This window comes from Bacillus sp. FG16 (assembly GCF_057809515.1).
In genome coordinates, this window is record NZ_JBMDKC010000049.1 from 1 (window position 1) to 42404 (window position 42404).

General features: G+C 34.1%; 41 protein-coding genes and 3 other annotated features. Of the genes, 7 read left to right on the forward strand and 34 right to left on the reverse strand.

Features of this window, described 5'->3' with window-relative positions; genetic code table 11:
* The 9 genes from ACODS7_RS18065 to ACODS7_RS18105 form a co-directional block, all read right to left on the reverse strand.
* Positions 1-779: hypothetical protein (locus ACODS7_RS18065; RefSeq protein ID WP_488827242.1), on the reverse strand; the 779-nt coding region annotated here is incomplete at its 3' end.
* The gene (locus ACODS7_RS18070) at positions 776-1366 is read right to left on the reverse strand and encodes a TetR/AcrR family transcriptional regulator (protein ID WP_098138999.1); all 591 of its coding nucleotides are present in this window, start codon (positions 1364-1366) and stop codon (positions 776-778) included. The genes ACODS7_RS18070 and ACODS7_RS18065, both read right to left, overlap by 4 nt.
* A gap of 239 nt (positions 1367-1605) precedes the next feature.
* On the reverse strand, positions 1606-2115 hold the full coding sequence (locus tag ACODS7_RS18075; protein ID WP_029442609.1) for a ribonuclease FAU-1 family protein: 510 nt from the start codon (positions 2113-2115) through the stop codon (positions 1606-1608).
* A gap of 205 nt (positions 2116-2320) precedes the next feature.
* Positions 2321-3379: a hypothetical protein gene (locus ACODS7_RS18080; RefSeq protein WP_098139001.1), complete on the reverse strand. Its 1059-nt coding sequence runs from the start codon at positions 3377-3379 to the stop codon at positions 2321-2323.
* Between the two features lie 12 nt (positions 3380-3391).
* Positions 3392-3865: a tetratricopeptide repeat protein gene (locus ACODS7_RS18085; protein WP_142315947.1), complete on the reverse strand. Its 474-nt coding sequence runs from the start codon at positions 3863-3865 to the stop codon at positions 3392-3394.
* 141 nt (positions 3866-4006) lie between these two features.
* The gene (locus ACODS7_RS18090) at positions 4007-4696 is read right to left on the reverse strand and encodes a phosphopantothenoylcysteine decarboxylase domain-containing protein (RefSeq protein ID WP_016081196.1); all 690 of its coding nucleotides are present in this window, start codon (positions 4694-4696) and stop codon (positions 4007-4009) included.
* A 15-nt stretch (positions 4697-4711) separates the two neighbouring features.
* Positions 4712-5515: an AAC(3) family N-acetyltransferase gene (locus ACODS7_RS18095; protein WP_000783341.1), complete on the reverse strand. Its 804-nt coding sequence runs from the start codon at positions 5513-5515 to the stop codon at positions 4712-4714.
* A gap of 230 nt (positions 5516-5745) precedes the next feature.
* A complete protein-coding gene (locus ACODS7_RS18100; protein WP_016081195.1) occupies positions 5746-6147 on the reverse strand; it encodes a GNAT family N-acetyltransferase in 402 nt (133 codons plus the stop codon).
* Between the two features lie 56 nt (positions 6148-6203).
* Positions 6204-7142 carry a DMT family transporter gene (locus ACODS7_RS18105; protein ID WP_098629549.1) on the reverse strand — a complete coding sequence of 313 codons (939 nt, stop codon included), beginning with the start codon at positions 7140-7142 and terminating at the stop codon, positions 6204-6206.
* Positions 7143-7432: 290 nt separating this feature from the next.
* On the opposite strand from ACODS7_RS18105, the gene ACODS7_RS18110 reads away from it, so the two are divergent.
* Entirely contained in the window at positions 7433-7819 is a 387-nt protein-coding gene (locus ACODS7_RS18110; protein WP_224980238.1) for a hypothetical protein, read from the forward strand.
* 32 nt (positions 7820-7851) lie between these two features.
* Here ACODS7_RS18110 and ACODS7_RS18115 read toward each other — a convergent pair whose 3' ends face one another.
* The 8 genes from ACODS7_RS18115 to ACODS7_RS18150 all read right to left on the reverse strand — a co-directional run bounded on the left by ACODS7_RS18115 (position 7852) and on the right by ACODS7_RS18150 (position 13648).
* Positions 7852-8376 carry a DinB family protein gene (locus ACODS7_RS18115; RefSeq protein WP_000653846.1) on the reverse strand — a complete coding sequence of 175 codons (525 nt, stop codon included), beginning with the start codon at positions 8374-8376 and terminating at the stop codon, positions 7852-7854.
* A gap of 15 nt (positions 8377-8391) precedes the next feature.
* Complete coding sequence (locus ACODS7_RS18120) at positions 8392-8892, reverse strand: GNAT family N-acetyltransferase (protein ID WP_029442614.1); 501 nt, start codon at positions 8890-8892, stop codon at positions 8392-8394.
* 33 nt (positions 8893-8925) lie between these two features.
* Complete coding sequence (locus ACODS7_RS18125) at positions 8926-9471, reverse strand: GNAT family N-acetyltransferase (RefSeq protein WP_088115433.1); 546 nt, start codon at positions 9469-9471, stop codon at positions 8926-8928.
* A 15-nt stretch (positions 9472-9486) separates the two neighbouring features.
* Entirely contained in the window at positions 9487-10188 is a 702-nt protein-coding gene (locus ACODS7_RS18130; RefSeq protein WP_029442616.1) for a nucleotidyltransferase domain-containing protein, read from the reverse strand.
* A gap of 16 nt (positions 10189-10204) precedes the next feature.
* Positions 10205-10888, reverse strand: coding sequence for a DNA alkylation repair protein (locus ACODS7_RS18135; protein WP_043938056.1), 684 nt, complete (start codon positions 10886-10888; stop codon positions 10205-10207).
* Positions 10889-11116: 228 nt separating this feature from the next.
* On the reverse strand, positions 11117-12073 hold the full coding sequence (locus ACODS7_RS18140; protein WP_088115434.1) for a PLP-dependent cysteine synthase family protein: 957 nt from the start codon (positions 12071-12073) through the stop codon (positions 11117-11119).
* Between the two features lie 175 nt (positions 12074-12248).
* A complete protein-coding gene (locus tag ACODS7_RS18145; RefSeq protein ID WP_000800667.1) occupies positions 12249-12638 on the reverse strand; it encodes a VOC family protein in 390 nt (129 codons plus the stop codon).
* 188 nt (positions 12639-12826) lie between these two features.
* A complete protein-coding gene (locus ACODS7_RS18150; protein WP_029442619.1) occupies positions 12827-13648 on the reverse strand; it encodes an MBL fold metallo-hydrolase in 822 nt (273 codons plus the stop codon).
* A 418-nt stretch (positions 13649-14066) separates the two neighbouring features.
* Here ACODS7_RS18150 and ACODS7_RS18155 point away from each other — a divergent pair, with 418 nt between their 5' ends.
* From ACODS7_RS18155 to ACODS7_RS18170, 4 genes are all read left to right on the forward strand, one after another.
* Positions 14067-14714: a DJ-1/PfpI family protein gene (locus tag ACODS7_RS18155; protein WP_016081186.1), complete on the forward strand. Its 648-nt coding sequence runs from the start codon at positions 14067-14069 to the stop codon at positions 14712-14714.
* A 150-nt stretch (positions 14715-14864) separates the two neighbouring features.
* A complete protein-coding gene (locus ACODS7_RS18160) occupies positions 14865-15692 on the forward strand; it encodes a peptidoglycan-N-acetylglucosamine deacetylase (protein WP_029442620.1) in 828 nt (275 codons plus the stop codon).
* Between the two features lie 157 nt (positions 15693-15849).
* On the forward strand, positions 15850-16512 hold the full coding sequence (locus ACODS7_RS18165; RefSeq protein ID WP_029442621.1) for a DUF3841 domain-containing protein: 663 nt from the start codon (positions 15850-15852) through the stop codon (positions 16510-16512).
* A gap of 109 nt (positions 16513-16621) precedes the next feature.
* Entirely contained in the window at positions 16622-17293 is a 672-nt protein-coding gene (locus tag ACODS7_RS18170; protein ID WP_098139009.1) for a TerC family protein, read from the forward strand.
* A 59-nt stretch (positions 17294-17352) separates the two neighbouring features.
* Here the strand turns inward: ACODS7_RS18170 and ltaS are convergent, their stop codons facing one another.
* The 11 genes from ltaS to ACODS7_RS18225 all read right to left on the reverse strand — a co-directional run bounded on the left by ltaS (position 17353) and on the right by ACODS7_RS18225 (position 37557).
* Positions 17353-19326 (reverse strand): lipoteichoic acid synthase, encoded by a 1974-nt coding sequence (gene ltaS, locus ACODS7_RS18175; RefSeq protein WP_029442622.1) that lies wholly within the window; start codon positions 19324-19326, stop codon positions 17353-17355.
* Positions 19327-19844: 518 nt separating this feature from the next.
* A complete protein-coding gene (locus tag ACODS7_RS18180) occupies positions 19845-21470 on the reverse strand; it encodes an ABC-F family ATP-binding cassette domain-containing protein (RefSeq protein WP_000633860.1) in 1626 nt (541 codons plus the stop codon).
* A gap of 312 nt (positions 21471-21782) precedes the next feature.
* Positions 21783-24899, reverse strand: coding sequence for an MMPL family transporter (locus tag ACODS7_RS18185; RefSeq protein WP_043938063.1), 3117 nt, complete (start codon positions 24897-24899; stop codon positions 21783-21785).
* Positions 24900-25074: 175 nt separating this feature from the next.
* Positions 25075-25641 carry a TetR/AcrR family transcriptional regulator gene (locus ACODS7_RS18190; protein ID WP_001107291.1) on the reverse strand — a complete coding sequence of 189 codons (567 nt, stop codon included), beginning with the start codon at positions 25639-25641 and terminating at the stop codon, positions 25075-25077.
* Between the two features lie 272 nt (positions 25642-25913).
* On the reverse strand, positions 25914-27071 hold the full coding sequence (locus ACODS7_RS18195) for a GNAT family N-acetyltransferase (RefSeq protein ID WP_243168737.1): 1158 nt from the start codon (positions 27069-27071) through the stop codon (positions 25914-25916).
* 125 nt (positions 27072-27196) lie between these two features.
* Positions 27197-28486 carry a 3-phosphoshikimate 1-carboxyvinyltransferase gene (gene aroA / locus ACODS7_RS18200; RefSeq protein WP_088115438.1) on the reverse strand — a complete coding sequence of 430 codons (1290 nt, stop codon included), beginning with the start codon at positions 28484-28486 and terminating at the stop codon, positions 27197-27199.
* Between the two features lie 17 nt (positions 28487-28503).
* A complete protein-coding gene (tyrA, locus tag ACODS7_RS18205; protein WP_224980234.1) occupies positions 28504-29604 on the reverse strand; it encodes a prephenate dehydrogenase in 1101 nt (366 codons plus the stop codon).
* Positions 29597-30697, reverse strand: coding sequence for a histidinol-phosphate transaminase (gene hisC, locus ACODS7_RS18210; RefSeq protein WP_224980232.1), 1101 nt, complete (start codon positions 30695-30697; stop codon positions 29597-29599). The genes tyrA and hisC overlap by 8 nt, the downstream gene beginning before the upstream one ends.
* Positions 30698-30715: 18 nt before the next feature.
* A complete protein-coding gene (gene aroC, locus ACODS7_RS18215; protein ID WP_048563749.1) occupies positions 30716-31888 on the reverse strand; it encodes a chorismate synthase in 1173 nt (390 codons plus the stop codon).
* 53 nt (positions 31889-31941) lie between these two features.
* Positions 31942-32161, reverse strand: a binding site (T-box leader).
* A gap of 9 nt (positions 32162-32170) precedes the next feature.
* Positions 32171-33247, reverse strand: a complete 1077-nt coding sequence (locus tag ACODS7_RS18220; protein WP_001273575.1) for a bifunctional 3-deoxy-7-phosphoheptulonate synthase/chorismate mutase — start codon at positions 33245-33247, stop codon at positions 32171-32173.
* Positions 33248-33441: 194 nt separating this feature from the next.
* Positions 33442-33677 (reverse strand) — a binding site (T-box leader).
* A 54-nt stretch (positions 33678-33731) separates the two neighbouring features.
* Positions 33732-33967: a binding site (T-box leader), on the reverse strand.
* Between the two features lie 107 nt (positions 33968-34074).
* A complete protein-coding gene (locus tag ACODS7_RS18225; RefSeq protein WP_224980230.1) occupies positions 34075-37557 on the reverse strand; it encodes a DUF4020 domain-containing protein in 3483 nt (1160 codons plus the stop codon).
* 181 nt (positions 37558-37738) lie between these two features.
* Here ACODS7_RS18225 and ACODS7_RS18230 point away from each other — a divergent pair, with 181 nt between their 5' ends.
* The gene (locus ACODS7_RS18230) at positions 37739-38176 is read left to right on the forward strand and encodes a YndM family protein (RefSeq protein ID WP_000997702.1); all 438 of its coding nucleotides are present in this window, start codon (positions 37739-37741) and stop codon (positions 38174-38176) included.
* A gap of 149 nt (positions 38177-38325) precedes the next feature.
* On the opposite strand, the gene ACODS7_RS18235 is transcribed toward ACODS7_RS18230, so the two are convergent.
* The 3 genes from ACODS7_RS18235 to ACODS7_RS18245 are packed head-to-tail and all read right to left on the reverse strand — an operon-like array spanning position 38326 to position 39756.
* Positions 38326-38856 (reverse strand): cysteine hydrolase family protein, encoded by a 531-nt coding sequence (locus tag ACODS7_RS18235; protein ID WP_053564161.1) that lies wholly within the window; start codon positions 38854-38856, stop codon positions 38326-38328.
* Positions 38857-38898: 42 nt separating this feature from the next.
* Positions 38899-39438, reverse strand: a complete 540-nt coding sequence (locus ACODS7_RS18240; protein ID WP_224980229.1) for a GNAT family N-acetyltransferase — start codon at positions 39436-39438, stop codon at positions 38899-38901.
* A gap of 12 nt (positions 39439-39450) precedes the next feature.
* Entirely contained in the window at positions 39451-39756 is a 306-nt protein-coding gene (locus ACODS7_RS18245; protein ID WP_224980227.1) for a YfzA family protein, read from the reverse strand.
* Positions 39757-39855: 99 nt separating this feature from the next.
* On the opposite strand from ACODS7_RS18245, the gene ACODS7_RS18250 reads away from it, so the two are divergent.
* The gene (locus tag ACODS7_RS18250) at positions 39856-40380 is read left to right on the forward strand and encodes a kinase (protein ID WP_224980225.1); all 525 of its coding nucleotides are present in this window, start codon (positions 39856-39858) and stop codon (positions 40378-40380) included.
* 18 nt (positions 40381-40398) lie between these two features.
* Here the strand turns inward: ACODS7_RS18250 and ACODS7_RS18255 are convergent, their stop codons facing one another.
* The 3 genes from ACODS7_RS18255 to ACODS7_RS18265 all read right to left on the reverse strand — a co-directional run.
* Positions 40399-41073 (reverse strand): hypothetical protein, encoded by a 675-nt coding sequence (locus ACODS7_RS18255; protein ID WP_000151353.1) that lies wholly within the window; start codon positions 41071-41073, stop codon positions 40399-40401.
* A gap of 52 nt (positions 41074-41125) precedes the next feature.
* Entirely contained in the window at positions 41126-41548 is a 423-nt protein-coding gene (locus tag ACODS7_RS18260) for an SMI1/KNR4 family protein (protein WP_224980217.1), read from the reverse strand.
* A 313-nt stretch (positions 41549-41861) separates the two neighbouring features.
* Positions 41862-42404: 3D domain-containing protein (locus ACODS7_RS18265; RefSeq protein WP_488827240.1), on the reverse strand; the 543-nt coding region annotated here is incomplete at its 5' end.

Here is a 42404-nt window from a genome sequence, read left to right on the forward strand (position 1 = left end):
TATCCATATCGTAATTTATGCCGAAGACAAACATCCTTTATTTTCTCTTCTATCTTTTTCTGATCTTTAATCCACTGTAACCAATAAGAAAACTCACATGCTAAATGCATTTGATGGGATTTAATTAGGATATTCGGACAAAGGGCTGGGAACTCAACAACTAGACTTACTTCTATCCCTGTATCAGTATCTTTAAATTGATGTCGAACTCCACCAATAGTAGTACCATCTTTCATACGTGCAACACCTGTTGATTGGTATTGATAAGATTTATCTCTCGGTGTTTTCAATCCGGTTTCGTCACCAAAAACAATGAAAAATTGAACTGGAAACGGAGAATTACCAGTAGTTTCGATAACCTCTAATTCATTTTCCCCAAAGGGTCTTAGTACATAGTGATCAGGACAAGCAGATAAATTCACTTTGTTGTTTTCACGTGATTGTTCAAGCATCAAACTATCAATTCCATGTATAGCTACTTCTGCTGTAATCCCGTCTAAATAAATACTAGTTTTCGAAATTTTTCGTCTATCACCAGATAAAAGAGTACAGATACGCATACCTATTGCACTTAATCTAAGTTTTGATTTCAACTTTTCGTACATTTCATTGTATGTATATCGCAACTTTATTTCCGTTAGCTGTTTTATCATGACGTCTGTATCATTTATTTCAAGCTCTTTATGTCCTAATGTATATAATACTTTTTTTATCCGTTCTCTTTTCCATTTTATAAGTTGTTCTTGTGAGATATTATTTCCATCGATAATAATTTTCATAAACTTTCTCCTTCCTTTTGATTGTATCGTAGTGTAGTTAATACTAAATTAACCATTTCATGTTTTGTATCTAGATTCAACTTTACTTCTGAATGAGCAATACTGCTAAGACCGTATAGAATAAACCCAGAAGCTAATAATGAGTTATCAGTATAAAAAACCCCTACGTTTACTCCCTCTTCAATTACTTGTCTAATTAACGGTTGCATACGTGCGAATAATTTCTGTTCCAGTTGAAAATGTTGTTCCGTCTGAAACGAACTCACATTTTTATAGGGTGCTAACTTTTCAATAAATGTCCAAAATATATCTAGTGAATCTTTCATCTTTTGTATGACAGACCGTTCATTTGAAATAAGTATTTCTTCAATTAACTCCATATTTTTCACAATAAAGTCATTTAAAACTTCATCAACAAAATTCTCTTTAGACTTGAAGTAATAATAAAATAAACCCGTTGCTACACCTGCATGATTCACAACATCTTTTATGCCAAATCCTTTCATGCCATTTTTCATATATAGTTCAAAACCAATATCCATTAACTCTTGGCGTCTTACATCTGGTTCTTTTGATATTCTTTTCATACGTCATCTCCTACAATGTTTTCACCACGACTGAATCTGATTCAATCATAAACGACTGAACTTGATTCAGTCAATATTATTTCATAAATTTTAAATCCATTTAATAACTAAGCAACAAAATTTCTACCAAAAAAAAGTAATCTCAAGAAATATGCTACTAACCTTAGATTTATCAAAAAAGTTAGACCATATAACTTGAGACTACTCATTTCCATTCAAAATATTTATGTAATTAAATTTTAGTTCTTCTGCACCCTGGCTGTCTCCAAAACTATTTGTGGAAGCTCTTTTTGAATGATTTCTTTCAGTCCATAAAGAGCTTTCTTCACATAACCACCTTCGAAATTTCCTAATGGTTCTGGTAATTCATCCTCATCTAATATGAAGTATTCTCCATTTGGAAGTACCATAATATCGATGATTAAATCTTCGAAGGAAACCACTTCGCCTTTTATTTGTGTATTTTTTACGATATTAAAATAGGAACCTAAATACTTCCCTTTTATATCTCTCCATACGTATAAATTGTACGGACGATCTTTCCAATAATATGCGATTGTATAACTCCCTTTTGGGATTGTTAACTTAGTATCATTTGCAGTCATTGTAAATGAATACTGCACCTCGTGAAATAAAACGATACTTTGTGATTGCTTTTCAAGTAATAAACAATTGTGATCTACTATTGTTGAGTTATACCGGATTTTTCTTTCTATAATTTCACTTTTCGATGTAAGTAACTTATTCATTATTTTATTTCCCCTTGCACTAGTTCTATCCTCAATTATATCCATTTATCTAACGATAAAGAAGTATATAGTTTTTTATATAATGATTTATACAAGTACACAAGAAAAACTCCTTCTTATTTAGAAAGAGTTTTTCACTATCCATGTTTCATATTTTTTCACTTCTAACGGAAGCTCATTTGTTTTTATGTAACTAACAGCACTATTACTCATGTGTTAACTTTTCCTTAACCGCATCATAAAATTTTCGTTCTTCATCAACATTTAAGTGCACACGACTTACTGTTTTAGAAAATCCATATAACAACTGTGCTTTCACTGGCTCTTTTAATGTTATTTCAAAAGTAGCAGGTTCTTTTATGAACTCCATAACAGTTGCATCCAATACCTGTTTCCCTTCTTTTGCCGTTAGCAATTCATCACCCTTGTAGAACGCAATATTATCAATTTGTGTAAATGGTATAACAATTTTCTTTCCTAATCCAATTTGAATGATTACTTGTTCTTCTGTTACGATAAGTGGATTTTTACGCATCGCTTGTATTTCAGCTATAAAATAAATCATCGCGTATACATTTAAAATAAGTAAAATCCATGCAATTACTGGATTCCACTGGTGTAGCAAATAATGAAAACCAATACTTTCTATTAAGGTCGCATGGATGATCATGATATATACACCTATTGCACCAGTCTTTTTGTGATATGAGTATACGGATTCACCTTCTGGTACTTTTTCACGCCACGATAAAAATGCATAATAGATTAACTTACACTCCGTTACAATGATATCTATTAATTTATTTCTTTTCATAGTAGCGTCAAACGCAGCATCAATTGCATAAGAAAATGAAGAGTACTCACTTTTATATTCTTTATATTTTTTTATTATGGTAGGAAGCTTTCTAACAATTTTATATAGAAGGAATAACTCTAAACATACAAAAGCAATTTCTCCTGCAACTATAATATAAGAAACGTATGAAAAATCTTGTAAATAGTCACTTGGAATAATAAATCTTGCAAAAATATAACCAGCTATTACAACAGGAACTATATACGTTAACGAGTATCTTTTTCGAATAATGAAGAAATACGTGATGATTGGAATGACAAACATGCAATCTAATAATGACCCAAGCACAACTTCTTTCGGCGCAGCTGGTACAATTGGAAGAGCATACAATAAATAGTTTGATAGCATAATTAAAGAGACGAGTCCAATCCAAATACCTTTTCGCCTTCGCGATAGTGTAACATTCATACGTTCACTCCTTTATTTAAAAACCTCATTTAAGTGGTCTTTATAAAATGAAATGGCACGTTCAAATCCTTTTACTTCCTCTACTTTCACGACAGTTTCAAGTAATAATTTCATCGCTGACTCGTGATCGTTTACGTTATATTTTGCTAATGATAAAAACACTTTCATTGGATCGTTCTCTGGGAATTTTTTCACCCCAGCTTCTAATACTGTAATTGCCTTTTCATATTCCCCTATACAACGATATGTACTTCCTAGACCAATATAAGCACCGCAAAGGGATTCGCCATCAAGTCCATTTGCGATTGCCTGCTCATAATACGGAACTGCTTCTGTTTCTAGCCCCATTACATCATGTATCCACGCACACTGATACAGTACTTCTGCATCCTTTGTAAAGTTTGTTAATCCTATAAGCATCTCTTTAGACTGCGCATATTTCTTTTCGTTTCTAAGTTTAATAGCTTGCTTTAATAAATGTTCCATAGAATCCACTCCTCACCAATTATTCTGTGTATAGCTCTTGATTGATATACGCTTCACATTCGTGTAAAAGTAAAATTCCCACCAATTAAAGTTTCGCTTACTTATTACTATGCGGATTCATTCTTATCTAAAAACTTAATTTTAAAAAGCAGTGACACGATTACATAATACCTCTAAGCTTTTGACAATTTCTTTCGCCGTTTCATCTTTTCCATTACACAACTTCCCTTTACCATCCTGTCCAATTACATAATGTACAGCTCCACGCGAATATAAAGAATGTGGTGAATTTGCAATCATTACATTCGCCCTTGCTTCTTTCATTCTATTTTTCGCTCTTTCAAACAGTTCTTCTTCATTTAAATCACTTTCAAGTTTAAAACCAACAAGTACTGTTTCTGGGTCCCATTCTTTTATTTGTTTTAATACTTTTGGAGCCTTTTGAAAGTGAATAATCGGTGCTATATCACTTGAAATTTTTCCGTCCATATTAAGAACATTACCATCTTGATCACAAATTTTCTCCACAATCCAATCTGATCCAGCCGCTGCCATAATGACTGCATCAACCTTTTCATGTGTGATGATACTTTTCATTTTATCTTGTAAATCAACAATTCCTTCAAATGGATGTAATTCTAACCCTCTATGTACATCGCTCGGTTTCTCCGCAAAATAACCGTGCAAATATATAACATGTGCCCCTTTAGCTATAAGTTCTTCTGCGATTATCCTTCCGATTGTACCTTTAGCCATATTCGTATGCCCGCGTACTTGATCCCATTTTTCTAGACAACCACCGCTCGTAATTAATACCTTTTTCCCCTTCATTGTAACCATCCCTTACTAATTTTTCTTACGAAACCATTCTGTTCCAAAGTCAACTATATCACGCTGTTTCATTAGACGACACGTTGCATTCCCTATCTTCCCGTTTTTTACAGTTCCTTTTCGCTCAAACTCCACACCAATTTCTACAAACTTCTCAGATTCGTAATCCATTTCAACAAACTCTTTCCACACTCTTTCACCGTTTTCTATAATAGGTGCTCCTACTTGTATTAACTCACATGCACCAGTACGCACCTCGGATAAATGAACAGACGTATTTGAATCATATCCAACACCAATTAATAATACGTACCCGTCTAAATCGTATATTTTTCTTAATGGAGATTCTTCTCCAAAGCTCATTGATAATGAATGGTTCATTGTTATTTCTACTGCATGTTTTCCCCATGCAGCAAAACTTCCTAACGGATGATTACTACGTACTACATTCGGATATGTACGAAAACATTCAACTATTTCACCCATTCCCCTTGTTGGGGTTATACGTGAATCAAATGCAGGGACGTTATCTCGGATAATTTGCCACCAGTCTTCCGGTACAGGTGGTCTTGACCAATGTTTCGGATCGGACAAATCCGAAGATTGCGTTGGCATTATTATCGTTCCTTCTTCCGTAACAACTTTCATTAATGCTTCTACTACGGCAACCGCACCACCAGATATCCATCCGATAGAACTTAGTGATGAATGAACGATAATTGTCATTCCTTTTTCGATTCCTAATGCTTTTAAATCTTTTGTTATTGTTTCAATTGTATTTGGAAATTGTGTGCTTGCTACTATTTCATTCATTTTCATATTGGTTCCCTCACTAGCCACGTAAATTTAAACTTTTATATAAATATATTATCATATTTTTCTTAATTTTTAACTTAATCATATTCATTACTACAAAAATATGTATATTGGTGTACTGAAGCCTCAAAACTCTATTAAAATCGTAGATATTGATGAGCGAGAGTTTTTTGAAATGAAGAAAAATGTAAATCTTATTTTTTTAAGCTATACTCCATATGCATATTTTTATACTATTTTTCCAAATAACAATGAAATCTTTCGATTCCCGTATATTTTTCTCCTAAACTTTTAACTTGAAAACCCATTCTTTTATAAAATTCTACCGCCCCATCGTCTGTCTCTGCTTCTATATAAGTCAATTGATATATTCTTACAATCTCTTTAATCATTTGCAGTGCAATTCCTTTTTGACGATAATCTGAAGCCACTGCTATATGACATACTCGTGCTTTAGTTGCTCCGATTACTTCAATACCTATACAAGCTTTTTCTTCATATTTGTACAAAGTCCCTTTATTACTTTGGTAAAATAATACTGCCTTCTTTAAGCTTATTTCATTTGGACCGACGGCATATTGTAGCACATTTAATATTGAATCTTTTTCAATTTGTTCAACACGCTGTAAATTCATATTTTCATCCCTTTCTATGAAAAAAGACTAACTCTTAATAAAAAGAGCTAATCTCATTACGCCGTTATTTTTTCTTCTTTTTTTACAACGACAGCCACATAACTATGAAGTATCATTCCAATAATAACGAGACTCATACCAACCCAAGATAAAGATGACGGAATTGGTGCAGATAACCAGATCAGCTCTCCTACTAGCGCAAATAAAACTTCACCTGACTGCGTCGCTTCCACTGTTGCTAGTTTTTGTGGATCATCTTTCACAAGATCTGTTGCAAAGAAAAATAATATTGTCGCGATTAACCCAGAACTAACTGCTACAATAAAACATTGAAAAACTTGGCTACTTGACGGTAATCCGCCAGTTGATACTTCGTAACCAGATAATAAAAACCAAAATGGTAAACTTGCTAATGTCATACCGAGTACTCGCTGAAATACATCTAATTCCCCTTTACAAACTTGCATCATTTTTCGATTTCCAAGAGGATACGCAAATGCTGCAATAAGTACAGGAACTACACATAAAACGGTTTCACGAATACCTAATGAAGAAGCATGTTCTACTTGCATGAGAACAACACCGAATAAAATAATGCCCGACATAACTAATTCCTTCATCGGAAGTTTTTTATGTAGTGGATCCACCACAAAAAATGGTGTTAACAAAATCCCTGCAACGATTGTAATTTGCCATGTTGATGCAACGAGCCAACCTGGTCCGAACGCTCCAGCAAAACTAAGCGGTGCATAAAAGAGACCAAATCCAACGATACTCCATACTAACCATTCTTTCGGATTGTTTTTCATATATTGAAAGAGTTGCTTTAAGTTCCCTCTATACATAACAATAAGTAATAGCATTGGAACCATAAAATAATACCGTAATGATGCACTCCAAATCCAGCTTCCACCTTCTAAGTCCATTGCCCGGTTTAAAACAAAGGTAAAGGCAAAGAAAAATGATGCCAGTATCCCTATAACAATTGCTTTCATTGTAAAACCCCTTGTATTTAATTTTTAATCTCTACAACATATATTTTAGTATACGCGATGAAAAATCTACATACAAACTTACATTTCACTTTCCATTCACTTGCAATGAAAAAGATAATAATACATTCATTTATTATACTTAATATAAAAACATTAAACAGAAATAATTTTAAAAATAAGTTACTTCTATGGATGTGATAACACTGAAAATATACAGAGCCTCTATACAATCTATTTTATTTGTACTTTCTTTCGGAGTTGTTTTCCTTCTAATAAGTGTTTTATCTTTAATGGAAGAATTTGATTTACTAGGAATTATTTCAATATTTTTCTCCTTATGGCTACTAAAGTATGCCCTAACCTTATGGAAAACACGTGCAAGCGATATAGGTTCCTATTGGGATGATGAAGGAATTGTAGTAGATTTTCATGGGAATAAAGTGTATTGGTATGAAATCAAGGATATTACATACCAAAATTTTCAAGGATCAAAATCTACCTTAATCTCGACCCATTATACTCACCATGAAAATATACGAATCCGCCATAAAAGATGGCTACCAACTATTGCACATTCAATTTACTGGTTTTCTATTGAAAAACCAAAAGATTATCATAAAAATTTAATGATAGCTTGGGAAGAAAAGCACACAAATAAAAATAAACGCCTCCTTTAATTATTATTTAGGGGCGTTTGTTCATTCAAAAATTAAAGAATATGTAGTTTATATTCTCTATATAATTTCCTCAATCGACTTATATGTGCTTGATGATACCGATTATGATCTGCTATATGCCAAATTCCCCATCTTATAGTCGCATTTTCCCCTTTTTCATACAAAACTTCCCGCGTTAAATCAGTTTCTGTTAGTTTCATACATTCTTCATAAAACAATTTTTGCACTGCTTCATAATCTTGCATTAACTCTTGCAACGTGTATTTTCTTAAACTCGGTATTTCTCCTACTTCATTCAACATAGGACCATATTTATTTTCAAATGCTGTTGGAACATCTTCTCCCTTGAAACGATACACCCAATGTAAATCGACAACTGCTAAATGCTGAAGTAACTGCCCAATACTATTTTCATTATTTTCAGACCCTTTATAGGATAGTTCGTTCTCTTCAGTACCTTCTACTAACCTTTGCAATCTATTAAACGTATCAGCAACCGTCGCATACAAAATCGCTACTTGAGGGTCCAGATTTCTTTCTAAATGGAGATCTTTCATACAAAACTTCCTCTCTTAAAAGAACAACACCATATGTTCATCATCACTATACACACCATTCATTTTTATAGCCCTTTTTTCAATTCCGTACGTTTTAAATCCCATTGATTCATATAATCGTTTGGCTGGTTCGTTCGTTGACACAACCCCTAAATTCAATTGCTCTAGCTTCATCTCTTTTGCCCTTTCAATTGCTTTACGTATTAAATCACGTGCAAGACCACTTCTTCGATTTTCAGTATCTATATACATTGCAACGATATGTCCTTTATGCTTATATGCGTCCTTTTCTTCTGTTAATAAAGTAACAACCCCAACTAAACGATTTTCATTATTAAAAGCACCAAATGTAAAACTACTGTTGGATGAAAGATTACTAGCAACTCGTTCAAGAGGGTTTTCTTGACGTACTGCTTCTTCATAAGTCGTTACAAATGCTTCTGGATTTACTTGTAGTGCTTGTAAACGTAACTCCCAATATTGTTTTGCATCCACTTTTGTAAGTAATCGAATCATTTTATCTTCCCCTTTTTAATTGACATAATATTTTTATAGGTTATTATTTTTTGATTCATACTCTTCTTTTAATATACTGTAACGATAGCGATGAATGAACTTTCCCTGTCTTAATCGATCATTTCTCATTAACCCTTCGCATACAAATCCGGCATTTTCATAACTCTGTTTAGCTTGTGTATTATCTTCATCTACACGTAACCAAATTTTCTCCAATTCAAACTGGGAAAAACCTATTTGTAACATGCTGTTTAGAGCTGCCATTCCAAATCCTTTACCCCAATAGTCTTTATTTCCAATCGCAATTCCTAGTTCTGCATTTTTATTTGTTTTATCAAAATTTTTAAGGTCTACCCATCCAATATGTATACCTTTCTCAGTAACGATCGCCCTTTGTTCATAACCATTTTTTCGGCTTATACAAGCTTCAATCCAGATTCTCGTATCTCCACGAGTGAACGGAGGATATTGGTTTGGTACGACTAAATGCTTTGTTACATCTCTATCTAACGACCATTGATAGCGATCTTCTACATCATCTAATGTCAATTCTCTTAATTGAACATATGGTACATTCATTTTTCTCTCCCCTTTTTATTTACCAATAGAAAATCCTTCGAACACTCTTCCACCATACTGTTCTAACGTCATTTCTATAAAATGAATTAATTCATTTTTCTCTCCCATTTTATAAAAATGATCAAAAGCCGCTACAAATTTGTTTGCATATTGCTCATCATATCTTCTTAGCACTCTAATAAACCATTTTGAACTCCCAAGCCACCTACCATTTACTCTTAATACATATTCATGTACTAAATCCGCTAATAAATTAGCGATAAACAATTCTTCTTCTCTTTTTGTTGCACCAATAAAGTCATCTAAAGTATCCGTAATAAAATATCGCTTCTGCTTAATCGTTTCTTCGGTCCATTTAGCTGGTCCTTTATGTAGTAAATCATTCGCTTCTTTTTTTAATTTCTCAACAATTTCCTTTTCCCCTTTTAATGCAACCCCTTCTGAAACTAATTGTGGTAACGACGGTCTCCCTCGATCACAATCCATTTTGAAAAAGGTTTTATATGTTGTAAAATTATGAACAAACACCTCAACAGGCCATCCATTACTATAGAAAGATTCTCTATAACAAGAAGTTAAACTTTGGTCAACTATTACAATATCAAGGTCAGATGTTTTCGTCGCTTCTCCTCGTGCAACGCTTCCACCGAGTAAAGCTACATCACAATTCGGAAATTGTGATGTAATTATGCTTTGTGCTGCTTCAATTGGTTTCATAGCCGTTCCTCTTTTCTTATTTCACTTTCTTTTTTTCAGCTCTTTCTCTCGCTTTTTTTATATAGCTTTCTGCATCTGGTGTTTTACATGATGTTGCACCGTGATTAACCTCTACTTTTCCAATTTCACGTGCAATTTCAATTGCTTGTCGCTCTAAGTCTTCATTACGAATTCCTATTGCGATTAAAGCACTATTCATCGCTTCTTTTTTTCTATTTTTTTCATTATGTATATTTTCTTTAATCTCTTCTAAGTATGGAGAGAAGAAACCATCATGTAACTCTTTATTTTTAATCGATATATTTGCTAACAAAGACCAGCCAGCTCTTCCAATCCATTCATCATTAGACTTTGTCCACTCTTCCATTCTTTCTATTGCAATTGGCGAAGTACATATAGATGTCATAAAAACATCCATTAAACAGTAATAATCAACATCCTGAACCCAACTATTAAGCTGTTCTGTTGTTAAATTCTTCGGGTCTAAAATATAAGTTGCTAATGTCATTGCGTCCATATTTTTCGTTTCCCACAATTCAACTGCTAAATCGTGATCTTTTTTTATTTTCTTTTTTAACAATTTTAAATTTGCAAAACTAACTCCGAATAGTGGCTCTTTCGCTCCGTGGTTTTTATACGTTTTACGATTTTGTTCTGTTCCATATTCCTCTAGTTGCTGCATTACTTCCTCAAGTAACATATACCCACCTCTTTATCTTTTCTGTTGACTGTATATATGTATGTACGATATATTCTACATTACTTTTCGGTTTTCCTATATTTATTTTTAAAATACGGTATGTGAAATTTCTAAAGATTGCACAGCTACACCATCAAAAAACTGTACATGTTAAACATACAGTTTTTTGATGGTATCAATTTTGCGTAGAATAAGATATAAACTACGAAAGAACTTTTAATGGTCCTCTCAATCACCTATTTTTTCAACTAAATTTTTTACATCTGACCACTCTTCTATTGATCCTGCGTCCGGAAAAACTGTAACTACATTAAAATTCGCACCTTTTTCTTTCCCAATTTGTTTAGCTGCTAATAAATTCGCTGCCGCAGAAGTTCCTATTTTTATACCAGTATCTTTGTAAAAACGTTCCATTTCATACAGGGTATCTTCATATGAATAAGTCCATTGTTTTTCTATCAAATTTTCTTCCTGTTCTATGAAATGTTGTTTCCTTCCTAAGCCGAACCCACCTGATCCAGCATATTTCTTTAAATCATTTGGTGGTTGTTCCGAACCATAAGGCAATTCAGCAGGCATTACTAAATGTAGTTCAACATTTTTTGTATAATTCTTTATTGCTGTATAGACTCCCATTAGAGTTCCACCAGTACCAGCAGATGCTACCCATGCATGTATTGGTTTTCCAATCATTTGTGCAATAATTTCTCGCCCTGTACCTTCTATATGACTTACTAGATTTGCATTATTATAATGTTGGAATAAAAAGTATAATTCTGGCTTTTGTTTGCTAATCTCTATTGTTTTCTCAATTACTGCGTAGAACCCTTTACATTTATCAACTAAGATTACGTTAGCACCATAACGATCAAGTTCATTTAATAGAGATTTACCGGTTCCAGAACTTAAAACTAACGTGCATTGAATCCCTAAATAATTACAAATACACCCAATTGACCTCGCTAAGCTTCCACCACTATACTCTAAAATATTTTGTTTTTTGTCCGCTTCTTGTAAATATTTATTAATCATTCCAAGTGCCGCCCTATCCTTAATTGACCCTGTAGGGTTATGCCATTCACATTTAGCATAGATAGAAAGGTCCTTCGTTTCTTCGCATTTTAATTTCATGAGAGGTGTATTTCCAACATGTTTAGAAAACTCTTCAAAATGGTTTACTATCATACTTTTATACCTCCTTCATAAATTATGTTTATTACATTTGTTCTCAGCCAAAATACTTTCTACATTTTAATAACTCTCTCAATAAGATCTTCTTATATAAAAATCCCTACAAACACTGTAGGGATTTATGTCTAAATCATTTTGTTACACTCTATTTCATATGAAAATAGTTTCTTTATTCAGATGCATTCATAAGCACAATTCTCCAACCATCTGGATCCTCTATTGTGGTTCCTTTCTCTATCCAATACGGGTTTTCTGGTTCCACCTCATGATAGCCCATATTACTTAATCGATTCACTATCTTTTCAATTTCATCTTTAATAGGCATATAAAAAACTAGTAAATTATCTTTTGTCGGTGCCGGACATGGACTTCCATTAACATGTGTAGTAAACTCCAAATGATACTCTTCATCTGGTAAACCAAACATCACCCCGTCATATCCTTCATGATTGTGAAATTCCCCTATACGTTTTAATCCTAATCCTGTTTCATAAAAACTTATCACTTCTTCAAATTTATCTGTTGGTCTTGCAATTCTAAATTGAACCCAATTCTTCATGCAAATCTCCTCCTTTTCATTTTCCAAAGCTTTATAGTAATTAGTATAGGTTACATATATTCCCTTTAACATCCCTCATTAGTGTGAACTTCCTAAGTTGAAAGACCTATTAGTTAATAAACAATAGGACTTTAGTATAAAATTCATATAAAATTAGTTATATAAATGTAGAGATGAATTACAAGCTATTACGTATGAAATAGTTCTCCTTGCAGGGCCTTTATATACCGATCAGCAGATCTTTGTACAGCTTTATTCGCATCTTCCACCACACCATGAAATGCATTATATAGTCGACTAAATTGGATATCTTTTACCTTCTCTGCCATATCTCTAACTTTATTCGCTGGTAATGGAATGAGATTGGGATAACTATACATAAAACTTACCCATTTTCGATCCGAAACTACTTGTATAATATCACCTGATAACAAAATACCTTTCCCTTCATTACCGTCTATCCAATGTATAACAGTTCCACCCTTAAAATGGCCTCCTAAGCGATGCAATGTAAGTTCTTCCGATAATATCAGATGCTCCCCAGACCAAAATTTAATTTGCTTACTCGGACGAACCACCCACTCTTTATCATCTTCATGAATATAAATAGGTACATTGAATGTTTCCGCCCATTTAACTTGTGTAGAGTAATAATGTGGATGAGAAAGTGCTATTGCTTGAATACCACCTAAATCATATATACGTTTTACCGTTTTATCATCTAAATAACTAATGCAATCCCACATAACATTTAGAGTTTTACTTTGTATTAAAAATGCTGTTTGTCCAATCGCAAATTTAGGTTTAGTAGTAATGCTATACAAACCGCTTTCTTCTTTTATTATTTCGTTTTTGTATAAATTGCTATTTTGCATCGTTTCTAATGTTGTCCATGACTGCCCAATTGGATTAACATATTGTCTTTCCTCATTACAAATTTTACAGCGAGAAGGTGGTTCTTCATTTTCGGGATACTGTACTCCACATGTAGTGCAAATATAATTATCCATATTCCCACTCCTTTTTTCATATAATTGTTTCTTTACCAATATTTTAATAAAAAACAAAAATATTCGAATCAATAATTGGAACGAAAATGAAATGATACGAAAGTATGATTAGTCTCCTTTCGTTTTAAGACTTTAGCCTAAGTACTATATTTTTCATTTCTTCTTTCTGTGAAAGTTGCATATCGTTTTTAATAGAAATTCCAAGTAAATTTAACTTTTTACCCATTAAATAAGTGAATACATCTTTTCAAAATAAATGAACCTATTCATAGATTTCGTCACACCTTTGACACAGTTGCACTAAGCGATACACATTAGGGGTATAGTATATTTAAAGTAACGATAAAAGAATATTCAATAATTTTATCTTCCTTATCGTTACTAGATTCAATTCGTAACAAATAAAGGAGAGGTTTTAATGGAAATCGTTATTATGCTCTATGATGGAATTACTGCATTAGATGCTATTGGTCCATACGAAGTATTTGCTGCAGAAAGCAATAACAACATAAAATTTGTTGCTAAAACGAAGGGATTAATAAAATTAGATTCGAAAATGGGCTATTTACATGCTGATTACAATTTTAATGAAATTACTTCAGCAGATATTCTTGTTATTCCTGGATGTCGTCCGCCTAACTTTACACAACTTATGAAGGATGAAGAAACTCTTAATTGGATTCTCCAAATACATAAAACGACAAAGTGGACTACAACTGTATGTACAGGCTCCTTAATCTTAGGTGCTACTGGTCTACTAAATGGTGTTAAAGCTACTAGTCATTGGAGCTGTTTTAACTTACTTCGTTCTCTCGGAGCTATTCCAACTGAAGAGAGATTCGTGCGCCATGAAAAAATTATAACAGCTGCTGGTGTATCTGCAGGTATTGATATGGCCCTTCAGTTAATAGCTTGGGAATTTGGAGATGAAAAAAGCAAAGCAGTTCAACTCATGTTAGAATACGACCCTAAGCCTCCCTTTGATACAGGTTCTCCTAAAAAAGCACATGCATCCTTATTAGAAGATTTAAATTTGATGATTGAAAGTTTAAATAATAAAGTTTAAATTCATCCTATTTTTCAAAACTGCAATTGATATAAAATCTTGCATACTTTTGAGTAAACTTTTTTACACTTGTAAAAAAGTTTTTTTGCATTTCCCTACCTATAATTGCTAATATAGTAGAGTAGAACTTTTATAGAGAGAAGGAAAATTATGCACAATGGAATTCGAATGACAACTTTAGTAAAAAGGGCTATGTTAGTTTGTGCGGGGGTATTATTCACATACGAAGCGGCTTTTGGATCAGTACATACTGCTCTAGCTAGTACAGAGGATGAAGCAAAATCTGTTCAACTTGTAAGTGAGATTCAAACATCTCTTGCTCCGAAAGAAGCTCCTAAACATTATAACGGGCAAGTTAGAAAAGTCGCTTATTTAACATTTGATGACGGTCCTGGAAAATACACAGCTGAGCTTTTAGATATGTTAAAGAAAGAAAATGCAAAAGCAACATTCTTCCTAATTGGTTCAAACGTAAAAGCTTTCCCTGATCTTGTAAAACGCGAAGATGCTGAAGGCCACTACGTTGGGATGCACAGTATGACTCATAACTACAAGAAACTTTACACAGAAGGTCATTACGTAGATGAAATGAAGGAAGACCAAGGCTTAATCGCTGGTGTTTTAGGTAAATCACCAGTATTAACTCGTCCATCTTACGGCTCTATGCCAGGATTAAACGAAGCTCTTCGCAACAAAGTTGTAGAAAATGGCTTAAAAGTTTGGGATTGGACAATTGATTCTTTAGACTGGAAATACAACAAAATGCAAGTTGATGCTGCATCTACTAAAATTGTAGAGAACGTGTTACATGGTGCTACAAATCCAACAGAAGTTATCCTTATGCATGATATTCATCCACAATCAGTAAAAGCAGTACCTGGAATTATTAAAGGACTGAAAGAAAAAGGATATGAATTAGAAGCATATAATGAGAACGAACATTTCCCATTAAACTTCTGGCATGATAATCGTATGTAATGAAAAGACTTGATTCCCTTTAGCTGGGAATCAAGTCTTTTTGTCGTTTTGGGAATTACTCCTCGTATATTCGACTCAAATTCCCCCTTCTCTAATATCAATAAAAATTCAAAATCACATGTTATACTAAAATTTAGTTTAAATAAGTAGGTGCCATATGATCGTATATACAGTACAAACTGAAGAAGCTTGGAAACAATTTAAGAAACTTGGTTATTTAGAAGGTAATAAAGAATTCATCGATCCAGACGATTTCTATTCATATGACTGGATGGTGCGCGTTGCTAAAACAAGATTGCCTCATTACGAAGGTAACTATCCTATTTGGGTCTGGGAAGCAAATAATTACCCAAATCGAAATCATAAAGCTTGGGGTAGAACAAATTCAAAAATGGTAATTTTAACACTAGATGTACCGAAAGAATGGGTACTATGGAGCTATTTTGACTATTGGTGCTGCGCTATGACTGATGGATCAATATATTTACATACAAAAAATAAGTGTACTTTAGATGAATGGTATACATATATGGATAAAAAATACGAGATAATATTTGATTTCGATTATTTATTATCTCATCCTGATTGGTGTCTAGGTAAAGAGGATTCGTTAGAAAAACAAGGTGTTATCGGCAACATCCCCCTTTCCTTCGTAAAAAAAGTAAGGCGTTTTCGCGCTAAGGAAGATACATCTATTAATGAAATCAGAAGTGATAACTGGGATAGTAGAAAAGAAAACCGTATTAAAAAGATGAATCGAAAATTAAGAAAAAGAATCGAAAAACAAAAAAGATTGCAAAAGCGACTTATACGAAATTAAAACAGATTTATCAAAATATAGTAAGAAATTATGGATTGAATATAAAATTTCAACCCTTTTTATATTATCAACACTTTAGCACATATTAACCATAAGGAGTGATATGTATATGGAGTTTCTCTCATCTGAATATTTGTCTGCCTTGCTTGCCATCATTGTAATCGATTTAGTGTTAGCCGGAGATAATGCCATCGTAATTGGATTAGCAGCAAGAAGATTACCGAAAGACCAACAAAAAAAAGTTATTATATGGGGTACTGTCGGGGCAATCGCTATTAGAGCCCTCGCTACCTTAGTTGTCGTTTGGTTATTAAAAATACCTGGTTTACTCCTAATTGGCGGTATACTTCTTATATGGATCGCTTACAAGTTGATTGCTGAGGGCAAAAATCATGATATTAAAGCCGAAGAAGGATTTTGGTCTGCTATTAAAACCATTATTATCGCTGATGCGTTAATGGGCATTGATAATGTACTCGCTGTTGCAGGAGCTGCCCATGGTAACTTTTCTTTAGTAATCATTGGTCTATTAGTTTCTATTCCTGTAGTCGTATGGGGCAGTACATTGATTTTAAAATGGGTGGATCGTTTTCCTGTCATCATTACGATTGGAGCAGCGGTTTTAGCTTATACTGCTGCAAAAATGATTGTAGATGAGAAATGGTTTGCTGGATTTTTCGAAAGTAACCCTTTCATTAAATGGGCATTTATTATTATTATCATCGTCGGTGTAGTTTTCTTTGGAAAGGCAAAACAAAAAGCAGCAGCTAGTTCTGTCTAATAATGATGGTATATTTACAAATAAAAAGCGCTATTCATATGAATAGCGCTTTTTATTATTTATTTAGCTTCCCCTTCCGGAGTCGTTTTTACCTTCGTTTTGTTTTTATCACGATTGTTATAGTTATACTTCGAACGATCTACTGGAGTGAATCCTTCCGGTGTGTAGAATCGTAATAAGTCACCATTTACGACTTGGTCAGAGTATTTTAGTGAGTTTTGAACCATTTGTTCATTTTTCTTTATTTCATCTGTAAATTCTACAGGTTTTCCAGTTGTTGTATCATAGTATTTGCCGTTCAGTGCAGTAACAGTTGGGCTTACGTAGTTACCGTTACGGAACGCAACGACTTGTTTATGCTCTGGTGATAATAAATCTGAACCGAATTGAACATAGTTTTTCGTATCTGTACCTAGTAAGTGTAATAACGTAGGAAGAACGTCAATTTCACCGCCATATTGATGTTGTACGCCACCTTTCACTCCTGGTACACGAACGATTAAAGGTACACGTTGTAACTGTGCATTTTCAAATGAGTTCATTTCTTTACCCATTACTTTTGACATTGCTGCGTTATGATTATCTGAAATACCGTAATGGTCTCCGTACATAACGATAATTGAGTTATCATATAAACCAGATTGTTTCAAGTAATCGATGAAACCTTTTACAGATTCATCTAAATAGCGTGCTGTTTGGAAGTACGTATCTACTGATGAATCGCCTGTTGTCGCTGGTTCAATTGTTGCTTCTGCCTTATCGATTGGATAAGGGAAATGGTTCGATAACGTAATAAACTTCGTATAGAACGGTTGTTTCAACGTTTGTAATAACGGAATAGATTCATTAAAGAACGGTTTATCTTTTAATCCGTAGTTTACTACATCTTTTTCATTCATATCATAGTATGACGCATCAAAGAATTTATTAAAACCAAATGATTTATAAATATCGTCACGGTTCCAGAATGTTTTGTAGTTACCGTGGAATACTGCTGATGTGTATCCTTGTTGTCCTAAAATAGCTGGTGCTGATTGATACGTATTATGAGATTTCGTTGTAAAGACAGAACCTTGCGGTAAACCAAACATTGAATTCTCTAACATAAACTCCGCATCAGATGTTTTCCCTTGTCCTGTTTGATGGAAGAAGTTATCAAAGTATAGTGTATTCGCATCTTTTGTAAATGAGTTTAAGAACGGTGTAACTTCTTGACCATTTAATTTGTAATCAATTAAGAAGTTTTGGAATGACTCTAAATGAATATAAATTACGTTCATTCCCTTTCCTTTACCAAAATACTCAGGATTTGGACTTGCATAAGTTGATGTTAAATAATTTCTTACTTCTGTCATATTATCCCCATCAGCTAATGCTCGTTCTGTTGATGCTTTCGCACTTTGAATACCATCGTAAATTGTGTAGTTGTATGCCCCTAAATATTTCACAATATAATTTCTATCGAATGTTCTTGTTAATAATTCAGGACGGTCGGATTCTGCAAGACCTAAGTTAACACTGAATAATAAAATACCTGCTACAAATACTAGAGATAATTTATGCTTCGCAACACGAATTGGTTTTGGATTTGCGAATTTTGTTGCGACTAACACAATTAATATAATCGTGTCTAAGAAGTATAGTGGATCATAAAGATGTAGCAACGCAAGAATACTACCACCTAAATCTCCAAAGTTATTCGTTTGTGTTAATGTCGGGAACGTAATAAAGTCACTGAAAAAGCGATAGTATACTACGTTTGCGTATAAAAGAATCGACAATAACAAGTTGATAACGATTAACCAAATATAAGATCGTTTCCCTTTTGCAAATAATGCAAGTCCTAAAAATAGAACTGCTGAACTAAGCGGGTTGAAAAACAGCAAGAATTTTTGGATTGTGTTTGAAATTCCTAAATTAAATTCCGTTACATAGGCTGCATACGTTTTGAGCCACAATAAAATAACGGCAAACAGAAAGAATCCAAAATGATTGCTTAACACACTTTTGCTCTTTAATAAGAACTGTTTCATTTCTCCACCTCTTTTAATCATCCAAGGCTTATTTTTTATAAGTCTGTCTCTCTATTCAAATTTTCTTCTTCAAATAGATTATCTTTATTTAACTATATGAAGAATATTAGTAATTATAATTTGAAGCTAGTATTTATTCAACTATTTCTTTTTAAACATTTTGACCTTGGTTTCTATTTAACAAAATAAATTTGTAACATTTCCTGTTTTCTCCCAAGATTCATCCACTAATTATGACATCCCATACTATATACCTTTATAAACTCATTCGCAAACTATTCTATCTCCAATTTTGGTACATATTTCACATGACAAAATAATGTTATTTAATTATATTGCTCACCTTACATTCCCCTGCTTCAACTAAATCTTAAAGTCATTACATCTCTTCCATACATGAAAAATCCTCATGTTCACTAATATTATATTTGAATAATTATTCATTTACCCCACCAGTGGTGTTATGTTTTCTCGACAAAAAAACTCGCTCTAAAAAGAGCGAGTTTTTTCATGATATATTATTGACCTTTGTACATTGCATCTACTTGTTTTTGAAGTTCTTCATTTTCTAAGTACTCATCGTAAGTTGCCTCTTTATCGATTACACCGTTTGGTGTTACTTCGATAATGCGGTTTGCAATTGTTTGTACGAACTGATGGTCATGAGATGTGAATAACATTGTACCTTTGAAAGCAATTAAACCGTTGTTTAATGCAGTGATAGACTCAAGGTCTAAGTGGTTCGTTGGATCGTCAAGTGTGATTACGTTCGCACCACTTAACATCATTTTAGATAACATACAACGAACTTTTTCGCCTCCAGATAATACAGAAACGTTCTTCTTAACTTCTTCACCTGAGAATAACATACGGCCTAAGAAACCACGTAAGAAGCTTTCTGACTCATCTTGTGGAGAGAATTGGCGTAACCAATCAACTAAGTTATAGTCACTGTTCTCAAAGTATTTAGAGTTATCTCTTGGGAAGTAAGATTGAGATGTTGTAACACCCCATTTGAATGAACCGCTATCTGGCTCCATTTCACCCATAAGGATTTTAAATAATGTTGTCATCGCGATATCGTTACGACCGATAAATGCAACTTTATCACCTTTATTTAAAGTGAAGTACACATTATCTAACACTTTTTCGCCATCAATTGTTTTAGAAAGGCCTTCAACAGTTAATAAGTCATTTCCTATTTCACGCTCAGGTGTGAAGCCAACGAATGGGTAACGACGTGATGATGGTCTAATATCATCTAATGTAATTTTATCTAATAATTTTTTACGAGAAGTTGCTTGTTTCGCTTTAGATGCGTTTGAGCTAAAGCGTGCAATGAAGTTTTGTAACTCTTTTACTTTCTCTTCTTTTTTCTTATTAGCATCTTGTGTTAATTTTAAAGCTAATTGGCTTGACTCATACCAGAAGTCATAGTTACCAACATAAAGTTGAATTTTACCGAAATCAAGATCAGCCATGTGCGTACATACTTTATTTAAGAAGTGACGGTCATGGGATACAACGATTACTGTATTTTCAAAGTTCATTAAGAAGTTTTCTAACCATTGAATCGCTTTTAAGTCCAAGTGGTTAGTAGGCTCATCTAGTAATAGAATATCAGGTTTACCGAATAATGCTTGAGCAAGTAATACTTTTACTTTCTCTGCACCAGTCAATTCTGATAATTTTTTGTCATGAAGATCTTCACCAATACCAAGACCTTTTAGAAGGATTGCAGCTTCTGACTCAGCTTCCCAACCGTTAAGCTCAGCGAACTCACCTTCAAGTTCTGCAGCACGCATTCCATCTTCATCACTAAAGTCTTCTTTCATGTAAATAGCATTTTTCTCTTGCATTACTTTGTAAAGTTGCGTGTGACCCATAATTACTGTTTCTAATACTGGGAACTCTTCATATTCGAAGTGGTTCTGTTTTAATACTGCTAGACGCTCACCTGGCGTAATATGTATGTCACCTGTTGATGGTTCAATTTCTCCAGATAAAATCTTTAGAAATGTTGATTTACCAGCACCGTTTGCTCCGATTAAACCGTAGCAGTTACCTGGCGTGAATTTTATGTTAACATCTTCAAATAATTTGCGATCCGCGAAACGCAAACTAACGTTACTTACTGTAATCATTTGTGTCCTCCTACTAATACCGCTTATTTCAGCGTTTTCTCACCGATTGTCTTAAAAAATCGCATATTACGACTCAATTATTGTAGACTATAGCTATTATATAGTAGAAGCTGGATGAATAGCAACGGTTGATTACCTTTCTATAATGAAATCGGAGAGTTTTTATCCATTCCCCTAGCTATTGTATGTATATCATCGACCTCTTTCTCATATAACCATTCACTTCTCATTCTTTAATACATTGGATTCATTTTTCATTCGAAATTTTATATATAGAAAAACTGTAGAGAAATCATCCCCTACAGTCTTCACTTATTTCGTATTTATTATCTTTTCTTTATAACTCTTCAATCTACTCGTTAATCCCATTAAAGCAGGTAACAATATCGGCATCACGATTAAAGCTAATAGTAATAGTGCAACGCCAACAACTGATGCTACTTGTATAAGTGTTAATACACCTGAAGGGATTAATGCTGCAAATGTCCCTACTAAAATTAGCGCCGCTGATAATACAACTCCTCCTATATGACGAGATGCAGTTACAATTTTCGTTACCGAATCCCCTTCTATCTCGTTATAGCGCATCATTACGAAAATACTATAATCCACTCCTAAAGCGACAATCATAATGAAGCTAAAGAATGGAACATTCCAGCTTAATGACTCTACATGTAATACATGTGCACTAATTTGTTCGCTTATACCAAGCGATGCAAAGTACGCTAATAGTAATGAGCCAATAATAAATATTGTATTTAATAATGAACGTGTAATTACAATTAATACAATCGCAATTCCAATTAACATAATCGTAGCTGTACGTAAGAAATCTTGCCCTGTTACTTCTTTTAAATCAACGTTTCTAGCTGTTGTTCCGCCAATTGCTGTTTTCGCATCATGTAATTCCGTTCCCTTTACAGTGCCCTCGATTGTTTTATTGATTTCTTGAATAATCGGCATTGCTTCTTTTGAATACGGATTTACATCTAAAATGATGGTCATTTTAGCAATCTTTCTATCTTGTGACATGTACGTGTTCAATGCTTTTTGGAAATCGTCTCCCTCTAACACTTCTTTTGGAATATAAAACTTCTCAGAGCTTTTCGATTCATTGAGCTCCCCTAAATATTTCTGCGCGTCATGCAGGCCATTGCTTACTTTTCCAAGCCCTTCTGTACTTTTAGATAAACCAGATTGTAATTGCCCCATCTTTTCCTGCAGGTCTTTAAGGCCCGTTAAAAGTTGCCCTTGCCCATCGTTTATTTTCGTTAATCCAGATTGTAACTCAGCTGATTTATTCGCAATTTGTTTTGAACCTGCAGAACCTTCATTTAATCCATTTTTAAGATCCGCTGCCCCCTTTTGTAACTTATTAATTCCATTGTTCATTTCTTTTAAGCCGTTATCCACTTTCAGTAACGATTGATTCGCTTCTTTAAATGAACTCATCGCTGCTTTATGCTGCGTTGCTAATTGATTTAATTCTTTTGAAAGTATATTTAATTGTTTTTGAGCTTCTTTAGCAATTCCTATCGTTTGTTGTATGTTTGAATCATTCGCTAGTTCTGGTTTCGTTTGAACGAAATTGGTCATTAACATTTCAATTTGTTCATATCCCTTTTTCGCACCATCAATTGCTTGAGAAATACTTCCGAAGTATTGATCGTAAGAGCTTAAACCTTTTTCTAACTGTGCATAACCAGCATGCAGCTGCGACGTTGCATTAGATAGAACATTTATATTTTCGTTTACTGAAGCTAAGCCACTCTCAATTTGCTGTGCTCCTTGTGCACCGTCGTTTATGCCATTTGATAATTGATGTAAAGCTGTTCCTAATGCTGATACCCCGTTTTTCGCCTCGTTCGTTCCATCAATTAATTTTTGAACATTCGCAAGACTATTTGAATCATTACTTCCCATTTTATTTTTCGCATCCGTTAATCCATCATTAATTTCCTTTATGCCACCATCGGCATCTCCTAATCCTGTATTCAATTCTCCCGCTTGCTTATTTAAATATAATTCTTTTATCTTCTCACCAGTTGGACGTGTCGGTGCATATACTTCTGATACACCTTTAACTTTCGAAATTTTATCAGTTAATTCGTCTAAAATTTGTAGAGAAGTTCCTTCATCCAGCTTTTTATCAGATTGAATGACTAATGTACTCGGTGAAGAGAAACCAGGCGGAAAATGATCCTCTATTACGTTAATACCCATCTTTGATTCATACTTATTATCTACTTCAAATAAATCATTGTAATTTAGTGTATTAGAGTATTTTAATATGAAAGGAATCGATATTAAAAATACGATGATTAAAGCGATAAATGGCCTTGCTACTGAGTTTTTCGCAAAGAATCCCCATAAGCGACTATCCTCATGACCTTTAAATGTTTTAACTGGATAAAACATTCCTTTTCCTAAAAGCACCATAAAAAATGGATTTAAAGTCGTTAATACGAGTAGTAATACTAAAACACCAATTGCTACCGCTGAAGTAGATTGATATAATTTAAAACTCGCTAACGCAAGTGATGCAAAACCAATTAGCACCGCTATACCGCTATATAATACGGTTTTACCTGCCGATTTAAATGTTTCTTTCGTGGCCAAAAATGCATTTTCTTGTTTACTTAATTCTTCTTTAAACCTCGTATATAATAAAATGTTATAATCTGTTCCTACTCCAAAGAGGACGACGACTACGAACACTTGTGTAAAGTTTGAAAATGGGAAATTAAATTGATCTACAAGCTGAGCAATAATCCCCATTGAAACTAAATACGACACACCGACTGTAAGAAGAGAAACAATCGGAACAACTGGTGAACGGAATACGAGGATTAATACTACAAGAATGAAAATGATTGAAATAACTTCTGTCTTTTTCACTCCCTCTTGAGAGGATTTAAGAAAATCACCCGCTATTAAGTCACTTCCTGTTAAATACGTTTTTACCCCTTTCGTTTGCACCTTTTCATGAAGATTATTTGAAACCTTTGATATTTCACCATGTTTTTTATCTATCGATATTTGCGTTAAAATAGTCGTATTATCTTTAGAAACTAATTGTTTCTCCAAGTCTTTATTATCTAAATGCGAAACAACTTCCTTAATTCCTAATTGCTCTTTTTCATTTTGCAGGGCGTTGATCGTTTTTGTTATTTCCTTCTTTTGTTCATCTGTTAAAGCTGCCTTATTGCCACTATTAAAAACGGCTATAATTTCATACTTTTCAACCCCTTCTTTATCCATCTCTTTAATCATCTTGTCAGCAATGCTGCTTTGTTCTGTATTAGGGATTGTAATTTTCCCTTTTTCCTTCACTAATTTATCCATATTAGGCATCGTTACAACCATTGTAATAGTAATAACTATCCATAATAGAAAAGATAAACTTCTCCAACTTTTTAACTTGCTCATTTAAATCATCTCCCATTATGAAATTTACACGCGGAATGAATATTCATTCCTATTCTTTTGAAAATCCTTTTGGAATGAACGTTCATTCCTATCATTCTATTAAATTATTCATTAACTTTATTAAACTAGGTAATACGGAATGAATGTTCATTCCTGTCCTTATAAGGCTATAGAATCAAATGATTCTAATAGCATTCCAACAACTTTCTTCCAATTCCTTTACTAATTCATCTGTATATTCTAACTGCCCTGTTTCCATTACTTTAATTAATTTTTCAATTGGTTGATATACAATAATAATTAAAGCAATTGGTGGTAATGGACGAAGCAAACCTTTTTCAATTCCATCTTCAATCAAGTTCATGAAGAAACCCATGAAGTCCTCGAATATTTCATTGCTATGTTCATCTAGAAAATAACTATCACAGTGAGAATTTGTAAAAAGAAAAGCATCTGCATTTTGTCTCGCAAATTCAAATAAACGGTTGTATGTATGGCTAAACTGTTCACGAATATTTGCACCGACCGGGAAATCATTTTTTATTAATTCCGATAGTTGTAAAACACTTTTCGTAAATAAAGAATTAACAAGCGCTTCTTTATTTTCAAAATAACGGTAGATCGTACCTGCGCCTACTTTTGCTTTTTCAGCAATCATCGGAATTGTTGTACCATCATAACCTCGTTCTGCAAAAAGTTGTATTGCAGCATCAAAAATATCCTCTTGTTTGTTTTTAGCCATTTTTCCACCTCAATTTCCAGGAATGAAAATTCATTCCGTTTTTAATTATAAATTACATGAATTAAAAGTCAAGTGCGTGACAAAGTATAACTGTGATTTTTTATCCTCTATTTGTGAATGAAATTATATGAGTGACTTTCTGGATATATTGGCGCAACTTAAAATTATATCAGCGATTCTCATGATATATTGACTTACCGACAAAAATTCACAATATAAGAGGAAGCTATCCCGAAATTTCACTTAGGATAGCCCACCTTCATACATACAAATTAAAAGAAATCATAAATAAATGGCTTACGCACTGGTACTAGATTCTCAATTGACCGTATTGCCTCGTCACTTCCACTTATTAATTCAAGTTCATTTAGTTCTAATGGGCGTTTATAACCAAACATTATTGCCGATAGTGCATTTATATCCAGTTTTATTCCTTTTTCCGTTGTTTCTTCTACAATTGTTATTTCATGATTTGCAAGTCTCACTGTTACGTTATTCCACGGAGCAAATGCGTCTGTAATGTGTAGGATCACTTCTTGCTGTACATTGTTCCAATTCAACTCATATTGTTTTAAGAACTGCTCTACATCTACAATTCTTCCCATAAAATATGGTTTTATTTCTGTCTTCACGCGTGGCTCTTGCAATGAATATAACAACGGTTCGTTTTCACTTACTGTCATTTCAAGTTCTTTAATCATAGAATCATGCTGGCAAATAAAGTTCCACAGACCATTTCGTGCTTCATTATGTAGTGGTACAAATTCTTCTACTGTCATTTTATAGTTTTCTATTTTGTATAACATGTAACCTGCTGCCGTTTTATCTTCATCATAGTAAATCGCTAATGTTAAATCATCATAAACCGCTTGTAACCACCAGTTCTTCTCTCGAACTAGCATACCTGAAAAACGTTCTGCAAATACTTCATAGAGCTTTTCGACCTCTTCTGGATGATTTTCTTTATTAAAACGTTTCACAGTTCCATTTACTTGTTTTTTCATCACTAAATCGCTCTTAATCATATGACATGTGACTAAATTCGCACAAAGTTCCCAGCCGTATTTACGGTAAAATGAAACCGCAAATGGATGTAACATAGAGACTGTATAGCCATCTTTTTTCATCGTTTGAAGTGAATGTTGAAGTAGCTCTTTTACATACCCACTTCTTCTATACTCAGGATACGTCGCTACCCCTGCAACGCCACCCATTTTAAATTTTTCTTTACCTATGTAAATATGAAACGGAATAAGATGTAGTTTTGCTGCTAAGTCTTCCCCTTCCATAATGCCGTATATTTCATGACTTTCCTTCATCTTTGTAAGTTGCTGCTGTAATCGTTCCTCATCTACTTTATATTGAAAAGCGTATTCTGATAAACGTAATGCTTCTCTGAACTTATCTTCTTTTAATTGTATGACATTCATATAATTCTCCTCCATTCCCTGTTTGAATTGTATCATAATTCTTACTTTTGTAGTTCGGTAAGTGAAATTACAAAGACGTTTTAACAAAAAAAGCAGATACATCACGTATCTGCTTTCCATCCTTATTATTTAGCTAACTTTTGAAGTTCATCAAAGAATGTAGGATATGATACACCTACGGCTTCTGCATCTTCAATAATTGTTTTTCCTTCTGCCAGGCAGCCAGCAATCGCAAGCATCATTCCGATGCGATGATCACCATAACTATTTACTGTATTGCCTTTTAGAGCTGATTTCCCGTAAATAATCATGCCGTCATCAGTTGCTTCTATGCGAGCTCCTAGTTTCGTTAACTCCGCAACAACTGTATCGATACGGTTCGTTTCTTTTACTTTTAATTCGTGCGCATCTTTAATTACTGTAATTCCTTCTGCTTGCGTTGCCGCTAAGGCGATAACAGGAATTTCATCAATTAATCTTGGGATAATATCTCCGCCAATTTCAATTCCTTTTAATGAAGATGTTTCAATCGTAATGTTTGCAGCTGGTTCTGATGAGCCTTCGTTAATTGGCTCTACAGTGAACGTTGCACCCATTTTCTCTAAAACATCAATAATACCTGTACGAGTTGGGTTCATCCCTACATTTTGTAATACTAGTTTACTATTTGGAATGATTGCGCCTGCCACTAAGAAAAATGCTGCTGATGATACGTCACCTGGTACTTGAACGTCTGTTGCTGTTAATTTTTGTCCACCTGATAGCTTCACTGTTTTCCCTTCGCGAGTTACTTTAACACCAAATGCTTCAAGCATTCTTTCCGTATGGTCGCGTGAAATATGTGGTTCTGTAACAGCTGTTACACCTTCTGCACGAAGACCTGCAAGTAAAATAGCTGACTTTACTTGTGCACTTGCAACAGGAGAAATATATTCAATTGCTTTTAAATCTCCGCCACGTATTGTTAGCGGTGTAAATGTTCCTTCTTCTCTGCCGTCAATGTTTGCACCCATTTGTTTTAACGGGTTTGTTACACGCTTCATCGGTCTTTTTGCGATAGACTCATCACCTTGTACGCAAGAGAAAAATGGTGTGTTAGCTAATATACCTGACATTAATCGAATTGTTGTACCAGAATTACCAACATCTAATACAGCTTTCGGTTCTTGTAAACCTTCTAATCCTTTACCAACTACAGTAACTTCATCACCGTTTTGCGTAATTTCTACTCCCATTTCTTTAAAACATGAAATCGTACTTAAACAGTCTGCACCGGGCAAGAAACCTTTAATTGTTGTTTTCCCTTCTGCAATCGAACCGAACATAACAGCACGGTGTGAAATGGATTTATCACCTGGGATTGTAATATTGCCATTCAATCCGTTATTAACAGGTTGTATTGTTCTTTCTTTCACGTTTTTCACCTTCTCATTTAAATTGTTTCATAAGTTTGGTATTTTTCTTCTCCGAGCGCTAGCTTTGCTTTCATACGATCTTCTTCCCTTTGGAAACTAATACGTAATACCCCAAGCAGTCCTTCACGCGCTTCTAATATTTGCAAGTTCGTAATACTAATTTCCTCGCGCGCTAAAATACTCGTAATATGAGCCAATGCCCCCACCTTATCTAATACATCAACGTATAAATCGTGATAGGCAGGAATTGCACCACTCTTTCTTACTGGTAAAGAATCACGGTATTCTTTCGCATCTGCAAAATAGTTTTGAATCTCGCCTGCATCTCCGGTAGAAACTGTCTTATATAAACCTTCCATTTCAGAGATCCACTCTTTTAATAATACCATTAAATGCTCTCGATTTTGCTTTACAATATCACTCCACATTTTCGGACTACTAGATGCGATACGTGTAATGTCTTTGAAACCTCCAGCAGCTAGTTGATGAATGAGCGGATTATCTCCTGCATGTTTCTCAACTTGCTTTACTAAACCTGCTGCGATAAGATGCGGGAAATGACTAACAATCCCTGTTACATAATCATGTTCTTCTGTATTTAAAACAAGAAAATGAGATCCTGTTCCTTTTAACCATACTTTAAGGTCTTCCACTTGTTCATTTAGTACATGATTCATCGGTGTTAAAATGTAAAATGCATTTTCAAATAAATGCGCCTTTGCGCTTTCAACTCCCGTTTTATGAGAACCCGCCATCGGATGTCCCCCAATGAAAGAAACTTCCTTTGAAAATAAAGCTTCCGCTTCACTCATAATAGACCCTTTTGTACTACCAACATCAGTCACTATAACATCTTCTCGTAAACGGAATGACGCAAGTTTGTGTAATAGCTTCTTCGTTTCTTCAACTGGAGAAGCAAAAATAATTAAATGTGCCTCTTCACATGCATGTTGTAAATCAACTGCTACTTCATCTACTACGTGTAATTCTTTTGCACGCTCTACTTGCTCTTGAAATATATCGTAACCTGTTATCATTACATCGTGCTCTTTCTTAATTGCTAAGGCGAGAGAACCTCCTATTAAACCTGTTCCAATTAATACTACCTTTTTACGCATTTTCCTCATCTCGAGACTTACTTTTTTTATTTTCAAAGTGCTGTTTTAACACTGAAATCACTCCTTCATTTTGCTCCCTTGTTCCAACTGTAATACGGACACCATTTGGGAATGGACGAATAATAAACCCTGCATGTGCACAAGCTTCATAAATCTCTCCAGCATTATCTACCGGTAAGAAGATGAAATTAGTTTGTGACGAATAAAATGGTATTTCGTTTTCCTTACAGAAACTCTCGTATTGCTGTAATCCTTCTGTATTCACGCGAACTATTTCTTCAATAAACTCGTCATCACCAAAAGCAATCGTAGCTGCTTTTTGCGCTAATGAAGATACGTTAAATGGTAAACGTACGACATTTAATTTCTCAATTAGCTCTTCCTGTCCGATCGCATATCCAACGCGGAAAGAAGCTAATCCGTATGCTTTAGAAAACGTTCTAAGTACAAGAATGTTTTTATGTTTTTCTAAAAGCGGTAATGTCTCAGGGAAATCTTTTGCTGTTACGTATTCATAGTACGCTTCATCAATGACAATTAACGTATTTTCACTAATGCCTTCAATAAATTGAGTCAATTTTTGCTCATTCACATATGTGCCCGTCGGGTTGTTCGGATTACAAATCCATACGATTTTCGTATTATTATTTACCACTGACGAAATTTCGTCTAAATCGTATACACCGTTATTTAAAGGAATTTCTTTCACTTCACAGCCTTCAATAATTGCATGATGACGGTACTGCGGGAATGTTGCACCAGCCGTTACGATATTATCTCCTGCTTTAAGTACTGCACGGCTTATCATTTGAATGACTTCATCTAAACCACTACCACAAAGTACTTGTTCTAATTGCACATGCAACTTATCCGCGATTGTTTGACGGAGCGTTGTAGCACCTCCGTCAGGATATAAAGCATGTTCCAACCAAGATTTTTGCAACTCTTCTAAAACTCTCGGTGAACAACCGAATGGATTTTCATTCGATGCTAATTTCACAAACGAATGATCTCCGTATACTTCTTTCATTTGTTCTGGTGATTTACCTGGTTTATATGGTTGTAATGATGATAGTTGCTCTTTTACTTGCACGTTAAACCCACCTTTTTATTAAAATTCTTTCGCGTAGTTATTATGTTGCATAATGTTTTGTTTTAATAAATCCATACGATCTTTTCCGAATTGTTCGACTAGTGCATCTGCAAGTTCCCATGCTACAACAGATTCAGCTACTACACCCGCTGCTGGTACTGCGCAACTATCAGATCTTTCAATACTCGCTTGGAATGCTTCCTTCGTATCAATATCAACGCTTGCTAACGGTTTGTATAATGTAGGAATTGGCTTCATAACGCCTCTTACGACAATTGGCATACCTGTTGTCATACCACCTTCTAAACCGCCGGCATTATTCGTTTTTCTCGTGTATCCTTTTTCTTCATCCCACAGAATTTCATCATGCACTTTACTTCCTGGTTGTCTTGCCGCTTCAAAACCTACGCCAATTTCAGCACCTTTAAATGCATTTATACTCATAATTGCACCAGCAAGTTTTGCATCTAATTTACGATCGTAATGAACGTAACTACCAACGCCAATTGGCATACCTTCTGCAATGACTTCCACAATACCACCGATTGAATCTCCGCTACTTTTTGCGTTGTCAATCGCATCCATCATTTCTTGCTCTACTTCTTTATCTAAACATCGAACTGGTGAGTTTTCAGTTATCGTTTGAATTTCTTCAATCAGTAAGTTTGAAATATGTTTTGCTTTTACTCCACCAATTTCAAGAACATGTCCTGCAATTTTTACGCCTAATTCGCTTAAAATTTGTTTTGCAACTGCACCAGCAGCTACACGAACTGTCGTTTCTCTTGCAGATGAGCGCTCTAATACGTTTCTTATATCACGATGGCCATATTTAATTGCTCCATTTAAATCCGCATGTCCTGGACGTGGTTTTGTAATTGTACGTTTCATGTCTTTACTTTCTTTTTCCGAAATTGGCTCTGCACCCATTACTTTCGTCCAATGTTTGAAATCATCGTTTTTTACAATTAACGTAATCGGTGATCCGAGTGTCATCCCGTGACGAACACCACTTACAATTTCAACTGTATCTGTTTCAATTTGCATGCGTCTTCCGCGTCCATGACCTTTTTGTCTTCTTAATAATTCTTTATTAATATGTTCCGCCGTAAGTGTCAAACCTGCTGGTACACCTTCTAAAATAACTGTTAACTGCGGTCCATGTGATTCTCCAGCTGTAATGTATCTCATTTCTCTTGCCCCTTTACTATTTTTTTGTACAAAAAAGTCCCTACTGAGCGCTCAGTAGGGACGATGTTTATCGCGGTACCACCCTAGTTGTAGACAACTGTCGTCTACCTCTCTTCTTCTTTAACGATCGTTTGACCGTCTTCCCCTCCATAAGTTGTCGGGAAAGATGCTCCAAGGCTGTAATTCATGCTTACCTTTGTACTGATTTACACCAGCCATCAGCTCTCTTTAACAGTGAGATAAGCACTACTGTTTCCTCTTCAACGCATATATGATATGGAATTAAGATAATTTATTTTTGAAACCTTTTAACTCATCCATGAATCTATGGAATTCTGGAATGTCCATTTGTTGTGCAGAATCTGACAATGCAACCGCTGGATCTGGATGAACTTCAGCCATTACTGCATCTGCGCCAATTGCAAGTGCCGCTTTCGCTGTTGGTAATAATAAATCTCTGCGTCCAGTTGAATGTGTTACATCAACGATAACTGGTAAATGTGTTTCTTTCTTTAAAATTGGTACTGCAGAAATGTCTAATGTGTTACGTGTTGCTCTTTCGTATGTGCGGATACCACGCTCACAAAGAATAATTTGATCGTTACCTTGCGCAATGATGTATTCCGCTGCATTAATGAACTCATCAATTGTTGCTGCTAATCCACGTTTTAATAATACTGGTTTGTTAACTTTACCTACAGCTCGTAATAAATCGAAGTTTTGCATGTTACGTGCGCCAACTTGAATTACATCAACGTAGTCTAATGCCATTTCAACATCGTTCGGATTTAAAATTTCACTAATAATTGCTAAGTCGAACTCGTCTGCTACTTGGCGTAAAATTTGTAGTCCTTCTACTCCTAAACCTTGGAAATCGTATGGAGATGTTCTCGGTTTGAATGCACCACCGCGCATTAATTTTAAGCCTTGATCTTTCATCGCTTGCCCTACTTGACGAACTTGCTCTAAGCTTTCTACTGCACAAGGTCCCATGATGAACGTTTGTGTTCCGTTTCCAATCAATTCACCTTTTACATCAACGATTGTATTTTCTTGTTTCTTTTTACGTGATACTAGTAACGCTTTACGGTTATCATCTTCTTGTAACTCTAAGCTTGCTTTGAAAATCGTTTTGAAAATATGTTGAACTGTTGATGTTTCGAATGGTCCTTCGTTATGCTCTGCGATCATATCAAGTACTTCACGCTCACGTACTGGATCAAAGCGTTTCGTACCTTGTACTTGCTTTTGTTCTCCAATTTTTTGAACGATTTCACCACGTTTGTTTAAAAGGTGTAATAGTTGTAAGTTAATTTCATCTACCTGTTTACGTAATTGATCTAATTCATGATTTGCCATTTGGAAATCCTCCTCTAATGTTTTAAAAGTATAGTAAGAGAATAAAAGATTCTCTATTTTCTGAACTGGTTAATTATACAAATTTATAGTGGAATCGATACCTCTTCTTATTTTAAACTAATAATTCGTACAAAGACATGAACTACTAGTTAAAAAGCCACTTTTTTGTACAAAAAAGCCCTACTGATCCAATCAGTAGGGACGATATTTATCGCGGTACCACCCTAGTTGTAGACTTCTTTCGTCTACCTCTCTTCATTGTTAACGATCATCTGACCGTCTTTCCCTTCATAAAGACAATACTATCTTTACTACGAAAAAGATGCTCCAGGACTGTAATTCGCTCTTGTTTTTGTACTGGTTCGCACCAACCACCAGCTCTCTGTTACAGGGAAACAACAACTACTGCTTTTCCTTTCAATGCATGACTATTTTATTTTCAAGTTGGACCACTAAAATACAAAAAGTCCCTACTGAATAAATCAGTAGGGACGATATTTATCGCGGTACCACCCTAGTTGTAGACTAACTTTCTGTCTACCTCTCTTCACTGTTAACGATCAATTGACCGCTTTTTCGTAATAAAGACAAACTATCTTTATTACGAAAAAGATGCTCCAAGACTGTAATTCATGATTATCCCTGTACTGGTTCACACCAACCACCAGCTCTCTGTTACAGTAAGACTAACCACTACTGTGATCTCTTCATTGCACTTTGTTTATTCAAATGTTTTTGAAATTGAATAAGTATGATTCGTATTATAGAACGCTTTTCAAAACACTGTCAACAACTTTTTATATATTTTTTAAAATTCCACTTTCGTCCTATAATTCTTCTTGTAAATCACCCATTACAATTCCTATGCGAATTATTTCATTTTCTAGTAAATGTAAAACATATTCCTCTACTCCATACTGAACTAATAATTCTTTTATTTTTATGATTTCTTTTTCAAATAAAACGACTTCTTGACATGTTTGTAGTAAAATAAAAAACACATTTGCAAACATTTCTTTATGCGCTTTCATACTTTCTTTCTTATGAAGCATTTCAATCAATAACTGCTTCATTTCCTCACCTGTACATTTACCATTTACACTTGAAAATGCACGAGACATAATACATAATCCTTTTTCTAATATTTCATCCATGTATAAAATAATACGTAAAAGCATTACATATTCTCTCACTGTTATCTCACCCATTTTTGGTCGTTCTCGCAAAAATACACTGAGCCAAGCTGTCCAAAATTTTTGTTGTTCTTTTACACTTAATGTTTTGACGTAATAGCATAAAAACTGCATAAATTTAATTTTATTTTCTTCATTTTCTAATACGAGTAAAGGGTATAACCAATCTGTTTTTTGCTCCCAATATAGTACACATTTAATAAATACAAAGCTAAGCCACTTCAAGAAAGCTTCCCTCGTATGCGGATGTAATACTTCCAAATGTTCTATCGCATACTTAATAAAACGCTTCATTTCTGTAAATAAAGGTAAATTTATTTGAGTGTAACATAAGCCCGCCCATGCATATTCCGTAATTTCATTTTGTTTTTTTAAATCTAAGTATGGTAACAAATATTTCCGGCACCATTGTTTTTCAATATGGTATAGAAATGTAATATCTGCTATTAAACGAGCAAACATAAAGTTTGTTCGTTCCGAATTAACTCTTACTTGTTCTTCAAATAAAAATAAATATTCATATACATTACGATCGTATAAATGATCATATGATAACAACTTTAATAATACAGCCGTCATTTTTCCAACAGGATGCTGAATTGATTCATTGTAAAAATCTTGTTTTCCAAGCTTAAAATCCGTATCACTCTTCATAACTTGAGGAAACACTGAAAAAGCAAAGCGTTTTACAACACGTATACTATTCTCTTCTAACTCTTCTAGTCGATTACTAATTTCATATAGAAAACTACTAATTAACCAATGAAAAGCAGTATTTCTAACAAATTTCTGCAATAGCGGAATAATTTTTTGGATTTGATCATTTGTCAATCCTCGGTTATTTCGCCATTCTCTAATACAAACAAACCATACTTCATTACTTATTTCTTGCACTCCTACTAATTGATATGCGAATGAAATACTCCACTCTGTATTCAATTTACATGCTTTTGATAACATCTCTAAAAAATGGCGTTGTTCAAAAACACCATCTTGCGAAAATTGCCGAACTTGCTTCATAATTTCAAAATCTTTCAGCTGCAATAATCCGTCAGCTGTTACATTACAAGTAATGCTTTGCGCTGTATCCTCTTTCTTTTGTACACTGTATTGTTCAGAATGAAAATGAGGATGCTTTTGCTTCATTAACTCATACCCATTTGCCGTAGATGGACTATTTGAATCACACTTGAATAATAAGTCTAATATCAGACATGCATCAAATACTCTCTCTTCTGTAAGACGCTTTATTACAGTTCGAGTGACTTCTTCTTTTGTTTTTTCCAAACAATTTGCATAATGACTTTTTAAAAGTTGGAAAACTTCGTGTTTATAAGTGAAATCTAAAAGAAGTCCTTCATGTAACAACCATTTCATTTTGTCATCTACACGAACAAAAATATTTTTATTCATCGCATCAATTGCAATTCGCTTTTGAAGTACACTATTCGCTTCTATCATTTCTGTAATATAATAATCCGCTTTTTTCTCATTGTTTTCACATAAATAAGTTAGACACTCTTTTACAATTTGTATTAAAAATGCAAGATCATTTTGATGAAACTCTTTTTCTACATCTTCCGTATTTCTTTTTTTCAGTGCCGTTTGTCTTAACGACAACATTCTCAATTTTTCTAATCCGATCATCATAATTGGAACAGCATAATAGGCGATATATGGCCTCATCTTTTCGTTCCAAATTTGCTCCACATGAGAAAATGTTGATACTGGTAAGCGACTCGATTCCTCGAGTTCTATTGCTTCTTGCGTATCATTTCCCCATTTTCTTACACGTTTCAACTTCAATTTTCCGTCTAAAATAAACGTTAGTAACAATAACGCAATTTCCTTATGCTCAGGAAAAGAACATTTTTGCAGTAACTTTGAAATCTTTTCTATAGAGCTACTATCTTTTTCAGCAGTTTCTAATAAAAGGAGTGTCCACCTGGCAAACAACAATGGGTCCATCTTACTCTTCGTTTCGTTTAAGTAGTTACAAATTGTTCTCCATAATAACGGTGATATTTTAGAATAGTTTTTATAAATTAATTGAAATAATTCTTTCTGATGACTAAAAAGAAATTGTTCCACTAACCATTCTGCAAGTAATTCATCTACTTCATTATAGTTTGGCGTAAGCATAAACAAATTTTGTAATTTACCTTCTGCTTCTAACCATTCGACCCATTCATAATCATGAGCAAATTCCACAAAGTAACGAACTGTTTCAATTTTTTTAATTGATTGCTTTATGTATGATAATTGTTCCTGTTCTACTGACGGGGGAACCGTTACAATATCCCGAATACGCATTCTTTTCGTAATATAATTATCACCCATTAATTCCGCCCAGCGTTTTACCGCTTTTACGAGGGATTGATGATTATTCACTTTATTCGGATACACAATCGGTCTTATCCCCAAATGTTCCCAGTGGTACGTATTTTCTCCTTGTGCGACAAAAGCAAATCGTCTTGTACTTGGTGGTAAACCAGTTGCTAAATATTTCATTACTGGGTCATTATGACTATATCCAACGAATAAAACGGTGTAATTTGAGAATAGATCGACTAAAAATCTTCTCGCCCACCCTTCCGTTAAGTAAGCCCTTCCAAAATCACCGTCTGTTAAAATTAAAGCCTCTTTCTCCTGTTCTACATTACCATGTATATAAGCAAGACCTTTAAAAGCTCTCCCAGTCGGTAAAGCTGGAGCGTAATAAACATTGATATCTCTATTTATTTCTTTAATTGCAGTTGTAAAATGTTGATCAAAATTTGTTGTTACAATGCGGATATCTGTATCTAACGGAAATAACCTTGGAATTGCATAATGCAATGGATTCGGTTTTGATTTCTCTATATGAACAAGATCTCTTGCGACTTGATGTACATCTTTTGTTTTCGCAATTTTACCAAGATAATAATCATGTGGTTCTGTTATTTCACGTTTTTCGACATATAACGTTTTTGCAATTTCATCAACTAAATCATCAAAATTCGGTAAGTTTGATTTCCCTTTCATAGAAACTCCCGCTCCAACAAATAACACTAACTTTCCTTGCTCAATGTGATCAATTAACTCATCTGGAATTTCTACTTCTGAAGTAATCCACATCCTGGATTCCCCCTTACCTAAAAATGTCATACACTCTCATTTTACTATAACATTTTTTCGTTATTTTTATAATATTTAGACTAAATTCCGAACATGAAAAAGTTTTATGTAAATAAATCCGTTACAATGTATGAACTCCAGAATTTATTGCAAAACTATGTATAAATCGGAGGTGTAAATTTTGAATGATTTCACAGTAGTGCTTATCAAGTTTATATCGTGCATTATCGCATTTAGCATTGGGCTTGCTTTATTTTTCCCTGCAACGTTTGTTCAAATTATTTCATTCAGTCTCTTTGTTACAATCGTATCCTACATGTTCGTTGATAAAATTATTTTAAATCGAATTGGCAATACTGGTGCCATTATGTCGGATTTCTTATTAACATATTTAAGCGTATGGATTTTCGGTAATATTTTATTAGACAACTATATGCAAATTGCATGGGGCAGTATCCTTTCTGCCATCGTCTTCACTTTATCTGAAGTAATCGTTCATCGCTTCTCTAACTCTCATACAAGGCACAACAATGATAACATTCGTATTAATCGCCGCTTTGCATATGGTACGGAGTTTGCTGAAGAACAAAATATATTGGATAAAGACAAGAAAAAGTAACATTTTAATGCAGGAGCACCCTTTTTAATTATGTGGTGCTCCTTTTTTGTATATTTTTATTATGGTACGTGAAATTATATAAACGATTATTTCAAAATATCGACTTACCAACAATATTTGACGCTATTTTTCTAATAAAAAACTGCCTCTTATTTAGAGGCAGCCACTTTCAAGTCTTTTAATGCAACAACATCCGCAAACGCTCCCAATACTGCGTTATGATGTTTCACAATATCTTCAGCACGTAACACTTCTGCATCAAATGTACTATGCGCATCACTAACTAACGTTACTTTATATCCTTCACTACATGCTCTGCGCGTTGTCGTATCTACACAATACTCTGTTTGCATTCCCGAAAGAATAACGTGTTCAATTCCTTTCTCTTGTAACACTTCGCTTAAGTTTGTCTTATGGAATGAATCTGGCGTCGTCTTTTCAACAATATCATCCCCTTCTTGCGGAGCGATTGTTGCATGGATTCGCCATCCATCCGTACCTTTTTCTAACGGATGGTCTTTAGGACCGTTATGTTGGACATAAATAACTGGAATATCATTTGAACGACATTCCCCAATAAGCTCTTGCAATGTTTGTAAAAATTTTCCCCCATTATGTACTGGCATTCCAGCTGTATACATACCCGCTTGTACATCAATTACGATTAATGCTTTTTTCATTTCCCACAGCTCCCTTCGTTTATATAAGCCATTTCATATTCATTATAATTGTTTATATTCCATCATCCAACAATCTTCTAGTTTCCCCTCATGCAGCTCATGTTCCTTTAAAATCTTTACTTTTTTAAATCCGCATTTTTCATAACACTTTATCGCTCGTTCATTATTTACTTTCGGATCCATTGCGATTGCTTCTGCTCCCATTTCACCCATAATGTATGTAATTGCTGCCTGAACGAGTTTTTGTCCAATTCCTTTTCCCCAATAGGCTGGTTCACCGATAAATTGATCCATTCCCCATACATTTTGTGATTCTTTATAGCCATATATCGCTTTCCACTCTGAATCAACTGGGTACATTTGTATGTAACCAATCGGAACGGTATCAAATTCTATTAAACATCTATTTTCATTACTGTTTGGATTATGTATAAAATGATCAAGCACCTTTTCTACAGATTGCGGATTATCTCGTCCTTCGTAATACTGCAGGACTTCTGGGTCCGTTAACCATTTAGAAATGATAGATACATCATCTTCCATTACGTATCTAATCAATAACCCTTCTTTTTGAAATAGCATATTATACCTCTATTATTCTTTTATATTTTTTCTTGATATTATATCTTTCATTGCACCTACTAATGCATATGGTAGTAATGTAATCGCAAAAAATGCTGTAAATACATTAAATTGCCGGATTGTATAGAGTGTGAACCATTCTGTGAAAAATTGAGAATTTAATATTCTATTAAAAAACTCTCCGCCTGGTCTAAAGTTTGGTGCCCACGCAGTTATTTCACACAAAATAAACAGTAACTGAACAATAAAAAATGCCCCTAGATAACGAAACCAAGTCCGTTTCCATATAGGTTGTGCATTTTTTAATATATCCCCCATCTAATCCCCTCCTTAAATATTCATCATATTAATTATACACTTTCCTCACTTTATTTGTTAAAATTTTCTATATAATTAATACCGTTGGGGGAATACATTATGTCTAAACCTATACTTACATCCACTTTAATCATTCTTAGAGGAAACTCCGCAAGTGGTAAAACAACGATTGCAAAGCAACTACAAGAACATTTCGGACAAGGTACACTTTTAGTATCACAGGATGTTGTGCGTAGAGATATGCTTAGAGTACACGACACAATGGGTAATTTATCACATAATTTACTATTTGAAATTACAAAGTACGGAAAAGGAAAATGTGAATTTGTTATTTTAGAAGGTATATTGGACAGTCGTAGGTATGGTGAGATGTTAAAAGAATTAATTCGTTATTTTGATGAAAATGCATTTACATATTATTTTGATTTATCATTAGAGGAAACTATTAGACGACATAACACAAGGGACAAACGATATGAATTTGGTGAAGATTCCCTCCAAAAATGGTATAATCCGCACGATACAATTGAGGTTGCCAGAGAAACTATTTTTACAGATAACTTTACGCAAAAAGATATATTTGATGCGATTCTTAATGATGTTGCGATACAAAAACAAGACTAATATAATATGTTAGTCTTGTTATGTACTTTGTGTTTCCGTTTTTATAATTGAACAATCTTGACATAAATAAAAATAAATATTCATTTCCCCAAACTGGAAATCAACTACTGAAATAAGTCCGCGTTCCTCGATATCTTGTGTAATTGTAGCAACATACTTCATCTCTTTAGAACAAGTTGGACACGCCAAATGCTCTGGAAGATCCGCATATAATGGTGCCCCTAATAATCTACATACATATTCAGAACCGAACAAGTCAAAAGCTTCCCAGTAACTATCTTCATCTGTAGGTATATCTTCATTTTTCATATTTATAAGCTTTACCGTTGTTTTTGGTAATGAAACTGGTAACTTATCTTCCTCTTCCATTATCCATTCTTCTGTATTTTGCTGCTTTATGATTTGAACTGTTTTACCTCCATCACTTAACTGAAAATATTGCGGTTCCCACACCATCGCGCAGTTCAAGCATGAAACGAATGGTAAAATATTTAGTTCATTACTTTTAAGTTCAGCAAGTCTCCCATCTTTTAAATCAAAACAGAGAATTTGATGCATCTTCTCACCGCATAACTTACATACTGGCAAATTACAATCTTGACCGCCAAAGTAATGATTATATGAACCTCTTCCTTCAATTACTCTATACCCTTTCCGCTCATTACAATGTGCGCCATATAATTCTATTGTCATATTCTATCCTCGCCTTTTATAAGAATGATTCACAAAATGATAATAATTAAGACTAAAAAACATCGTCTTCCTGAATAGTTTCCATAATAAATTCTTTTAAACTCGGAGATATTTCTTCCATTTCGTCATCCGCGTGATACCAAATATATATTTTATCATCCGTTTTTCCATTATTTATTTTAAAGCACAATTTATCCCCTGAACCATCGTCACCAATTATGATAAGATTTTCTGGCATAGACTCATCTCTCATGTCAATGTTTTGTCTAACTATATCATCCCAAGTTTTCGTTACATTTCTATTATCTTTAATCGGATATAGCATCCATACCCCTATTTCAGCATTATTAACTAATTTAATAAGATCCCTATATTGATTTGGGAAAGCAGCACCTAACTTTTCTTCCGTTTCTTTTATTTGCAACTCCAATACACCTTGTTTCTTTGTTTCAATATATTCTCTTACTTCTTTCATGAAATACACCTATCCTTTGAACTTAATTACACTATTATGAGTGAACGTGTTTAGTAAACGATTTGATCCGATTTATATATTTCATTATACGTTAACCCTTCGTTTTCAACATACTATTCTTCTCTACTTCTCAATAACCTTCTGTTCTACTTCCTTACCTCATTCTTAATAGTTTTTCTAAACATGAGACAATTTTTATGTTTTATTACAGGTTTATTAGTAAGTCATTTAAAAATCCTATTATAATTCCACTAAAAAAATAAAAGCCAGCCTCAATAAAGAGAACTGACTTCTATTTGGATCATTATAGTTACTATAAAATTTTTACTTTAACAGTTTTTCTTCCCCAATTCATAGCTTTACTTTTTGACCCCATTAATACATCAATACGATTACCTTTAATTGCGCTTCCAGTATCACCAGCGATAGCTTCTCCATAACCTTCTACCCATACTTTAGATCCTAATGGGATTACTTTCGGGTCGACTGCGATAATTCTCATATTCGGATTTGCCGTTAAATCATGCCCCATCGCAGTTAAAACGCGTCCACCATATGTACCATTTTCACTTGGATCAGCAGTATACGCTGTCGCTACTACCGTTAATTCACGTTTAGCAGACTGTATGTTGTTTTTTGATACTTCTTTCGCTCTTTCTTCTTCTTTAGCTTTTGCTATTTCTCTTGCTCTTTCTTCTTCCTTAGCTTTTGCTATTTCTCTTGCTTTCTCTTCTTCTTCTTTAGCTTTTGCTATTTCTCTTGCTTTCTCTTCTTCTTTAGCTTTTGCTATTTCTTGCGCTCTCTCTTCTTCTTTAGCTTTTGCTATTTCTTGCGCTCTCTCTTCTTCTTTAGCTTT

Bases quoted from the DNA above. Each gene is read 5' to 3' on its own strand.
- aroC (WP_048563749.1), bottom strand. From the start codon at position 31,888: ATGAGATACATTACAGCTGGAGAATCACATGGACCGCAGTTAACAGTT.
- tyrA (WP_224980234.1), bottom strand. From the start codon at position 29,604: ATGCGTAAAAAGGTAGTATTAATTGGAACAGGTTTAATAGGAGGTTCT.
- ltaS (WP_029442622.1), bottom strand. From the start codon at position 19,326: ATGAAACAGTTCTTATTAAAGAGCAAAAGTGTGTTAAGCAATCATTTT.
- ACODS7_RS18145 (WP_000800667.1), bottom strand. From the start codon at position 12,638: ATGAAGAATTGGGTTCAATTTAGAATTGCAAGACCAACAGATAAATTT.
- ACODS7_RS18170 (WP_098139009.1), top strand. From the start codon at position 16,622: ATGGAGTTTCTCTCATCTGAATATTTGTCTGCCTTGCTTGCCATCATT.
- ACODS7_RS18115 (WP_000653846.1), bottom strand. From the start codon at position 8,376: ATGAAAGATCTCCATTTAGAAAGAAATCTGGACCCTCAAGTAGCGATT.
- ACODS7_RS18135 (WP_043938056.1), bottom strand. From the start codon at position 10,888: ATGTTACTTGAGGAAGTAATGCAGCAACTAGAGGAATATGGAACAGAA.
- ACODS7_RS18080 (WP_098139001.1), bottom strand. From the start codon at position 3,379: ATGAATGTTACACTATCGCGAAGGCGAAAAGGTATTTGGATTGGACTC.
- ACODS7_RS18180 (WP_000633860.1), bottom strand. From the start codon at position 21,470: ATGATTACAGTAAGTAACGTTAGTTTGCGTTTCGCGGATCGCAAATTA.
- ACODS7_RS18190 (WP_001107291.1), bottom strand. From the start codon at position 25,641: ATGGCTAAAAACAAACAAGAGGATATTTTTGATGCTGCAATACAACTT.
- ACODS7_RS18085 (WP_142315947.1), bottom strand. From the start codon at position 3,865: ATGGAACATTTATTAAAGCAAGCTATTAAACTTAGAAACGAAAAGAAA.
- ACODS7_RS18075 (WP_029442609.1), bottom strand. From the start codon at position 2,115: ATGAATAAGTTACTTACATCGAAAAGTGAAATTATAGAAAGAAAAATC.
- ACODS7_RS18100 (WP_016081195.1), bottom strand. From the start codon at position 6,147: ATGAATTTACAGCGTGTTGAACAAATTGAAAAAGATTCAATATTAAAT.
- ACODS7_RS18165 (WP_029442621.1), top strand. From the start codon at position 15,850: ATGATCGTATATACAGTACAAACTGAAGAAGCTTGGAAACAATTTAAG.
- ACODS7_RS18125 (WP_088115433.1), bottom strand. From the start codon at position 9,471: ATGAATGTACCATATGTTCAATTAAGAGAATTGACATTAGATGATGTA.
- ACODS7_RS18140 (WP_088115434.1), bottom strand. From the start codon at position 12,073: ATGATAGTAAACCATTTTGAAGAGTTTTCTAAACATGTTGGAAATACA.
- ACODS7_RS18090 (WP_016081196.1), bottom strand. From the start codon at position 4,696: ATGAAGGGGAAAAAGGTATTAATTACGAGCGGTGGTTGTCTAGAAAAA.
- ACODS7_RS18245 (WP_224980227.1), bottom strand. From the start codon at position 39,756: ATGGGGGATATATTAAAAAATGCACAACCTATATGGAAACGGACTTGG.
- ACODS7_RS18240 (WP_224980229.1), bottom strand. From the start codon at position 39,438: ATGCTATTTCAAAAAGAAGGGTTATTGATTAGATACGTAATGGAAGAT.
- ACODS7_RS18225 (WP_224980230.1), bottom strand. From the start codon at position 37,557: ATGTGGATTACTTCAGAAGTAGAAATTCCAGATGAGTTAATTGATCAC.
- ACODS7_RS18185 (WP_043938063.1), bottom strand. From the start codon at position 24,899: ATGAGCAAGTTAAAAAGTTGGAGAAGTTTATCTTTTCTATTATGGATA.
- ACODS7_RS18155 (WP_016081186.1), top strand. From the start codon at position 14,067: ATGGAAATCGTTATTATGCTCTATGATGGAATTACTGCATTAGATGCT.
- ACODS7_RS18105 (WP_098629549.1), bottom strand. From the start codon at position 7,142: ATGAAAGCAATTGTTATAGGGATACTGGCATCATTTTTCTTTGCCTTT.
- ACODS7_RS18070 (WP_098138999.1), bottom strand. From the start codon at position 1,366: ATGAAAAGAATATCAAAAGAACCAGATGTAAGACGCCAAGAGTTAATG.
- ACODS7_RS18150 (WP_029442619.1), bottom strand. From the start codon at position 13,648: ATGGATAATTATATTTGCACTACATGTGGAGTACAGTATCCCGAAAAT.
- ACODS7_RS18110 (WP_224980238.1), top strand. From the start codon at position 7,433: ATGGAAGAATTTGATTTACTAGGAATTATTTCAATATTTTTCTCCTTA.
- ACODS7_RS18120 (WP_029442614.1), bottom strand. From the start codon at position 8,892: ATGATTCGATTACTTACAAAAGTGGATGCAAAACAATATTGGGAGTTA.
- ACODS7_RS18195 (WP_243168737.1), bottom strand. From the start codon at position 27,071: ATGAATGTCATACAATTAAAAGAAGATAAGTTCAGAGAAGCATTACGT.
- ACODS7_RS18250 (WP_224980225.1), top strand. From the start codon at position 39,856: ATGTCTAAACCTATACTTACATCCACTTTAATCATTCTTAGAGGAAAC.
- ACODS7_RS18095 (WP_000783341.1), bottom strand. From the start codon at position 5,515: ATGAAAATGAATGAAATAGTAGCAAGCACACAATTTCCAAATACAATT.
- ACODS7_RS18220 (WP_001273575.1), bottom strand. From the start codon at position 33,247: ATGGCAAATCATGAATTAGATCAATTACGTAAACAGGTAGATGAAATT.
- ACODS7_RS18160 (WP_029442620.1), top strand. From the start codon at position 14,865: ATGCACAATGGAATTCGAATGACAACTTTAGTAAAAAGGGCTATGTTA.
- ACODS7_RS18260 (WP_224980217.1), bottom strand. From the start codon at position 41,548: ATGAAAGAAGTAAGAGAATATATTGAAACAAAGAAACAAGGTGTATTG.
- ACODS7_RS18255 (WP_000151353.1), bottom strand. From the start codon at position 41,073: ATGACAATAGAATTATATGGCGCACATTGTAATGAGCGGAAAGGGTAT.
- ACODS7_RS18130 (WP_029442616.1), bottom strand. From the start codon at position 10,188: ATGAAACCAATTGAAGCAGCACAAAGCATAATTACATCACAATTTCCG.
- ACODS7_RS18235 (WP_053564161.1), bottom strand. From the start codon at position 38,856: ATGAAAAAAGCATTAATCGTAATTGATGTACAAGCGGGTATGTATACA.